Source organism: Micromonospora sp. NPDC049662 (genome assembly GCF_040675055.1).
Classification (GTDB): Bacteria; Actinomycetota; Actinomycetes; order Mycobacteriales; family Micromonosporaceae; genus Micromonospora.
In genome coordinates, this window is sequence record NZ_JBFAOC010000008.1 from 1 (window position 1) to 55,908 (window position 55,908).

Genomic DNA, 55,908 nt, shown 5'->3' on the forward strand with positions numbered 1-55,908 from the left:
ACACCGGTATCCGGACGAAACCGCAACGCTGCCGGTCGTCGTCCGGGCCCGCCGCAGGCCGGCCAGTCCTCATGAAGCAGGCCCTAGGGGTCCCCGCCGTCACGAGTCGGCGGGGACTCCGCTGTCGAGTTGCCCGATCACCGGCGCCAGCAGATCGTTGAGTTCCCTGGCCAGCACCACGACCGCCCGCCGCGCCGCGGCGGGCACATTGTCGTGGGGACCGTCGGGTGTCGGCGGCAGGCCGTCGAGCGGCAGCGGGGCCTCCACCTGGAGCAGCGCCCGCAGGTACGGGCGGCGCGTCCGGTCCTGCTCGGTGGGCGTGGTGAACTGGCCGAACAACCGCGGCCAGTTCTCCCACCCACGGTCGCGTTGCCACTGCTTGCTCCAGGTCAGCTCCGCGGGCCAGCGGGAGGCCACGGTGACCGCGCAGACCATGCTGCCGTCCCACGGGCTGCGTTGGCAGGTCGCCGAGATGATCCGCCGGTGCCACCGGACGAAGCCGGGCGACAGCTCGCTGGCCACCCGCCAGGCCGTCGCGGCGAACGCGATCGGCGCGAAGTCCCCCCAGGTCTCGGCGAAGTCACCGATCCGGCGGAGCACCTCGGCCTCGTACCGGCCGTGGCCGTCGGCGCCGTGCTCGCGGTCGAACTGCTCGTCCAGCCAGAAGGCGCGCGGTTCCGGCATCCTCGACCCCGTTCTTAACGATCGCGCCCGCCACGGTCACGCGTCGGTCACGCACGGATACGGACGCCTCTATCCCACCATGATGCAGAACGGGTGGCCGGCCGGGTCGGCGTACACGCGCAACGGCTCTTCGGGGTCCTCGATCCGGTCGTAGCGCAGCCGGCCGCCGAGGCGCAGCACGCGCTCGTGTTGGACCAGCAGTTCGTCGACGGAATCCACGGTCAGGTCCAGGTGTAGCTGTTGTGGCACATCGTTCTTCGGCCACGTCGTCTCGGGCAGGCTGTCGACCTGCTGGACCGCGATCTGCGGGCCACCATCCGGGGACCGCAACACCAACCAGTCACGACCGCGCTCGTCGGGTCGGCCGTCCGCCGGTGGCTCGTCGCCGGGCCGGTAGACGAGGCCCATGAGCTGCCGGTAGAACTCCGCCAACTCCCGCGCGTCGGTGCCGTCGAGCACCACCGACGTCAGCCGGGGAACGCTCTCCTGGTCGACCATCCTCGATCACCTCCGGACGCCATTCTGGCCGGGCCACGCTGCCGTCGCATCCGCAGGCGGCACCGTACTTGACACACACCCCGCTGGACAGTGGACGATTCAGCGTGCGAATTCTCGTGGTGGGTGGCAGTGGCCTGATCGGCGCGCACGTCGTGGAGGTGCTGCGCGAGCGCGGTCACGACACGACCTCGGTGGCGCGTTCCGCCCAGCCGGGGGTCGACCACCTGCTCGATGTGGGGTCCGCCTCGATCGACGAGCTGCGGTCGTTGCTCGCCGGTCACGACGGCGTCGTGTACGCCACCCGGACCGACGAGCAGCGGCCGTTGCCGAAGCCGATCTACCCGCAGTTCCGGCGGGAGAACGTCGATCCGGTGGTACGCCTGTTCACCGCCGCCCGCGACGAGGGCCTCACCCGTGGGGTGGTGATGGGCTCGTACTACACGTACTTCGACCGGCTCCATCCGCAGTGGCGGCTCGGCGAGCGGCACACGTACATCCGCTGCCGGCTGGAGCAGGCCCGCGAGGGGCGTGCCGCCGCCGGCGTGGGCCTGCCGGTCGCCGTACTCGAGCTGCCCTTCGTCTTCGGTCGGGCTGGTGACCGGCTGCCGAACTGGGCCGGGCCGCTGGAACGGTGGGCGCGCTCTCGTACCCCTTTGCTGGCGCCGACCGGCGGAAGCGCCGCGGCCTCGGCGCGCAGCGTGGCCGAGGTCGCGGCCGACGCCCTCGAGAGCGCCAGCGGCGCGGACATCCCGGTCGCCGACGAGAACCTCACCTGGCACGACATGCTCGGGCGCATCGCCGAGGCGGTCGGCCGACGCCGCCGGGTCGGCCGGCTGCCGGCCGGCGCGGCGCGGACGGCGCTGCGGCTGGGCGGCGCGGCGCAGGCGCTCGGTCGCAAGGAGTCCGGGATCAACCCGACCTTCCTCGCCGACCTTCTGCTCGCCGAGCTGTTCATCGAGCCGACGACCGGCCGTTCGCTGGACGCCGCGCTGCGCGAGACCTTCCCCGGTTAGCCGGGTGGACGCGCGAGGTACGCCGTCTTGACGTCGGCCGAGAACCCGCAGGCACGGTAGAAGGCGTGGGTGGCCGGGTTCCGCGAGCCGGTCATCAGCATCGCCTTGTAGCAGCCCGCGTCCCAGGCGGCCTGGAGCGTGCCGGCCATGATCTGCCGACCCAGACCGGTACCTCGCCGCGATTCCTCGACGACGACGTTCTCGATCACCGCGTACGGCGACGCCGACCGGCTGAGGTTGGGGATCACGTTGAGGTACGTGGTGGCGACGACGATCCCGTCCAGTTCCAGGACGAACAGCCGCAGGCCTGGTGAGCGGAGGATCTGCGCGAAGGCCGCCCGGTCGGTGCCGTCGTCCAACACCGGATCGTCCGGGTTCAGCTGTCGGTAGAGGCGGATGATCTGCGCGAAGTCGTCGGGCCGGGCCGCACGGAACATGCCGGCAGCGTAGCGGCGACGATGGGCGGGCGCTGTCCGCGCGGGCACGTCCCCCGCGTGACCGATCGCGATCAGGATCTTGACAGCCCTGGGTGGGAGGGGAAGCATCATCGCCGATTAGACAACGTTGTCAAACCCGTGCGTGGCTCCGATGTGGAGTGCGAACGCGTGACGGGTCGCCGCCGCCGAGCTTCGTGCAGACGGTGCCAACCGAAGGGCCAACACTGTGTCAGACACATCGGCGCGCCTGGCGTACACCGCCAAACGCCGAACCCTCGCCGCCGCCACCGCCGTGGCCGTGGCGGCGCTGGCGGCGGTCTCCGCGGGCACACCCGCCGCGGCCGCCGCGCCTGTCCGCCTGGTCACCGACCCCGCCGGGTACGTCAACCCGCTGATCGGTTCCACGAACCTCGGCAACACCTACCCCGGAGCGGTCCGCCCCTTCGGGATGCTGGCCTGGAGCCCGCAGACCAGCGCCGGCAAGCAGACCTCGACCCCCGCGCCCGGTGGCTACGAGTACGGCGCGACCCGGATCCGCGGCTTCAGCCTCACCCACCTCAACGGGGTCGGCTGCAACGGCGGCGCGGGCGACATCCCGATCATGCCGGTCGTGGGCGACGTCAACTCCTCGCCGTCCGTCGACACCTCCGACGCGACGTACGCGAGCAGCTTCTCCCACCAGAACGAGACCGCGCGGGCCGGCTACTACCGGGTGGGCCTCGACAGTGGCGCGTCGGCGGAGCTGACCACCACCCCCCGCACCGGCTCGGGCCGGTTCGGCTTCCCGGCCGACCAGCCCGCCAGCATGCTGTTCCGCACCTCCAACTCGGAGACCGGCAGCACCGACGCCACCGTACGGGTGGACGCCGCGGCCCGGACCGTCACCGGCTCGGTCACCGCCGGCAACTTCTGCGGCCCGCACAGCGAGAACAACCGCAAGTCCCTGTACACGCTGCACTTCACCGCCCACTTCGACCAGCCCTTCGCCAAGGTCGGCACGTGGCAGGACGGCACCCGGACGCCGGACGCCACGACGGCGACCGGCGGCACCGGCCTCGACGCGGGCAACCCCGTGCCGGGCAAGGGGTCCGGCGCGTACGTCACCTTCGCCCAGGGCACCACGACCGTCGGCGTGAAGGTCGCCATCTCGTACGTCAGCCTGGACAACGCCGAGGCCAACCTGCGGGCTGAGAACCCACGGCAGAAGAGCTTCGACGCGGTCCGGTCGGAGGCCGCGGCGGCCTGGCAGCGCGAGCTGAGCAAGATCAAGGTCGGCGGCGGCACCAACGACCAGCTCAGCACCTTCTACACGGCGCTGTACCACTCCATGCTCGAACCCACCCTGACCAGTGACGTCGACGGCCGCTACCTCGGCGCCGACGGCACGCCGCACCGGCTCACCAAGGGCCAGGACGCGCAGTACGGCACCTTCTCCGGCTGGGACCAGTACCGCGCCCAGGTGCAGCTGATGACGCTGGTCAACCCGAAGGCGGGCAGCGACTATGCGCAGTCGTTGTTCAACTACGCCACCCAGCGGGGCGGCGAGTGGGACCGCTGGCTGCTCCAGCACGGCAAGACGAGCGTCATGTCCGGCGACCCGTCGGCCCCGGCGATCGCCGGCATCCACGCCTTCGGCGGCCGGGACTTCGACGTCAAGGGCGCTCTCCGGTCGCTGATCACCGCGGCGACGGTGCCGAACGCCAACGACTCCGACAGCGCCGGTTGCAACGTGGCGTGCGTCGGTCAGCGTCCCGCCCTCGACAAGTACCTGGAGTTGGGCTACGTCCCCGCTGACGGCTGCTCCTGCTGGGGCGGCGCGGCCGAGACGATGGAGGACGCGGTTGCCGACTCCGCGCTCGCCGAGCTCGCCGGGCAGGTCGGCGACCAGGCGAACGAGCGGATTTTCCGCAAGCGGTCGGGCACCTGGAGCAACGTCTTCGACCTGACCGCCACCGCGCAGGGCGGCTACCCCCGCTCCCGCAAGGCCGACGGCACCTGGGCGGAGCGCGACTTCCAGCCCGCCACCGAGAGCGGGTTCGTCGAGGGCAGCAGTGCCCGCTACACCTGGATGGTCTACTCCGACGTCGCCGGCCTGGCCCGCGCCATGGGCGGCAACAAGGTGGCCGAGCAGCGCCTCGACGCCTTCTTCCGTACGCCGGACGGCGCCTTCGACTTCTCGGCCCGCGACCTCACCCGGTACGACCCCACGAACGAACCGGACATGAACGCGCCCTACCTCTACAACTACTTCGGCGCTGCCGACAAGACCCAGCAGACGGTCCGCGCGGTGATGGACCAGCTCTGGGGCAACACCCCCGGCGGCATCCCGGGCAACGACGACGCCGGCACCATGTCGTCGTGGTACGTCTTCTCCGCGCTGGGCATGTACCCGCAGAACCCGAGCCGGGCCGACCTGGTGCTCACCGCGCCGCTCTTTCGGCGCGCGGTGATCGACGCCGGACCCGGCCGCCGGATCACCGTCGACGCCCCGGCCGCGTCGGCCCAGAACACGTACATCCAGTCGGTCAAGGTCAACGGTAGGACGTCGACCCGGAGCTGGGTCCCCGACACCCTCGTCAACAAGGGCGGCACCGTCTCCTTCGTGCTCGGCGACAAGCCGAACACGAAGTGGGGCAGCTCCCCCGCCGACGCCCCGCCCTCGTACGGCGACGGCCGGCGGCCGTACCTGACGGGCGCGAGCCCGCAGACGCTGAAGGTGGAGCCGGGCAGCACCTCGGCGACGACGTACAAGATCCAGGCATTGACCGAGGCTGCCACCACCGCGCGCTGGAAGGTCAGCGCGCCCGCCGGCCTGACCGTCACGCCCAGGCAGGGCGAGTTCAGACTGGCCGGCGACGGGTTGGGCAGCAGGGAGCTCACCGTCTCCGCGCCGGCCGACCTCAAGCCCGGCGCCTACGCCGTGACGGTGACCGCCACCACCACCTCCGGTACGGCACTGCCCACCGTCACCATCCCCGTGACGGTCGCCGTGCGGGACAGCGTGCTGTGGAACCTCAACAACAACGGCATCTCGGCCGACGACACCAATCCGCAGGCCAACTTCGACACCGGCGGCTGGAGCTACTCCGCAACGGCGCTCGAAGCCGCCGGGGTGAAGCCGGGATCCACCGTGTCGGCCAACGGGTTCGACTTCACCTGGCCGAACGTGGCCCCAGGCGACCCGGACAACATCCTGGTCGGCGGCGGCGGTCAGGTGCTCAGCGTCCAGGCGGCGGAGGGTGACACGAAGCTGAGCCTGCTGGGCAGCGCCGCGTTCGGTGCCACCAGCGGCACGGTGACGCTGACGTACACCGACGGCACGACGCAGCAGGCGACGGTCGGCTTCAGCGACTGGACGCTGGGCGGCGGATCCGACCAGCCGTCGTTCGGCAACGTGACGGCGGTGCACACCACGTACCGCGACAAGATGGGCTCGGGGGTCGAGCCGGTGGCGACGTACGTCTTCGCGACGACCCCGATCTACCTGCAGCCGGGCAAGCGGCTCGCGAGCCTGACGCTGCCCACCACCGCCGAGGGCGGCGTCATCCACCTCTTCGGGGTGGCGACGGCCTGACCGAGACACGAGGGCCTGCTTCGCCGCACGGCGGAGCAGGCCCTCATTGGTACGCGCCGGCTGCACGCCGCGCGGTGGCGCTCAGCGCAGCTCCTCGGCCAATCCGACGACGATGCCCTCGGGGCCGCGGACGTAGCAGAGCAGGAAGATGTCCTCGTACCGCTGCACCTCCCCGACCAGTTCCGCCCCGTGGCGGCGCAGCCGGGCGATCGTGTCCTCGACGTCGTCCACGGCGAACATGATGCGGCGAATGCCGACGGTGTTCGTCGGCGCGTCCTCCGGCTCGTGCCGAACGGCCTTCGGCGCGTGGAACATCGCCAGCTCGACCTTGCCGTGACCGTCCGGGGTACGCAGCATCGCGACCTCCTGCCGCACGTCGTCGATGCCGATGACACGCTCCACCCAGCGCCCCTCGACCGGTCCCCGGCCCTCCACCTCCAAGCCGAGTTCGACGAAGAACGCGATGACCGCGTCGAGGTCCTCGACCACGATGAGGACGTTGTCCATCCGCCGGATCGCCATGCTGGTTCCTCCTCTACGTGTGGTCGCCGGGACCGACGTCGCCGGCCTGCCGCGCGGCGATGTCGACGAACTCCCGCACCAGCGGTGACCGGTTGTTCTCGGCCCAGGCCAGGCACACCTGGTTGTCGCTGAGGTCGCCGACGGGCACGTGGACGACGTCCGGCCTGGTATAGAACCTCGCGATCGACAGCGGCAGGATCACCACCCCGGCCCCTGCGGCGACGTGCTCCAGCTTTTCCTCGACGGAGGTCAGCACCGGCCGGGGGCGGGGCTCCGGGTCCGTCGGACGATTCGGCAGGTCCCGCCACTCCGGCACCGCGTCCGGGTCCTGAAGCAGGCGCTCCTGGGCCAACTCGGCGAGGTCGACCGACTCCTTGCCGGCCAGATGATGTTCGCCGGGCAGGACCACGACGCGGGGTTCGGTGAACAGCGGGCGGAGGCGCAGGCCCCGCTGGTCGACCGGAAGCCGCACGTAGCCGACGTCGGCGCGCCCCTCGCGGAGCACCTCGGCCTGGTCGTCCCGGGAGGTGCGGACGACACCGACAGCCAGTTCGGGGTGCAGCTGAGCGATGGCACGGGCCTCGGCCGTGACGATGAGGCCCGGCATGAACGCGATGGTGAACGTCGGCCGGCCGTGCGCCGCCCGCTGCACCCGCCGACCCAGGGCCTCGGCCGAGGCCAGAAGCGGACCGGCGTCGGCCAACAGTTGACGACCGGCCTCGGTCAGCACGGTGGAGCGGCGATCCCGAACGAAAAGCTCGGCGCGGAGTTCGCGCTCGAACGCCCGGATCTGCCGCGACAGGACCGGCTGGGCGATGTGCAGCCGCGCGGCGGCCCGGCCGAAGTGCAGCTCCTCGGCCACGGCCACGAAGTAGCGGAGCTTACGCAGATCGACGTCCATCCGACCCTCCCGTCCAGCACTCACGATACCCGTCGGGCATCACAGCAGCTCAAAGAGGTCTTGGACGTGAGCATCAGTGCCGACGCACCGTAGTGAGCGTCAGCCGAACGATCCGGAAGGACCATCATGACCCTCACCGACCAGCGCGTCGTCGTCCTGGGCGGCACCTCGGGAATCGGGCTCGCGACCGCCGCCCGGGCCGCCCAGGAGGGCGCCCAGGTCGTGGTCGCCTCGCGCAACCGGCACAGCGTGGACCGCGCCCTCGCCGCCCTGCCGGCCGGCACCCAGGGGTACGTCGCCGACCTCGCCGACCCGGCCGACGTGACGCGCCTGTTCCAGGGGCTCGGCCCGTTCGACCACCTCGTCTACACCGCCGGCGAACCGCTCGCGCTGATGTCCGTCGACGCCCTCGACCTCGCCGCCGCCCGTACCGCCTTCAACCTGCGCTACTTCGGTTCGCTGACGGCGGTCCACGCGGCGCTCCCGTACCTGCGGCCCGGCGGGTCGATCACCCTCACCACCGGCACCGCCAATCACCGGCCGAAGGCGGGCTGGTCGGTGGTCGCCGGCATCACCGGAGCGATCGACGCGCTGGTCCGCTCGCTCGCCGTCGAACTGGCGCCGATCCGGGTCAACGCCGTCTCGGCCGGCGTCATCCGCTCACCGCTGTGGGACTCGCTGCCCGACGACACCCGAGAGCAGATGTACGCCCATCTCAGCGCGTCACTGCCCCTCGGCCGCGTGGGCGAGCCCGAGGAGGTCGCCGAAGCGTTCGTCTACCTCCTGCGGTCGACGTACGCCACCGGCACGCTGGTCACCGTGGACGGCGGCACCCTGCTCGCCTGAGAACGGCGCGCTTCGCCTCCCTCTCGCCATGCCAGGACAGGCACCCGATGACCCCCACTGACGTGCTTGATTATTCCGCGCATGTCGGAGCAGGAAAGCATTTACCCCAATCCAGCATTCACCGGGAATGCCCAACACCAACGGAGGCAACTCGCATGAAGTTGAGATCGTTCGCAAGCGCTGCGGCCACGATTGTTGCTCTGACTGGCGGCATGACTGCCTTCGTATCGCCCGCCAACGCATCTGTTTCACAAGGTTACATCAAGGGGATTGACTCGATCAATGACGACTGGGGGGACGAGGGAATACTCAGCACCACCTCTCACTCATACAGTCTGGCCACGGGCCTCTGGCAGCAGGTCCTCAAGGGAGAGGGGCTCTATTCGGGCTCTGTCGACTGCGCCTTCGGACCTATGACAAAGTCGGCAACCGAAGCCTTCCAGTCGCGTTATCATCTACCGATAGATGGCGCCGCCGGCCCTCAAACCATGGGGCGAGCTGACGACTTTCTCAAGTTGGGCACAACCGACACGTATATCGACTATGATCGCGGCATTAACGGTGGGGCGTGGTTCCGTCGCATCGACAGCACCTATCACCTATATCTCAACGGAGCTTGGCGGCCAGCCTCCTATTCGTCAACGGCTGGCTGTTAACCGGCACTTGCTCCAGGTTCTCTTTCCTGGACAATCCGTTGGTTGAGAGCAGCGCGCTACGGTAGCTGTTGTCATCCCGTATGCCGTCGACCCGCCTTTCCGGGGAGCGGGCCTCCGCCCGGTCCGCCACGTCAGGATGGCTTTGACGCACGTTCGGACGCTGGCGGGTCGGGCGGTGGTCTGCTCGGCTTGCCCGGGTCGATGGCAGGCGGGATGGCCCGCGCAACCACCCACGGACCGCAACCCGTCAACGGGGTTGCGCCCCTCGGGCAGACGGCAGGTCGCCGGCCGGGGCGTGACCCTATCCAACGCGTACGCACGATCACGCCCGTGACAGTGGACGCTGCGCCCACCGGGCGCTGCCCCGGCCTCTCGCCTCGATCCCGTATGGGAAGCTGCGGCGGTGACGACGTTCAACATCCGTACCGCCACGCCGGCAGACGACGGTTTCCTGGTCGACATGCTCGTGCAGGCCGTCAACTGGCTGCCCGAGCGCAACTGGTCACGCGAGGAGATCCTGACGAAACCCGAGCTGGCCCACTACATCGCCGGATGGATGCGACCGGGAGACTTCGGGGTCGTCGCCGTGGATCCGGCTGATCGGCCGATCGGCGCGGCCTGGTGCCGACACCTGACCGCCGGCGACCCGGGCTACGGGTACGTCAGTGACGACGTGCCCGAGCTGACCCTCGGGGTGGTGGACTCCTGGCGCAATCGCGGCGTGGGCCGGGCGCTCGTACGCGCGGTGCTGTCCGTCGGAGCCGAGCGCGGCCTACGGGCGGTGTCGTTGAGCGTGGAGCGGGCCAACTTCGCCGCGAAGCTCTACGCGAGCGAAGGCTTCCACACGGTCGAGTCGCTCGACGACGCCGACACCATGGTCGCCCAGCTCGCCGACGGCGCCTCGGCTGACGCCGACCCGTCGGTCAACGAGAACCCCTGACCGTCGACGTCGCGGGCTACTGCCCGGGCCGCGCACCGTCCGGCGCGACCGGCCCGTACACGTGGCGACGCACGAGGTCGTCCCGTTCCAGGATCACGTCAACGACCTGCCAGAACTCAGCGATCCTCGGATGACTCAGCCCCTCTTCCCGGCTGAGCTTGCGCCCGAAGATCGGACTGTCGCCGCCCACCTCGCCACCGTTCACGAGCGTCGCGGCAGGGTCCGGGGAACCGACCACGGGACCGACCCGGCAGCCGAACGTGATGTGGTCGTCGACGCGATCCTGGCCCCACGTCCCTAAGATGGCATCGATCCAGGCCTCGTGAACCCCGTTGTGGTGATAGCAGCTCGCGAAGTAGACAGCGAAGGCGGTGTCGCCCTCGTAGATGTTGGCCCAGGTCCGGTCCGCCTGCGTGTCGCAGCACTGGCACACGAACTCGCGTACCTGGCGGCTGCTCTCATCGATCACGAGATTCACGGCGCGAACTCTAGCGGCACCGAGCGCAGTCCCTCGACGGCGGCAATTCTCGATCAGAGTGCGACGTGACCGTCATCCAGCGACGTCGTCCGCACTGGATCTCCTACGCTGAATCTCCACGTTGATCTCGGCCGCCCGCCGCTGCAACGGCAGCGCCTCCTCCACCAGCCCCAGAGCGCTCAATGTGTACGCCAGGTTGTGCAACCGGAGCGCGATCGTGGGATGCCCCGCCGGCAACGCCGCCTCACTGATCTCCAACGCCCGCCGCTGCAACGGCAACGCCTCCCCCGCCCGCCCCAGAGTCCCCAACGTGTACGCCAGGGTGTCCAATCGGACCGCGATCGTGGGATGCCCCGCCGGCAACGCCGCCTCACTAATTTCCAACGCCCGGCGCCGCAGCGGCAGCGCCTCCTCCGCCTGCCCCAGATCCACCAACGTGCCCGCCAGGTTGTTCAACCGGGTCGCTATGTCGGGGTGTTCGGCCGGCAAGGCCGCCTCACTGATCTCCAACGCCCGCCGCTGCAACGGCAACGCCTCCTCCGCCTGGCCCAGATCCCCCAAGGTTCCCGCCAGGTTGTTCAGTCGGAGGGCGATGTCCGGGTGCCCTGCCGGCAACGCCGCCTCACTGATCTCCAACGCCCGCCGCTGCAACGGCAACGCCTCCCCCGCCCGCCCCAGAGCCCCCAACGTGTACGCCAGGTTGTCCAATCTGGTGGCAATGATGGGGTGCCCCGCCGGCAACGCCGCCTCACTGATCTCCAACGCCCGCCGCCGCAGCGACAGCGCCTCCTCCACCTGCCCCAGCGCCCGCAAGGTGCCCGCCAAGTTGTCCAACCTGAGCGCGATGTCCGGATGCCCCGCCGGCAACGCCGCCTCACTGATCTCCAACGCCCGCCGCTGCAATGGCAACGCCTCCCCCGCCCGCCCCAGAGCCCCCAACGTGTACGCCAGGTTGTCGAGTCGGAGCGCGACTGTGGGGTGGCCCGCCCGCAACGCCGCCTCACTGATCTCCAACGCGCGCAGTCGCAACGGCAGCGACTCGCCCGCCCGTCCCAGAGCCACCAACGTGGACGCGAGATTGTCCAGCCTCAGCGCGATGTCCGGATGCCCCGCGGGCAACGCCGCCTCACTGATCCCCAGCACCCGCTTCTCAGCCTGTAGAGCCTGGCCGTACCTCGCCTGCGTGTAGTGATAGAACGCGACCTGGCCCAGCAGGTACGCCAGGGTCAAATTGACGCTGTCCTCGGGCATGTGGTGATCGAGCGCGTCGACGTGTGGAACAAATGCCCTCCACTGCGGCCAGATGTCGACGTCCTGTGCGGGGTTACCTGGTGGCCGGGCTCCGTCGAGCAGAGCCAGTGCGCGGTCGAGGACTTGCTGCCACAACGACCCGTCAGGATCGGTGGGCTCGTCGTGGTGGTCAACCTGCGTCTGCGTCTGTGCCTGGCTGCGGACCACCGTCTGCACGAGTCGGTGCATGCTGACGGTCGTCTGCGTGAGTGTGACCAGGTTGTACGACGCCAACGCCGCCAACGCCTGGTCGACAGCACCGGCCTGCTCGGCATAACCAGCCAAGATCGATCGTGGGACGTCGTCGGGCGCGTAGCACGACAGTATCCGCAGCAGGTCGATCGCTGCCGGCCGGACTTCGCGTAGCTGGTCGAGGGTGAGGAGCCACACCTGGGCCACCGCGCGCTCCGCCTGGTCCCCCTCGGCGATGGTGTTCAACACCTCGGACGGCTGCGCCCGTAGCCGATCCAGGTAGACCGACACCGGCAGGCGCGTCTGCCTCAGGTAGCCCGCCGCCTGCTGCAACGCCAATGGCAGGTACCCCAACTCGTCGGCCAGCACCGCCGCCGCCAACACATCCCGCTGCTCCCCCGGCTCCAGCAACAGCCGCACCGCGGACTCGCGATCCAGCATGTCCAGGCGTAGACACCCGTCGACAAGCGCCTCCCAGTTCACGTTGCGCCGCGTGGTGATCAACAGGTGCCCGGTGTCAAGCTGCGCCAACAACGGCTCGACATGTGAGCGCTGCTCCACGTTGTCCAGCACGAGCAACCAGCCCGACTGGTTCTGCAACCAACCGACGGCCCATCTCGCGGCCTCCGCGACTGTCGCCGTCAGCATCAGTTCCGGGTTCATCCGGGCCGTCAACGCCGCCAAGCCATTCTCGATCGCCGCCGGGCTGTCAGCGGTCACCCACCACCGCACCGGGTACCGATCACGCCGCTGGTGGGCGTACTGCAACGCCAACTCGGTCTTGCCCACCCCACCCAGGCCATGCACCGCCTGGCAGATCACCCCGCTACCGGCGGACATCACCGCCTCCAATGCGGTCAACTCGTCCTGCCGGCCCACGAACAGCCGCGTCGACGGCTTGGGCAGGTTGTGCAACCGCTTCCCAGTGTCGGGCGCCGTCGACGCCCGGTGCAGCTCGATGCGCCGCGCGTCGACCGTCGCGGCGTCGCCCGTGATGGCGAGCCCGCTGATCTCCCCCGCCGCGATCGACCGACGGCCCTCGGCGCTCACCTGACCAGGCTCCCCCGGGCCGGGGGCATCCCGGTCGCTCATCGAGTCACCTGGCCACCGTCCCCGGTGATCACCACCCCGCTGATCGTCTGGCCGGCGACAGACCGCTCACCCGACGCCGTGATCGTCACCCCCGCCGACGCCAGCAGCTGCGACAACTCGGCGGCCAACCGCGCATCGGCAGCAACCGCCTTGCGGATCTGCCACCGCAACGCCGCCAATCGATCCTCGTCATCCGGATCTTCGGCCACATCGAGTACCGCTGCCTCCACCAACGGGGCTGACTCCTCCCGTCCCAGCAACCGGCGCAGCAGCCGTCCACCCAGACCGACCGTCGCGTCCGCTGCCACCTCCTGCACCCGCGCCACCACACCCGCTCCGTACGCTCCGGCCGCCGCCGCCACGTACGGCACCACCGCACCAGCCAGCGAAGTCACATCCGGATCCATCAGCCCTCGCCCTCCGAGCCAGCAACCAGCGACCTCGATCAGTACCACACCGATGCACGCACCGTAAGGGCGCGGCCTCAACCACCGCGAGTCACCGCAGGAGCTACCCCCGGCGCATCAGGGCTCACTAGGGTGACCAGTGCGGGTCGAGGCTCTTGCCGTGCCCCTGGGGGCATCGTCCGTAGCCGGTGCTGGACACGTTCCAGTGGTGGGAGCAGTACGGGACGTCGCACCGCGCGCACAATCCAGCGTCGTCGTAGAAGCCGGCCGTCGTGACGGCGGCGTACCGGTACGGCGGGGTGAAGGCGTCGACGATGCGCTGCGCCTCTGCCGGGTCCGCCGGTCGTCCAAGCCCGTTGCCCGCCGCGACCCCGGAATACAGCAGCCACCACCGCTGGCCGGTGTGGCGCTTCCGCGCGGCGGCGTAGGCGTCGCGCTGCGCCGACGACCAGCGCTGCCATTCAACCGGCTGGCCATCCGGTGCGACAAGTTCCACGCGGGTGGCCGGACGCCCACACACCGCGCACGGCGGCTCGGCGACGAAGGCTTCAGACATGGCCCCATCCTCCTACGACCGCCGGACGAATACGACCGTCGATGCGGCGGGAGCCGGGGACCGCTACTTGGCGTTGAAGTAGCTCGCCTCTGGGTGGTGGACCACGATGGCGTCGGTGGCCTGCTCCGGCATGAGCTGGAACTCCTCCGACAACTCGACGCCGATCCGCTCCGCGCCCAACAGGTCCACGATCTTCGCCCGGTCCTCCAGATCGGGGCAGGCCGGGTAGCCGAACGCGTACCGGCAGCCCCGATAGTCGTTGCGCAGAATGCCGGCCAGGTCCTGCGGGTCGTCGTGGCCCAGCGGACGCCCGTCGGGCAGGGTCAGCTCGGCACGCACGCGCCGGTGCCAGTACTCGGCGAGCGCCTCGGTGAGCTGCACGGACAGCCCGTGCACCTCCAGGTAGTCGCGGTACTCGTTGCGGGCGAACAGCTTCGCCGCGTACTCGCTGACGGGTTGCCCGACCGTGACCAGTTGCAGCGCGACCACATCGAGCTGGTCGCCCTTGGGCCGGAAGAAGTCCGCGAGGCAGAGCCGTCGCTCCTGCCGCTGGCGGGGGAACGAGAACCGGGCGCGCTCCGCGTGCCCGTTCTCGTCGAGCACCACCAGGTCATTTCCTTCGGAGTACGCCGGGAAGTAGCCGTACACCACGGCTGCCTCCAGGACCTGGTCGGCGATCAGCCGGTCCAGCCAGTACCGCAGACGCGGCCGACCCTCGGTCTCGACCAGTTCGTCGTAGGAGGGCCCGTTGCCGCCGCGGGCGCCGTTGAGCCCCCACTGCCCACGGAACGTGGCCCGCTCGTCGAGCAACGCCGCGTAGTCGGCCATCGGAACGCCCTTGACGACGCGCGTGCCGAAGAACGGCGGGGTGGGTACCTCCACGTCGACGGCCACGTCGGAGCGGACCGAGGAGTCGTGCAGCTCCGGCAGCGAGTCGGTGACCAGCGTGCGCTGCCGCTCGCGGCGGGCCCGGCGGGTGGCCAGCGCCGCCTCGCGCTCCGGGTCGACGACCGGGGCGCCGCCGCGCTTGGCGGTCATCACCCGGTCCATCAGGGACAGACCCTCGAACGCGTCGCGCGCGTAGTGCACCTGCCCGGGGTACGTCGAGCGCAGGTCGTCCTCGACGTACGACCGGGTCAGCGCCGCCCCACCCAGCAGGACGGGCCAGCGCTCGGCAACACCGCGGGTGGCCATCTCGGCCAGGTTCTCCTTCATGATGACCGTGCTCTTGACCAGCAGCCCGGACATGCCGATCGCGTCGGCGCGGTGCTGCTCGGCGGCGTCGAGGATCGCGCTGATCGGCTGCTTGATGCCGATGTTGACGACCTCGTAGCCGTTGTTGGACAGGATGATGTCGACCAGGTTCTTGCCGATGTCGTGCACGTCGCCGCGCACGGTGGCCAGCACGATGCGGCCCTTGCCGCCGTCCTCGGTGGCCTCCATGTGCGGTTCCAGGTACGCCACGGCGGTCTTCATCACCTCGGCGGACTGGAGCACGAACGGCAGCTGCATCTGCCCGGAGCCGAACAGCTCGCCGACGACCTTCATGCCGTCCAGCAGGATGTCGTTGATGATCGACAACGGGGACCGACCGCCGGCCATCGCCTCGTCCAGGTCGGCCTCCAGGCCGTTGCGCTCGCCGTCGATGATGCGCCGCTTGAGCCGCTCGTCCAGCGGCAGCGCCGCCAACTCCTGCGCGCGGGTGGCCCGCGCGCTGGTCACGTCGACGCCCTCGAACAGCTCCAGGAAACGCTGCACCGGGTCGTACCCGTCGCGCCGCCGGTCGTAGACCAGGTCGAGCGCGACCTCGCGCTGCTCGTCGGGGATCTTCGTCATCGGCAGGATCTTGCTGGCGTGCACGATCGCCGAGGTCAGACCGGCCTGCACGCACTCGTGCAGGAACACCGAGTTGAGCACCTGCCGGGCGGCCGGGTTGAGGCCGAAGGAGATGTTCGAGATGCCCAGGGTGAAGTTGACCCCCGGGTACCGCTGGGCGATCTCCCGGATCGCCTCGATCGTCTCAAGGCCGTCGCGGCGGGTCTCCTCCTGCCCGGTGGCGATCGGGAAGGTCAACGCGTCGATCAGGATGTCCGCGCGGTCCATCCCCCACCGGCCGGTCAGGTCGTCGATCAGCCGCGCGGCGACCCGGACCTTCCACTCCTTCGTGCGCGCCTGCCCCTCCTCGTCGATGAGCAGCGCCACCACCGACGCGCCGTGCTCGCGCACGATGGGCATGACCCGCGCGTACCGGGAGTCGGGGCCGTCGCCGTCCTCGAAGTTCACCGAGTTGACCACGCAGCGGCCACCGAGCATCTCCAGCCCGGCCTCGACGACGGCCGGCTCGGTGGAGTCCAGCATGATCGGCAGCGTCGACGCGGTGGCGAACCGGCCGGCCAGCTCGCGCATGTCCCGCGTACCGTCGCGGCCGACGTAGTCGACGCACAGGTCGAGCAGGTGCGAGCCGTCGCGGGCCTGGCTACGGGCGATCTCGACGCAGGCCCGCCAGTCGGCGGCGAGCATGGCCTCCCGGAACGCCTTGGAGCCGTTGGCGTTGGTCCGCTCCCCGACCATCAGCACCGAGGCGTCCTGGGCGAACGGCACCGGGTGGTAGATCGACGACACACCCGGCTCGTGTCGGGGCTCGCGCGGCGACGCGGTGACGCCGTGCAGCCGCTCGGCCAGCACCCGGATGTGCTCCGGGGTGGTGCCGCAGCAGCCGCCGACGAGCCCCACGCCGTACTCGGAGATGAACCGTTCCAGGGCCTCGGCCAGCTCCACGGGAGTCAGCGGGAAGTACGCGCCGTCGGCCGTCAACACCGGCAGGCCGGCGTTCGGCATCACCGACAGCGGGATCCGGGAGTGCTGCGACAGGTAGCGCAGGTGCTCGCTCATCTCGGCCGGGCCGGTCGAGCAGTTCAACCCGATCAGGTCCACCCCGAGCGGCTCGATCGCCGCCAGGGCCGCGCCGATCTCGCTGCCCACCAGCATCGTGCCGGTGGTCTCCACCGCCACGTGGCAGATGATCGGTACCCGCTGGCCCAGCTCGGCCATCGCCCGCTTCGACCCGACGATCGCCGCCTTGACCTGCAACAGGTCCTGGCAGGTCTCGATGATCAGCGCGTCCGCGCCGCCGGCGATCAGGCCGGCAGCGTTCTCCTGGTACGCGTCGCGCAGGGTCGCGTAGCCGGCGTGACCGAGGGTGGGCAGCTTGGTGCCTGGGCCGATCGAGCCGAGCACGAAGCGGGGCCGCTCCGGCGTGCTGGCCGCGTCGGCGGCCTCCCGGGCGATCCGCGCGCCCGCCTCGGACAGCTCGCGGATGCGCTGCGGGATGTCGTACTCGCCGAGGTTTGCCAGGTTGGCGCCGAACGTGTTGGTCTCCACGCAGTCCGCGCCGGCGGCCAGGTACGCGTCGTGCACCCCCCGCACCACGTCGGGGCGGGTGACGTTGAGGATCTCGTTGCATCCCTCGAGGCCGTCGAAGTCGTCGAGAGTGAGGTCGGCGGCCTGCAGCATCGTGCCCATCGCCCCGTCGGCGATGAGGATCCGATCGGCCAGCACATCCAGCAACGAAGTCCGCACCCGTTCAGGTTAGTGCGGCCCCACGCGAACCCGAGCCCCGTCCACGCCCGATCCCATATTGTGTCGGGCGGATCACCCTGTCCGGTTCGCCGCCGTATGCCCGGTGGCGCAGTGGGTGGACCGGCGCGGCCGACGGGCCGCATCCCTGCCCGGCACGTAGGCTGACGGACGTGAAGGAGAACAGGGACGCCATCGTGCACCACGGTCCGACAACCGGGCGCGGTCCCGGTGCCGGCCGCCACGAGCAGGGTGAGGTGACGGCGTGACCGAGTTCGACGGACTGCCGGTCCTGCGGTCCCCCGTGGCCATCGCCGCGTTCGAGGGCTGGAACGACGCCGCCGACGCCTCCACCGCGGCCGTCGAGCACCTGGAACAGGTCTGGAACGCCCGGCAGATCACCGAGCTGGACCCGGAGGACTTCTACGACTTCCAGGTCAGCCGGCCCACCATCACCATGGCCGACGGGGAGACCCGCCGGGTGGAGTGGCCGACAACCCGGTTCATGGTGGCCAGCCCCGAAGGCACCGACCGCGACGTGGTGCTGATCCGGGGCATCGAGCCGAGCATGCGCTGGCGGACGTTCTGCGAGCAGGTGCTGGAGATCTGCCACAGCCTGGAGGTGGAGCGGGTGGTGCTGCTCGGCGCGTTGCTGGCCGACGTGCCGTACACCCGGCCGTTGCCGATCAGCGGCAGCGCCTCCGACGCCCAGGCCGCGGAGCGCTACCAGCTCACCCCCACCCGGTACGACGGGCCGACCGGCATCGTCGGCGTACTGCACGACGCGTGCGCCCGCGCCGAGGTCGACGCCGTGTCGTTCTGGGTGCACGTGCCGCACTACGCCAACAACCCGCCCTGCCCCAAGGCCACCCTCGCCCTGCTGCACCGGGTCGAGGAGGTCGTCGACCTGCCGGTGCCGATGGCCGACCTGGCCGAGGAGTCCGCCGAGTGGGAGCAGCGGGTACGCAGCGCCGCCGAGCAGGACGCCGAGCTGGGCGAGTACGTCCGCGAGCTGGAGGAACGCGTCGGCGACGAGGGCATCACCCCGTTGACCGGTGACGAGATCGCCCAGGAGTTCGAGAAGTACCTGCGGCGTCGAGGCGGTTCGGCCGGCCCCACCGCCGGCTCCTGGTAGCACTGTCCGTCGCGGGCCCTCGGACCTCCTCTGGTCCGGGGGCCCGTCTCCGCGCTCGGGGGTCCGTTTCCGTTTTCAGGGCCCGTTTCCGCGTGTCCGGGGTAGCGCCGTCACACCCTCTAAGGCATCCTAGGAACCTAGATGTGATCAAGGAGGCGGATGTGCAGATCAATCCCGGCGCCGCCGAGTTCCCCCACCGGCAGATCGCCGCACAGCTCAAGGCCCAGGTCCGCCGCGGCGACTGGGGCCCCGGCGAGCGGCTGCCGTCCATCCCGGCCATCGCCGAGATGTTCGGCGTCGCCAAGCAGACCGTGCAACGCGCCGTCGACCAGCTACGGGTCGAGGGCATCCTGATCACCAAACCCGGCTCGGGCACGTACGTCCGGGGCACCCGGCGTCGACTGAACCGCCTCTCCCGGGGCCGGTACGGCGGGTTCCGCGGCTACCACACCGACCTGGCCGCCCGATACCGCCAACAGCTCGTCTCCGTCGGCCTCTCTCCCGCGCCCGCCGAGGTCGCCGACGCGTTCGGCGTCTCCGACGGCACCAACCTGCTCTGCCGTCGCCACCTCGTACGCACCGACGACTCCCCCGTCGAGGTCGGCGCCTCCTGGTTCCTCCCCCGCGACACCGACGGCACGTCGCTGGAGCGGGCCGAGGCGTTCGGCCGGCCGCTCTACCAGGAGGCCGAGGAGGCCACCGGCCGCCGGTACGTGTCGGCCACCGACACGATCAGCGCCCGCCAGCCCAGCCGCGAGGAGGCCGAGACCCTCCAGATCCGGCCCGACACACCGGTGCTGCACCTGCTGCACATCGCGTACGACAGTCACCGCAAGCCCATCGAGGTCGCCCAGGCCACCTGGCCCGGCCCGATGACCACCCTCACCGAGGAGTACCAGATCCCCGGCCCCAGCGCAGCGCCCGACCCGGACCCCGGCCTGGTCCTGGGCTAGCCGGCACTCCGGCCTGGCCTGCCCGCCTTAGCCCGTTCGTTCCGCGCCCCGGCCCGACCGCCTCCCTCGCCTCCGTCCGGCCCTGACCACCTCGACCGGCCCGATCCTGCCCTGCCCCGCTCGGGACACCCACCACCGGGACGGGAGCTGCGAAATCGCGGGGTGCCGGAGCGCTCCCGGTGAGTTTCCTGTCGAACGCACCGCCCTATACATCTATACACTCGGTATCTATACTGCGAGTATATAGCTGGCCGGGGATTGGTTCCGGCGGCTCACAACCCAGGGGAGGGTCAATGCCAACCGTCAAATCTGTTGTTGCACGGGGGATCACACGCCGTGGCCTTGTCGGAGCCGCACTGGCGGTCGGGGCCGGCGCATCGATGGGCATTGCCGGCCGCGCCTCGGCGGCAACCGCCGGTTCAGGCCCGGTCCGACTCCGCCTCCCCAGGCCGACCGGGCCGTACCGCGTGGGGGTGGTACCGCTGCACCTGGTCGACCGGTCGCAGCCGGAACCACTGGCCGGGCCGGGGCGGTACCGGGAACTGATGGTCAGCGTCTGGTATCCCGCCCGAGACGAGAGGCGCTACCCGCGCTACCCGTGGATGACCCCCACCTCGATGCGCGTGCTGCTGGCCTCCGCCGGGTTCGACTCCGACGCCGCGCTGGCACCGTTGACGGCCGGGCACGAGGGTGCCCCGGTGCGGCACCCGGGCCGGCGGTTGCCGGTTGTGCTGTATTCGCATGGCGCCGGCAGCCACCGTTCGGACACCACGATCGTGGTGCAGGAGCTCGCCAGCCACGGGTACGTGGTGGTCACCGTGGACCACACGTACGACGGGTTCAGCGAATTCCCCGACGGCCGAGTCACCATCCCGGAGGACGACTTCGATTCCACTCCGTGGACCTACACGCGGGACGTCCGGTTCGTCCTCGACCAGATCGCCGACCTCGCTGCCGGGGGGAACCCCGACGTCGACCACGCGCCACTACCGAGCGGGCTGGGCGCCACCCTCGACCTGAGTCGGATCGGCATGTTCGGCTGGTCGAAGGGCGGCACCGCGACAGCCCTGACCCTGGGCACCGACCGACGGGTCCGGGCGGGGCTGAGCCTGGACGCCCCGATGCTGTCCCAGCCGCTGCCCACCACCGACCTGTACCGGCCGTTCATGCTCATGACCGCGGAGAACACCCGGGCCGCGATGCCCGCCGTCGCCGAGTTCTTCACGCACCTACGCGGATGGCGACTCGACGTCCAGGCCGCCGGCGCCATCCACTCGTCCTACGGCGACAACCAGTGGCTCGTGCCGCAACTGGCAAAGCTCATCGGCATGAGCGACGAGGAACTCGCCACCTGGGTCGGCACGCTCGACCCTGCCCGCGCGGTCCGCATCGGGCAGGCGTACCCGCTGGCGTTCTTCGACAGGCACCTGCGGCACCGGAGCGGCCACCTACTGAACGGGCCGAGCCGGTCGTTCCCCGAGGTGGCGTACCTTCCGTGACCGTCTGATCGACTCGGCTTCCTGGAAGTCGGGGCATCCCAGGCATCCGGACAGCGCGGTTTCAAGGAACCCGAGTCGATCAAGGACGGGCAGCCCCGATGGGGAACGGCCGAACTGTTAGAGGCGGATGCCGAGGAGGGCGTCTACGGTTTTCGCGAAGAGGGCCGGGGCTTCCGGGTCATCCGTGGCGCCCGCCAGGGTCGCGTCGGCCCAGCGGTCGGCGACGGCCAGAGCGCCGGGGGTGTCGAGGTCGTCGGCCAGTCTGGCGCGTACCCCGGACAGCAGCTCGGCCCCGGACGGCCCGGCGGGCGCGGCGGCGGCCCGCCGCCAGCGGTCCAGCCGCTCCTGCGCGGCCGTGAGCAGGTCGTCGGTCCAGGTGCGGTCGCTGCGGTAGTGGCCGGAGATCAACGCAAGCCGGATCGCCATCGGGTCGACCTTGTCGGCGCGCAGCCGGGACACGAAGACCAGGTTGCCGCGGGACTTGGACATCTTCTCGCCGTCCAGGCCGATCATGCCGGCGTGCACGTAGTGCTCGGCGAACGGGGCCTGGCCGGTGAGCCGTTCGGCGTGCGCGGCGGACGCCTCGTGATGCGGGAAGAGCAGGTCGTTGCCGCCGCCCTGCACGTCGATGCGGTCGCCGAGCAGGTTCAGCGCGATGACCGCGCACTCGATGTGCCAGCCGGGCCGGCCCGGGCCCAGCTCCCCGCCCGGCCAGGACGGCTCACCCTCGCGCGCCCCCCGCCACAGCAGCGGGTCGAGGGGATCGCGCTTGCCGGCCCGGTCGGGGTCGCCGCCGCGTTCGGGGAAGATCTCCAGCATCTGTTCACGGGTCAGGTTCGACTCGTAGCCGAACCGGCCGGTGGCGGAGATGTCGAAGTAGACGTCGCCGGTGCCGTCGTCGAGCCGGTACGCGGCACCGTCCTTGACCAGCACCTCGACCTTGTCGGCGATGTCCGGGATCGACTCGACCGCGCCCACGTAACGCTCCGGCGGGATGATCCGCAGCGCCTCCATGTCCTCGCGGAACAGGGCCGTCTCCCGCATCGCCAGGACCACCCAGTCCTCGCCGTCGCGGGCGGCCCGCTCCAGCAGGGGGTCGTCGATGTCGGTGACGTTCTGCACGTACCGCACGGGACGGCCGGCGTCGCGCCACATCCGCTGCACCAGATCGAACGTGATCATGGTGGCGGCGTGACCGAGGTGGGTGGCGTCGTACGGGGTGATGCCGCAGACGTACATGCTCGCCGCGTCGGCCGGGTCGCTCGGGTGGACACCCTGCCGCGCCGAGTCGTACAACGCCAACGGCTCGCCCCGACCCGGCAGCCGTGGCACCTCGTGTCCCGCCCAAGACTCCATGGCCTCAGCCTAACCAGCCCTCAGGCGACACCGGGACGCCCAGCGGGTGATCAAGATGACAGCGGGGTCACATGGGTGGCCAGGGTATCGCCGGCCAGTCCTCCGGCGGCTGCGGGAAGCGGCCGGTCTCGCGCAACTTCTCGACGCGGGCGGCCAACTCGGCGATCTCGCTGATCGTCAGGTGGTCGGCCAGCTCCTCGCCGAGCGGCCCGGCGACCTGCGCGGCGAGCCCGTCGAGCATCTCCATGGCGTCCGGCGGAACCTGCTTGCCGGCCCAACCCCAGAGCACCGTACGGAGCTTGTCCTCGACGTGGAAACTCACCCCGTGATCCACGCCGTAGATGCGGTCGTCGGCGCCGACGAGCACGTGCCCGCCCTTGCGGTCCGCGTTGTTGATGACCGCGTCGAGTACGGCGAGGCGGGCCAGGCGTGGATCGTCGGCGTGCGCGAGGGCGTACGCGGCACCGTCGTCGTCCCGGGCCGCCGCGATCGGAAACCAGCGCGGCGGCACCTCCTCGGCCGGCACGAACCCGACCAACGGCTCCGCGTCCTCCGGCTCGTCGATCCAGAGTTGGCAGGAACCGGGGCCGAACGGACCGTCCCGCAGCACGGTCGGCGGCACCAGGGCCCAGCCGGTGGCGTGGGACACCAGGTACGCCGACACCTCCCGGCCGGCGAGGGTGCCGTCCGGGAAGTCCCACAGCGGGCGCTCGCCGCGTACCGGCTTGTAGACGCAGCGGGCCGTGACGCCGTCGAGGGTCAGGATGCCCCGCAGGGTGGTGTTCGACGCGTCGACCAGCCGACCCTCCAGGTCGAGGGTGCCGTCGCGGAGCAGCCGCAGCGCGGCGTCACCGTCGCGCAGAGGTTGGAGGCCGGACAAGGTCACCGGTGGTAACCGTTGTGCCGCGGGCACAGGTGCCCGGCGGGGTCCAACGGCTGGCCGCACAGCGGGCACGGCGGCCGGCCCGCGTTGACCACACGCCGGGCCCGCTCGATGAACTGGCGGGTGGCCTGCGGTGTGAGCCGCACGCGCAGCCGGTCCAGGTCCTCGTCCGGCTCCTCGTCCTCGTCGTCCTCTTCGTCGTCCTCGTCGCCCAGCTCGACCTCGGGCTCGACCTCGCCGGCGGCGATCGCCTCGATCACCACGGTCGCGGTGTCGACGTCGAAGGCCAGCCCGAGCGTCCCGACCCGGAACTCCTCGTCGACCGGGGTGTCCAACGGCTCGTTGTCGCCGGTCACCGGCGCCAGCTCGGGCAACTCCACCCCGAAGCGGCGCTGCGCCTCGGTCAGCAGCTCCTCCAGCTTCTCGGCCAGCAGGGACACCTGGACCTTTTCCAGCGCGACGCTGACCAGCCTGCCGCCGCCGCGGGCCTGCAGGAAGAACGTGCGCTCCCCCGGCGGCCCGACGGTCCCGGCGACGAACCGCTCCGGCGGTTCGAAGGCGTGCACCTGGTGGGTCATACCCACGACCCTATCCGGCCCACCATGGCATCGCGCACCCCACCGACCCGAATCGCCGCAGGGGCAACGCGCCCGGTGTATCGGGTGCCACACCCGGGCGTGGCGGTGTTTCTCACCTGGCCGCGCCCGCTCCGCCGCCGACGGCGGCGTCCGAGTCGGCCGCCCGCGTGGTCCGCCGACGCCGCTTGCGCGGCGGCGGGACCAGCGCGGCGAGGTCACCGCCGGCGTCGTTGAGCCGAACCAGGAAGGGCCGCAGCGGCGTGAAGCGGATCGCGGTCACCGACGCCGGGTCGGCCACGATCCGCTGAAAGGCATCCAGGTGTACGCCGAGAGCATCCGCCACGATGGCCTTGATCACATCGCCGTGGCTGCACGCCAGCCAGATTGCCTCGGGCCCGTGCTCGGCGTTCACCCGGGCGTCCCAGTCGCGGACGGCGGCCACCGCGCGGGCCGCCATCGCCGCCATCGCCTCGCCCTGCGGGAAGACCGCCGCGCTGGGGTGCTGCTGAACCACCGGCCAGAGCGGCTCCTTGGCGAGCTTCTTCAGCGGCTGCCCCTCCCAGCTGCCGTAGTCGCACTCGATCAGGCCCTCCTCGACAACCGGAGTGGCCTGGGGCAACGCCAGTTCCAGGGTCTGCCGGCAGCGAATCAGCGGACTGGTGACGACCGCCGCCAACGGCACTGCCCGCAACCGTTCGCCGACCGCGGTGGCCTGGGCGCGCCCGGTGTCGTCCAGCTCGACCGGCTGTCGGCCGGCCAGGCCGCCGTCGGCGTTCGCGGTGGTACGGCCGTGTCGCAGAAGCAGAAGGGTCGCCACACGATCACCCTAGGCCTCCCCGGTACCTCCCGAGTGCCACGGGCTCCGGCCACGCCGCCCCGATCGCCGTGATCGACACGAGTTCGCCGATATGGGGGCATCGACCGGTCCGGGATGCCCCGAGTTCGCCGATCCGGAGTCGATCACCCGGTCGTATCGCCGCACGCGGGCGGTGTGTCCGGTTGTGGGGCCACTGTGGTGACCCGCTGCACCCGTGGGCCGGAATCGTGGCGGGCCGGGGGTCGTTACACCCTCCGACGATCGCAGGACCACGGCCGAGCCCCCCGCCCCGGGGGAGCCAAGCCCCCGGGAATGGCCCCGGACCGCGGGTCGTTACACCCGGTCCCGGCACGAGCGAGCCCCGATCCCCTCGGATCGTCAGCCCCCGGGAATGACCCCGGACCGCAGGTCGTCACACCCGGTCCCGGCACGACGAGCCCCGCTCACCGCGGATCGTCAGCCCTCCGGGAATGACCCCGCCCCCGGGTCGTTACACCCGGACCGGCCGCCACGAGCCCCCCGCTCGCAGGCCGCCCCCCAGACTTTGAGCGCCCGGACGAGGTGCTGACACCCCCGTCACCGATCCCCCGAACGGTGACAGGTGGGTGTTTCCTACCCCCGAAGGAGCAACCCCCATGAACACGATCTTCCGCAAGAGCATGCTGTCCATCGCTGGTCTCGCGTTCGCCGGTGGCGTCTTCGCCGGCCCCATCGCCGCCCACGCCAACCCGGTCGACGCCAAGCCCGCCGCCGCCGCGGTGCAGACCACCGCACCCAAGCCGCAGGGCGACCAGTCCCACATCGACCTCAACGGCGAGCAGACCGCCAACGCCAAGGCCATCATCGCCGCCACCAAGAAGGCCGGCCTGCCCGAACGGGCCGCGGTCATCTCCATCGCCACCAGCCTGCAGGAGTCCAAGCTGGAGAACCTGGGTCACCTCGGCGACATGAACGACCACGACTCCCTCGGCCTGTTCCAGCAGCGCCCGTCGAGCGGTTGGGGCACGCCGGAGCAGATCACCGACCCGGAGTACTCGACGACGGCGTTCCTCAAGGGCCTGCGTCAGGTTGACGGCTGGCAGGACATGCCGCTGACCGACGCCGCGCAGACCGTGCAGGTGTCGGCGTACCCGGACGCGTACGCGCAGTGGGAGCAGCAGGCCACCGACCTGGTCGCCCACAACTGGAACAGCTAAGACACGCAGATGGCCGGCACCCCGACAACGGGTGCCGGCCATCGCCGTACCCGCGGATCGCGTCAGTGGTGGTGATTGCGGAAGATGTCGATCAACGCCGCCACCAGCGCGAGCGCGATGATGCCCGTGGCGAGCAGCAGCGACTTCTCGAAAGCTCCCGTCCAGTCGCCGTGACTGTCGGCCAGCGAGGAGAAGAACATCGAGCCGACCGCGGCGATGCCGGCGGCGGCGCCGATCCGCTGACCGGTCTGGAGCATGCCCGCTCCGCTGCCCGCCTGCGGGACGGGCACCTGGGCAAGGGTGAGCGTCTGGTTGGGGGCGATGACGAGGCCGCTGCCGATGCCGGCGACGAGCAGCGGACCGGCGGTGACCCAGGGCGCCGGGGAATGCGGCGCGACGTGCAGGGCGAGCACGGTGGCGGCCAGCCCGATCACCACGGCGAGCAGGCCGATGGCGACCAGGGGTCGGCCGAACCGGTTGACGATGCGTCCTCCGAGAGCGGACGCGGCGGCGGACCCGAGCGCGAAGGGCGTGATGGCGAGACCGGCGACGAGCGCGCTGTAGCCGAGCCCGTTCTGCAGGAACAGCGTGAAGATGAAGAAGATCGCGGTGAACCCGCCGAAGTAGATGAGCGCGATGAGCGACCCGAGCGTGTACGACTGGAAGGTGAACAGGCGCAGATCGAACAGCGGTTCGCGGTGTCGCGCGTACCACCGCTCCCACAGGCCGAAGGCGACCAGCACCGCGAGGCCGGCCGGGATGAGCGCCCACTTCCACGGCGTACGCCACTGCTGCTCCTGCACGAGGGGCAGCAGGATCAGCACCACGCCGACGCCGAGCAGCAGCACACCGACCGGGTCGAGTCGACGGCGGCCGGGTTGCCCGTCGGGCCGACCGGGTAGCAGCCGCCAACCCAGGATCACCGCGACGATGCCGACCGGCACGTTGACGAAGAAGACCCACCGCCATCCGTGCTCCTCACCGCCGAGGGCGATGAGCAGGCCGCCGAGCAGTGGTCCGACGGCGGTGGAGATGCCGATGGTCGCGCCGAGCAACCCGAACGGGCGGGCCCGCTCCGGCCCCCGGAACAACTGCTGGATCAGCCCGATCACCTGTGGGTTGATGATGCCGGCGGCGGCGCCCTGGAGCAGCCGGGCGGCGACCAGCCAGGTGGGTGAGGTCGCCAGGCCGGCGAGCGCGCTGGTCAGGGTGAACAACGCGATCCCGAAGACGAACGCGTTACGCCGACCTCGGAAGTCTCCGAAGCGGCCGGCCGGTACGAGCACCAGACCGAAGGTGAGCGCGTACCCCGAGAGGACCCACTGCAGGTCGCTCGGGGAGGCGTTCAGCGCGCGGTCGATGGACGGCACCGCGACGTTGACGATGCTCACGTCGAGCAGCGTCATGAACGCGGCGACCAGCCCGACGCCGACGGCCTGCCAGCGTCGGCGGTTCTCGGCCGCATCGACCGGCTGCGGCTCGCCCGCCGCGTTCATCGTGCCCCCCGTTGACGGTCGATCATGCATTCCTGACCGCTACCCCGACCAGCGGGGGCGAACCGTCCAGGGTCACGCCATCTGACGGGCGCAGAACCGGGGGCCGAAGTCGAGGCCGGCCATCGGCGAGTCCTCGCGGTGCAGCAGACCCTTCTCGGTGAGCTGGTGCAGCGGGGCGTGCACCTGCTCCTCGGTCAGCCCGGATCCTTCGGCGATCAGGTCCGGATAGGGCACCTGGCCGCGTGCTTCGAGGGCGGTGACCGCCTCGTACACCCGCTGCTCGACCTCCGACAGCTCCATCCGCTGCATGATCTCCTCCTTCGCCCACCCGCCGGACGCGGACGGTTGCGCCGCATCGGTTACCCCCTGCCCGACCGAAGATGCCCACCCGTTCGGGCGGTGGAGGGCGAGCACGCCCTACGCTGCGATGGTGATCGTCTGGGATCTGATCGTCGTCGGCGCGGGCCCCGCCGGGCTCTCCGCGGCGCACGCCGCGGCCCGCGCGGGTGTTCGCACCCTGGTTGTCGAGCGGGCCACGCACCCGCGTTACAAGACCTGCGGGGGCGGCCTCATCGGCACCTCGCTGGCCGCCGTGCGGGAACGGATCGAGGTGCCGGCGCACGACCGGGTCGACCGGGTGACGTTCACCCGCGACGGCCGGCGGGAGTTCACCCGCCGCAACGGCAGCCCGGTGGTGACGATGGTGCGCCGGGAGGAGTTCGACGACCGCCTGCGCGCCGCGGCGGTCGCCGCCGGCGCGCAGCTGCGTGAGCAGGTCGCGGTCCGTGCCATCGAGCAGGATCCCGAGGGGGTACGCCTGCGACTGGCCGACGGCACGACCCTGGCGGCCCGCACGGTGATCGGCGCGGACGGCTCGTCGGGGGTGACCGCCCGGCACGTGGGGGTGCGCTACCGCCAGGTGGACCTGGGGCTGGAGCTGGAGATCCCGGTGCCGCCCGCCGAGCAGGAGCGTTGGCGTGGGCGACTGTTGCTGGACTGGGGGGCGATGCCGGGCTCGTACGCCTGGGTGTTCCCGAAGGGCGACCGGTTGACGGTCGGCGTGATCGCGGGCCGGGGCGCGGGGGAGGGGACACGTGCCTACCTGCGGCAGTTCGTCGACCGGTTGGGTCTGACCGGGCTGCCGGCGGCGCACGATTCGGGTCACCTGACGCGGTGTCGCGAGGAGGACTCGCCATTGCGTAACGGCCGGGTGCTCGTCGTGGGGGACGCGGCCGGGCTGTTGGAGCCGTGGAGCCGCGAGGGGATCAGCTTCGCCCTGCGCTCCGGCGAGCTGGCCGGGGCGGCGGTCGCCGCCGGGGATCTGGCCGGGTACGAGCGGGCGGTCGCCGAGCGCCTGACGCCGGAGATGCGGGCAGGGTTCCGGTTGCTCGACCTGTTCACCCGGCGCCCGGAGGTGTTCCACGGGCTGTTGGCGACCCCGCCGGGCTGGCGGATGTTCGTGCGCTTCTGTCAGGGGCAGGCGAGCTTCGACGACATGCTGCGCCGCCGACCGATCCGGGCGGCCCTCGCCGTGCTGGACCGGCTGCCAACCCCGCGCCGCCCGCCCGCCGACACCCCTTCCTGAGCCCCGCCCCGCCCCAGCCCGCCCCGCCCCAGCCCGCCGATCTTGCGTTTTCTGTGGCGACATTCCACGCGAAACCGCACACTTCGGCAACCGTTAGTGCAAGATCGACGCGAGTTGCCGGGTTCCGTGGCTATGAGTCCAGGATCCTAGGATGCTTTACGGGGTGTGTCGGGGTCCACCCAACGTCGACGGGCTGTCAGCCAACGGACCGATGTGCCGAAGGCCCGCCGTTGGACAATGACGGGGGAGTAGGGGGGTGCCGATGGCCGAGCAACCGTTCACCGACGACGAGTACGCGTTCCTGCGCCACATCCGGTTCGGGGAGTTGCCACCCGCGGTCCGTCCGGAGGACCAGGTCGCGCTGACCGAGACCGATCCCGGGCGGGACCGGCCGGAGAAGGCCGAGGACCCGGTCCGCTGGAACGTGCAGGGCTGAACATACGCGGACGGGCCGCGGGTGTCGTCACCCACGGCCCGCCGTCACGTCACGGTCAGAAGACCGGCACACCCTCGCGCACGAGACGCCAGTTGGGCTGGAAGAAGTCGTCCGGGTTGATGGTCCCCTTGGCCTGGGCCCAGTCGATGAGCAGCTGGCGGATCTCCTGCTGCGCGTTGTAGACCTGGGTCTTCACGATGCCGGGGAAATTGCCGCCGCCGCTGCGCCGGTAGTTGTTCACCGCCACCACGAACTGCGCGTCGTCCGCGACCGGGGTGTCGGTGCCGGGCAGCATCAGTCGGGTGATGCGCTGGCCGACCGGCTTGGAGATGTCGATGTCGTAGTCCAGGCCGGAGATCACGTCGTAGTTGTAGTCCGGCACGGCCGGGTCGCTGATCTGCTCCGGGTCGACCGGAGCGCCCGGCGCGAGGGTGCGGAAGAACTTCGCCGAGTACTCCAGGTACGCGCGTACCTCGGCGCCGCTGAGCACGACGGCTTCGAGGGTGTTGTCGTACACGTACAGGCCGGCCACGTCGCGGATCTTGACGTCGCCGGCGGGGAAGACGGCGGTACGGCTGAACGGCGCCGCGATCGACAGTACCGGCAGGTCCGCGTACGCGGTGCCGGTCAGCGCCGCGCCGACCACCTCGGTCTGCACGTGGTTGATGAAGTCGAGGATCGGGGTGTCCTGGTAGCGGGACTCCGCCGCCGACAGCTCCACTGTGGACGTGGCGACCACCTGGTTGACGTACGCCACAGTCTTGGCGTGCTGGGCCCGCACGGCCGCGACCACCTTCGGGTCCTCGACGACCGTGTTGGTGTTCAGCATGGTGGCGGCCTTGTTGGTGATCGTCCAACGGCCGCGCTCACGGGTGAGGGTGAAGTCCATCCGGGTGAGCCGCTGGCCCCACTTCGAGGGCTCGGAGAGCAGCACCTGCGTGCCGGTCCGCTCGTTGGTGACGAACCGCTCGACGACCTCGTTGTGGGCGTGCCCGAAGAGGATCGCGTCGATCCCGGGCACCTGCTGGGCGATCAGCGCCACCGGGTTCTCGTTGGGCAGCTCCGGGCCGTAGCTGGAGGTGCCGCTGTCGCCGCCGTGGGCGGAGATCAGCACGATGTCCGCGCCGCGGGCCCGCATGACCGGCACCCACTTCGCGGCGGTCGCGATCATGTCGTCGAAGCGCAGTTTGCCCTCGACGTTGCCCCGGTCCCAGATGGCGACGCCCGGGTTGGTCAGGCCGAGGATGCCGACCCGCAGGGTCGGCGCGGCGAAGCCCAGGGAGACCTTCTTGATGACGTACGGCAGGAAGGCCGGCTTGCCCGTCTTCGCGTTTACCGCGTTGGCGGCGAGGGCGGGGAAGCCGAGCTGGCGGATCCACAGGTCCAGCAGCGGCAGACCGTAGTTGAACTCGTGGTTGCCCAGGGTCACGGCGTCGTAGTCGATGACGTTCATCGCCCGGGCCATCGGGTGCTTCTCGCCGGTGGCGGTGATGGGCTCCTGCTTGGCGTAGTACGTCGCCAGGGGAGTGCCCTGGATGGTGTCGCCGGCGTCGAGCACGAGCGTGGCCTTGCCGCGCCGCTCGCGGCGGATCTGGTTGATCAGGGTGGCCAGCTTCGCGACGCCGACGTCGTTGTGCTTGCTGTCGTCGTACTCGGCGTCCCGGTAGTAGTCCCAGTTGTAGACGTTGCCGTGCGTGTCCGATGTGCCCAGCAGCGTGAGGTCCCAGGTGCGCGACCGGGCGGGGCCCGCCGCCTGGGCGGGGGCGGCGGCGATCAGCGGGGCGGTCGCCGCGGCGGCGGCGACCGCGAGCACCTGGCGACGCGATGGACCGGATCCAGAGGTCATGACGTGCCCTTCGATGGGGGTTGACGCGCCTCGTGAGCGCCTCGCGCACCATAACGAGCCCCTGTCACTCCCGCCACGTCAGCCCCGGTTTCCGCAGCACGGCACGGGGTGGCCAGCCGGCGTCAGCGGGGCCAGGCGGTGAAGCGTCGGCGTACCCGCGCGACGTCGTCCGGGTTCAGGCCGTAGCGGCCGAAACGGGTGTCGGACAGCCGGTCGAGGTAGCGCCCGGCGGCGCGGACGTCGTCCGGGTCGAGCGCGGGGTCGACCTGCCGGGCCAGCACCAGCAGTTGCGTCACGTCGTAGTGCTCGAGCGCCGCCGCGACGTCGATGAAGTCGCGGACCTCCCGCCGGTTGACCAGTGCCGCGATCTTGTTGGCGACCAGGTCGCGGACGTCCATGACCGGGCCGAGGTCCATCACCACCGGGCTCTGCTGTCGATCGAGTCGGGCCAGGCTGAGCCGGATCTGCCGTGCGTCGCGGCTCACCACGAAGTCCTTCATGTCCCGGCCGTACCCGTCGAACAGGTCGGCGAGTTCGCTGTCCGGATCGGCGTCGGTCACGGTGAACCCGGCGCGCTCCAGCGCGGCGCGTACCCCGGCGGAGGCTGCGGCGGCGGCGCCCTCCACGTCGGCGAAGAGGTCCACGTCCTCGGTGGGCCGGGCCACCAGGCCGTGCGCGGCCCAGGCCACCCCGCCGCCGAGCACGAATCGGTACGGCCGGGCGGCGGTCAGCGCCACCCGGGCCACTTCCCGGTAGAAGTCGTGCAGGTGCGGTGCGATCACGCCGCGCGCAGGCCGCGGTGCCGGCTCTCCCAGGCCTGGCGGACGCCCCGGGGGAGGTTGAGCAGCCGCCACACCCGCCGCAGCGTGCGCCCGTTGATGAGGGTGCGCAGGTCGTCGGTGCTGGCGGTCTCGCGCAGTACGTTCTCGTACATCCAGAGGAGCTGGTCGGGGTCGCCGAGGTCGAAGGTGCGCTCGGCGTTCCACATCAACCGCACCGGCAGTTCGACGACGCCCCGGGTGGGGCCGGCCAGCTCGGTGAGCGTGCGCGCCACGACGGCCGGACGACCCGGGCGGGCCAGGAAGGCCACGCCGGTCGCGGGGGGCGAGACGGCCTGCATGGTGTCAGGGTAACGCCCGTCGGTGCGGGTGTCGCCACGGTACGTCGGGACGCGCGGTCGGCGCGGGTGATGAGTTCTCGTGCCCGCACCCGTCATAGGTGTGACGGGACACGACGAGACGGGAGCATGACGTGATGGGTACGGACGCGCGGAGCGAGGGCGCGGGCGCTCTGGCCGAGGCCGACGAGACCACCTTCGCGGTGCTGGCGCAGCGGCACCGGCGGGAGTTGCACGTGCACTGTTACCGGATGCTCGGGTCGTTCGAGGACGCCGAGGACACCGTGCAGGAGACGTTCCTGCGGGCCTGGCGGCGGCGGGAGACGTTCGAGGGGCGGTCGACGGTGCGGGCCTGGCTGTATCGGATCGCCACGAACGCCTGCCTGGACCTGTTGGCCAGGTGCCGTCCGGAGCCGGCCCGGGGCGGTGAGGTGCGGTGGTTGCAGCCGTACCCGGATCGGCTGCTCGACGAGTTGCCGGCGGGCGACGCGGACGAGCCGGAGGCGGTCGCGGTCGCGCGGGAGACGATCGAGTTGGCGTACGTGGTGGCGGTCCAGCACCTCGCGCCGCGTCCCCGGGCCGTGTTGATCCTGCGGGACGTGCTGGGCTGGCCCGCGAAGGACGTCGCCGAGCTGCTCGGGGATTCGGTCAACTCGGTGAACAGCGCCCTGCAGCGGGCGCGGGCGGGCATGCGCGAGCACCTGCCCGCCGAGCGGCAGGACTGGACCGGTGGCGACCAGGACGCCGGGACGCGCGAGCTGGTGCGGCACTTCACCGAGGCGAGCGTGGCCACGGACATCGGCCGGCTCACCACGATGTTGCGCGAGGACGTGCGCTGTTCGATGCCGCCCACGCCGGGCCTGCAGGTGGGTCGGGACGCGGTGCTCAGCGACTGGATCGGGGACGGTTTCGACGGGATGACGGGTCTGCGTGGCGTCGCCACCTCGGTGAACCGGCAGCCCGCGGTCGCGTTCTACCACTGGCGGGAGGCCGAGGGCGCGTACCTGCCGTTGACCATCGACGTCCTGCGCGTCACCGGTGGGGCGATCACCGAGATCGTCATCTTTCACGCCGACCAGTTCCCGCGGCTGGGGCTGCCGGAGCGACTGTCGGCAGGTGGTGCGCGGTGAGTGTCTCGGCTACGCCCTACCGCACCCACCGGCTCCTCGGGCTCGTCGGTGTCGGCCTGGTCGCCACCGTGGCGGCGATGGCCACGACGACTCTCGCCGCCGCGCTCGCCGGGGCCGCCGGGGTCGACTTCGAGATTCCCGAGGGTGGCGAGGTGATCCCGGTGGCCGGGTTCGCCGTGGTGACGGGTGTCTTCTCGGTGGTGGGCGTCGTTCTCGCCGTCGTGCTCGGTCGGTTCAGCGCGCGTCCCGCCGACCGGTTCCTGTGGACGGCGGTGGTGCTGACCGCGATCTCGCTGGTCCCGCCGTTTCTCTGCGGGGCAGCGCCGGTGACCGTCGTGGCGCTGGTCGTGCTGCACCTCGTCGCCGCGGCGGTGATGGTCCCGGCGCTGACGTGGCGCCTGGGCCGACTGGACCGTCTGGACCGTCGCCGCGACGGACGGACGCTCGATTAGCGAAGACTCCTCATCTGACCTATGTTCGGGAGGTCGCGCGCTCACGGGCAAGGAGGTGTCGGGATGGGTCTACGGACCTTCATCGAGGGTTGGCCGGTGTATCGCCAGCTCACCGGCACGGACCCGTTGGGCCGGGGCGCCGCGGCGAAGTCGGCGCGGTCGGCCGCTCTGACGGCGCGTACCGAGACCGCCGATTCGGTGGCGCGGTCGGTGTGTCCGTACTGCGCGGTGGGGTGCGGTCAGCGGGTCTTCGTCGCCGACGGGCAGGTCACGCAGATCGAGGGTGACCCGGACAGTCCGATCTCGCGGGGCCGCCTGTGTCCCAAGGGCGCGGCCAGCAAGAGCCTCGTGACGAGTCCGCTGCGCCAGACCACGGTCCGCTACCGCCGTCCGTACTCCACCCAGTGGGAAGACCTCGACCTCGAGACGGCCGTCGACATGATCGCCGATCGGATCCTCGCGGCCCGGGCCCAGACCTGGGAGGACCGCGACGCCGAGGGCCGGCCGCTCAACCGGACGCTGGGGATCTCCAGCCTCGGTGGGGCGACGTTGGACAACGAGGAGAACTACCTCATCAAGAAGTTGTTCACCGCGATGGGGGCGTTGCAGATCGAGAACCAGGCGCGTATTTGACACTCCGCCACCGTCCCCGGTCTGGGGGCCAGCTTCGGTCGTGGCGGTGCGACGGACTTCCAGCAGGACATCGCCAACGCTGACGTCATCGTCATCCAGGGCTCCAACATGGCCGAGGCGCATCCGGTCGGGTTCCAGTGGGTGATGGAGGCCAAGCGTCGGGGCGCGAAGGTGTTCCACGTCGACCCGCGGTTCACCCGCACGAGCGCGGTCGCGGACGCGTACCTGCCGATCCGGGCGGGGACGGACATCGCGTTGTTGGGTGGGGTGATCCGCTACATCCTCGACAACGAGTTGGACTTCCGCGAGTACGTCCTCGCCTACACCAACGCGGCGACGATCGTCAGCGACCGGTTCAGCGACACCGAGGACGGCGACGGGTTCTTCTCCGGCTTCGATCCCGAAACCGGCAGTTACGTGCAGGACAGCTGGCAGTACGAGGGGCACGAGGACTCCTCGGGCAGCGGACACACCGCGAAGGAGCGGGACACCGCCGCCGGGTTGGAGCACGAGTCGCACGGCGCGCCGGTGGGCGGCCAGACCCAGCGGGACGAGACGTTGCAGCACCCGCGCTGCGTCTATCAGATCCTCAAGCGGCACTACGCCCGCTACACGCCGGAGATGGTGGAGCGGGTCTGCGGCATCCCGCAGGACAAGTTCCTGGAACTGGCGCGGGCGTGGACGGAGAACTCGGGCCGGGAACGCACCGGCATGCTCATCTACTCGGTGGGCTGGACGCAGCACAGCGTCGGAGTGCAGTACATCCGCGCCGGGGCGATCATCCAGCTCCTGCTGGGCAACATGGGCCGGCCCGGTGGCGGGGTCATGGCGTTGCGCGGGCACGCGAGCATCCAGGGCTCGACCGACATCCCGACCCTGTTCAACCTGCTGCCCGGCTACCTGCCCATGCCTCACCACGCCGATCACCCCACCTTTGACGAGTGGGTGGACAGCATCCGGCACCCCGGGCAGAAGGGCTTCTGGGGCAACGCGCGGTCGTACGCGGCCAGCCTGCTCAAGGCGTACTGGGGGGACGCCGCGACGCCGGAGAACGACTTTGGCTACGGCTTCCTGCCCCGGCTGACCGGGGACCACGGCACCTACCAGCAGGTCCTCAACATGATCGATGGAAAGATCAAGGGGTACTTCCTGCTCGGCCAGAACCCGGCCGTCGGATCCGCGCACGGCCGGGCGCAACGCCTGGGCATGGCGAACCTCGACTGGCTGGTCGTGCGGGACCTGTTCATGATCGAGAGCGCGACGTTCTGGAAGAACGGCCCCGAGGTGGCCACCGGCGAGATCGTGCCCGAGGAGTGCCGCACCGAGGTGTTCTTCCTGCCCGCCGCGTCGCACGTGGAGAAGGAGGGCACGTTCACGCAGACCCAGCGGCTGTTGCAGTGGCGGGAGAAGGCCGTCGAGCCGCCGGGCGACGCCCGCTCCGAGCTGTGGTTCTTCTACCACCTGGGCCGCCGACTGCGGGAGAAGCTGGCCGGCTCGTCGCTGCCGCGCGACCGGGCGCTGCTCGACCTCACCTGGGACTACCCCACCCACGGTCCGCACGCGGAGCCCAGCGCCGAGTCGGTGCTGCGCGAGATCAACGGGTACGACGTGACGACCGGCCAGCCGCTGTCCAGTTTCGCCGAGGCCCGCGACGACGGCTCCACGGCCGTCGGCTGCTGGATCTACACCGGCGTGTACGCCGACGGCGTCAACCAGGCCGCCCGCCGCAAGTCCCGGCACGAGCAGGACTGGGTGGCCGCCGAGTGGGGTTGGGCGTGGCCGGCGAACCGGCGCATCCTCTACAACCGCGCCTCCGCCGACCCGGACGGCCGTCCGTGGAGCGAGCGCAAGCGTTACATCTGGTGGGACCCGGACAAGGCCGAGTGGACCGGCCACGACGTGCCGGACTTCGAGAAGACCAAACCGCCGTCGTACCGGCCGCCGGCCGGCGCGTCCGGTCCGGAGGGGATCGCCGGTGACGACCCGTTCGTGATGCAGGGCGACGGCAAGGGTTGGCTGTACGCGCCCAGCGGCGTCCTGGACGGGCCGCTGCCCACCCACTACGAGCCAGTCGAGTCGCCGGTGCGCAACCCGCTCTACCGCCAGCAGGCCAACCCGACCCGCAAGTCGTACGCGCACCCGGTGAACTCGGTGAACCCGAGCCCGCCGCAGGAGCACAGTCAGGTTTTCCCGTACATCTTCACGGTCAGCCGGCTCACCGAGCACCACACCGCAGGTGGGATGAGCCGGACGGTACGACCCCTCGCCGAGTTGCAGCCGGAGATGTTCGTCGAGGTGTCGCCGGAGCTGGCCGCCGAGACCGGGTTGGCCCACCTCGGGTGGGCGCACCTGGTCAGCGGTCGGGCGGTGATCGAGGCGAAGGTGCTGGTCACCGACCGGCTCACTCCGTTGCGGGTGGACGGTCGGGTCATCCATCAGGTGTGGCTGCCGTACCACTTCGGGTTCGAGGGTCTGGTGACCGGCGACTCGGCCAACGACCTGTTCGGCATCACCCTCGACCCCAACGTCCTCATCCAGCAGAGCAAGATCGGTACCTGCGACGTACGGCCCGGCCGGCGGCCCACCGGGGCTGCCCTGCTCGACCTGGTCGCCGACTACCAGCGGCGGGCCGGGATCACCCCGGGTGGGCACGCGCCGGCCGTCACCATCGACCAGGACGGGAAGGGCAGCGGTGATTCCTGACCCGAACAGCCTCTACGGGCCGCTCGATCCGGCGCCGGACGCGGGTTATGTGGACGCGCCGCAGCGGATGGGGTTCTTCACCGATACGAGTGTGTGTATCGGCTGTAAGGCGTGTGAGGTGGCGTGCAAGGAGTGGAACGACGTCCCGGGAAGTGGTCTGGATCTGTTGGGGATGTCGTACGACAACACGGGGGCGTTGACGGCGAACTCGTGGCGGCACGTGGCGTTCGTGGAGCAGCCGCGCCCGGCGGGACATGGCAGCGCGGCGTTCGCGGGTACGCCCACCGGTACGACGGTCAGCGCGGCGTCGGCGGCGGCCGCCGCCGGCACGGCCGGGCCGACCGGCACCGAACCGGGTCTGCCGCCCGGGTCGCCGTCGGCCGCCGCGCGCATGGCCGACGGCGGCGCGACCGACACCGGCCCGGCCGACGGCGGCGCGCAGCCACAGTTCCTGGGTATGCCGGGTGCGCGGCCGCCGGGGCGGGACAGCGGTGTGGAGGGTCGGTCGGATTTTCGGTGGTTGATGATGTCGGATGTGTGTAAGCACTGCACGCATGCGGCTTGTTTGGATGTGTGTCCGACGGGGTCGTTGTTCCGGACGGAGTTCGGGACGGTGGTGGTGCAGGAGGACATCTGTAATGGGTGTGGGTACTGCATTTCGGCGTGTCCGTACGGGGTGATCGATCAGCGTAGGGGTGATGGTCGGGCGTGGAAGTGCACGCTGTGTTACGACCGTTTGGGCGCGGGGATGACGCCGGCGTGTGCGCAGGCGTGTCCGACGGAGTCGATCCAGTACGGGCCCCTGGAGGAGTTGCGGGAGCGGGCGGCGGCGCGGGTGGCGACGTTGCACGGTCGGGGTGTTCCCGAGGCCCGCTTGTACGGGCACGACCCGGATGATGGTGTGGGTGGTGACGGGGCGTTCTTCCTGCTGCTGGACGAGCCGGAGGTGTACGGGTTGCCACCGGACCCGGTGGTGACCACCCGAGACCTACCGGCGATGTGGAAACGCGCCGGCATCGCCGCGCTCGCCATGGCGGCGGCCACCGTCGCCGCCTTCGTGGGGAGATCCTCGTGAGCCCGGAGCGCCTTCCGGTGGGCGCCCGGTTCCGCCGGTTCCGCGACCGACTGGCCGCCGCGAGCCTCGACCTACCGGGCCAGAGGCAGGCGGACGACGGCGCCGATGTGGCCGTGCCGGCCCGCGCCCACGAGGATCGGACGCCGCAACCCCACGACGATCGGCCGGCGCAGCCCCGGGAGAACGCGGCGCGGCGCTCCCGGCGCGGTCGTCGCGGTGGCGGAGAGGAGCTGCGGGTCCCCGAGGCCGAGTTCACCTCCTACTACGGCCGGCCCATCCTCAAGGCCCCGGTGTGGAAGTGGGACATCGCCGCGTACCTGTTCACCGGCGGTCTGGCCGCCGGCTCGTCGCTGCTGGCCGCCGGAGGTCAACTCACCCGACGCCCGGCGCTGCGCCGCGCCGGCCGGGTCACCGCGCTGGGCGCCGTCAGCGCCAGCGCGGGGTTACTGCTACGGGATGTTGGGCGGGCGGCGGGGGTTCATGCCATGCTTGGGGGGGGGGAGGTTGACACGGCCCGGTGGGTGGGCACCTGGATCCTCAGCGCGTTCGGGCCGGCCGCCGGGTTGGCGGCGATCGCCGAGACCGCCGGCTGGCTGCCCCGGCGCGGTCCGCTCGGGGTGGTCGGTCGGGCTCTGCCGCCGGTCGGGCACGCCGCCGGGCTGGTCGCCGCCGTCACCGCGCCCGCCCTGGCGACGTACACCGGGGTCCTGCTCGCCGACACGGCGGTGCCGTCGTGGCATGAGGCGTACCCCGAGTTGCCGGTCATCTTCGCGGGCAGCGCGCTGGCCAGCGGCGCGGGCGTCGGTCTGCTCGCCGCGCCGCCGTCGCAGGCCGGGCCGGCCCGCCGGATGGCGGTGGCCGGGGCGGCCCTGGAGTTGTACGGCGCGCACCGGGTGGAGACCCGTCTCGGGCTGCTCAGCGAGCCCTACCGGACGGGTCGGCCGGGCCGGCTGCTGCGCGCCGGTCGGCTGCTGACCGCCGCCGGGGTGGCCGGGGCGCTGCTGGGTCGGGGTAGTCGCGCCGTCGGGGCGTTGTCCGGGGCCGCGCTGCTGGGCGCGTCGGTGGCCACCCGGTTCGGCATCTTCTACGGCGGCGTCGCGTCCGCCCGCGACCCCCGCTACACCGTCGTGCCGCAACGCGAGCGGGTGAACGCCCGGCGGACCGAGGTGGATCCGGCGACTGACTGAGCGGTCGCACCGGCGTTGTGATCGAATGTGCGACGGAGGCGTTCAGGCGGCTGGTGCCCCTCCCGGTCTTCAAAACCGGTGTGGTCCGGGACCCGGGCCAGGCGGGTTCGATTCCCGTCCGTCTCCGCCAACGGCGGCAGGAGTGACGTGATGCGTGACGGCAGCGAGGACCCGCGACGTCGGGTGCCCCGCACCGACACCCTCCTCGCCGATCCGCAGCTGGCGGCGGCCATCGCGACCCTCGGCCGCGAGCGGGTCAAGGCCGCCGTCGTGCGGGCGCAGACGCGGGCCCGCCGTGGTGAGATCGCCCCCGAGGAGGTGCGGGACGCCTCCGTCGCCGGACTGCCCGCGCCGGGTCCCCGCGCGGTGCTCAACGCCACCGGTGTCGTGCTGCACACCAACCTGGGCCGGGCGGCGCTGTCGCCGGCCGCCGTCGCGGCCGTCGTCGCGGCCGCCGGGCATACCGACGTCGAGCTGGACCTGAACACCGGGCGCAGGGCCCGTCGGGGCCGCGACGCCCTCGACGCGCTCGCCGCCGCCGTGCCCGACGCCGCCGCCGTGCACGTGGTCAACAACGGCGCTGCCGCGCTGGTGCTGGCGGCCACGGCGTTGGCCGCCGGCCGGGAGATCGTGGTCAGCCGCGGCGAACTCGTCGAGATCGGCGACGGCTTCCGCCTACCGGACCTGCTGGTAAGCACCGGCGCGCGACTGCGCGAGGTGGGCACCACCAACCGCACGACGCTCGACGACTACGCCGCCGCCGTCGGCCCGCAGACCGGGTTCGTGCTGAAGGTGCACCCGTCGAACTTCCAGGTCACCGGCTTCACCTCGGCCGTGCCGGTGCGCCAACTGGCCACCCTCGACGTGCCGGTGGTCGCCGACATCGGCTCCGGGCTGCTCGCACCGGATCCGTTGCTGCCGGACGAGCCGGACGCGGCCAGCGCCCTGCGCGCCGGCGCGGCCCTGGTCACGGCGAGCGGCGACAAACTGCTCGGCGGCCCGCAGGCCGGCCTGCTGCTCGGCGACGCCGCGCTCGTCGAACGCCTACGCCGCCACCCGCTGGCCCGCGCGCTGCGCGTCGACAAGCTCACCCTGGCGGCGTTGGCCGCCACGCTGCACCGGCCGGACACCCCGACGCGGACCGCGCTGCACGCCGATCCGGCCGTTCTGCGCCGCCGGGTGGAGCTGCTACGCGACCGGCTCGGCGCGGACGGACGCAAGGCGGAGGTCGTGGAGGCGGTCGCCGTCGTCGGCGGTGGCGGCGCTCCCGGCGTCGAGCTGGAATCGTGGGCGCTGAGCCTGCCCGAGCGGTACGCCGTCCCGCTGCGCACCGGAGACCAGCCGGTGCTGGGTCGGGTGGTGCGGGGCCGACTCCTGCTCGACCTGCGGTGCGTGCCCGTGGACGCCGACGACGCGGTCCTGGCCGCCGTGCTGCGCGTACCCGGGGACGACTGAGCATGTTCGTCGTCGCCACCGCCGGGCACGTCGACCACGGCAAGTCGACCCTGGTCCGGGCGTTGACCGGGATGGAACCCGACCGGTGGGCCGAGGAACGCCGTCGGGGCATGACCATCGATCTGGGGTTCGCCTGGACGACGTTGCCGTCCGGCGGCACGATCGCCTTCGTCGACGTACCCGGGCACGAGCGGTTCGTGCCGAACATGCTCGCGGGGGTCGGCCCGGTGCCGGCCGCGCTGATCGTGGTCGCCGCCGACGAGGGGTGGATGCCGCAGTCCGCGGAGCACCTGGCCGCGCTTGACGCGCTCGGCGTCGGGTACGGCCTGCTGGTGGTGACCCGCGCGGACCTCGCCGACCCGGGGCCGGCGACGGAGCGCGCCCGGGACGAGATCGCGGCGAGCAGCCTCGGCGCGGTGGAGACGGTGGCGGTCAGCGGGTTGACCGGCGCCGGGCTGCCGCAGCTACGGGCCGCGCTGGACCGGCTCGTTGCGCGGCTGCCCGAGCCCGTCGCGGACGCGCCCGTGCGTCTCTGGGTGGACCGCAGCTTCACCGTGCGGGGCAGCGGCACCGTCGTCACCGGAACGCTGGGCGCCGGCCGGCTGCGGGTCGGGGACACCCTGGAACTGGCCGGTGTCGACGAGCCGGTCCGGGTCCGCGGCCTGCACTGCCTGGGCGAGGCCCGAGCGGAGGTGTCGGCCGTCGCCCGGGTGGCGGTCAACCTGCGGGGTACGCCCCGCGACCGGCTCGGCCGTGGCGACGCGCTGCTCACCCCGGGGCGGTTCCACCGCACCGACCTCGTCGACGTGCGGCTCTCCGGTGACCCGGCCGCCGACCTGCCGGCCACCCTCACCCTGCACGTGGGGTCGGCGGCCGTGCCGGTGCGGGTCCGGCCGCTCGGCGTGGACACCGTACGGCTCCGGTTGGCCCGCCCGCTGCCGTTGCTGGTCGGCGACCGGGCGCTGCTACGTGATCCCGGCCGTCATCGGGTTGCCGGTGGCGTACGGGTCCTCGACGTCGCGCCGCCGCCGCTGTCCCGCCGGGGCGCGGCGGCCGCCCGCGCGGCGGTCCTCGCCGAGCTGGACGGTCGTCCCGACCTGGCCGGCGAGCTGCGCCGCCGTCGGCTGGTCCGGGTCGGCGCGCTGCGGCGCATGGGTGTGCCGGTGCAGGCCACGCCGGTGGCCGCTGACTGGCTGGCCGACCCGGGGCACTGGCGGCAGCTCGGCGACCGGGTGACCGAGGAGGTCACCCGCTACGCCCGGGAGCACCCGTTGGAGGCGGGCATGCCGGTGGACGCGCTGCGGCAACGTCTCGCCCTGCCCGACCGGGCGCTGGTCGAGGCGCTGGTGCGTCCGCCGCTGCGGGTGCACGGTGGCCGGATCGGCACGGCCGCCGTCGACACCCTGCCCGAGCCGGTGGCGCGGGCCGTGCAGCGGGTTCGCGCCGAGTACGCCGACCGGCCGTTCCGCGCCCCGGAGGCGGACCGTCTCGTCGAACTGGGCCTGGGACCTCGGGAGATCGGCGCGGCGGTACGCGCCGGCGCGCTGCTGCGGCTGGCCGACACCGTGGTGCTGCTGCCCGACGCGCTCGACGCGGCGGTCACCGTCCTCGCCGGCCTGCCCCAGCCGTTCACCCTGTCGGCGGCCCGGCAGGCGCTGGACACCACCCGACGGGTGGCGGTGCCGCTGCTGGAACTGCTGGACCGCCGTGGCGCGACCCGTCGGCTGCCCGACGACGCGCGGGTCGTCGTCACCTGAGCGCGTCTCCGCGATGACCAGGGGTGGCCGGGGTTGCGGTGGGCTGTCAGGGTGGAGAGGTGGCCGAGCCGCTGCTGTCCCCGTCGCGGTCGTCACGTGAGCGGTGGCGTGGTGTCGTCGCGGGCGCGATGCGCTGGGGATTGCCGCTGCTGTGGGTGCTGTGGGCTGCGCTGGCGTGGTGGGTGACCCCGCGCGAGGCGACGGCGGGCCAGCTCGACCGGGATCTGGCGGCGGGCCGTGTGGTGACCTTCCAGCGGGCGTCCGGCTGGGCCGACGACGACCTGTACTGGGGCAGCCGGCCGCACCTGCGGTACGACATGCGGGGCGCGATGATCGCGTGGAGCGTGCCGAGCGGTCGGGTGCGGTACGCCTTTGTCGACCCGCCCAACGCGCAGGCGCAGTCCCTCGTACCGGAGGCGACCGAGCGGCCCGACGGGTTGGACGCGCGGCTGGCCGCGTCGGCGCGCCCGTGGCAGGCCTCCGGCGTCGCCGCGCACCGGCTCGCTGACACCGCCGGGCTGCTCGCTGGCGCGGTGACCCTGATGTGGCTGGTCCGGCTGGTCGGTGGGGCCCCACCGGCGGTCGGCACCCGGTGGTTCTGGTGGTGGATCGGCCTCCTCCCGTTCGGCGTGGGCGTGCTGGCCTGGTCGTACCGGGAAATCTGGCGACCGCCGCCGGTGCCGCCGCCCGCTCGCGGCTCGGGGTGGCGCGGCGTCGGTTGGCTGCTGCTCGCCGGGATCGGCATCGCCATGCTGGTGTCCGCCGCGCGGGCTCTGCTCGGTGCCGCCGTGGTGCCGGGCTAACCGGCCCCCAAACCGTCGGCGGTCACCTACGGTGACGCCATGGACCCTTCGGCGGTCTGGCGGGACCGGCAGCACCAGTGGCGGATCGAGGCGTACCGCGCCCCGGACCTGCGGTTCGCCATCTACGCGACGAACGGGCCCACCGAGTCGGTGCCGCTGTGGCTGTTCGGCATGACGGCGCTGGCCCGGTGGTTGATGACGCACTCCATCTCGCTGGACGACCTGGAGGTCGACTAAACGCACGCGGGAGCCGGCCGCGCTGCGGTTGAGTGACGGAAGGGCGGTCGACGGGGGTGCGTGGTGGGCGGTCAGCTCGGGCAGTTGGCGCTGGTCGCCGTCCTGGTGCTGGTCAACGCCGCGCTGTCCGGCAGCGAGATGGCGCTGGTGACGCTGCGCGAGGGGCAGTTGCGACGGTTGGGTCGGCGCAGCCGGGCCGGCGAGCGGCTGGTCCGGCTGTCCCGGGACCCGAACCGCTATCTGGCCACCATCCAGCTCGGCATCACCCTGGCCGGGTTCCTCGCCTCGGCGGCGGCCGCCGTGTCCCTCGCCCAGCCACTGGTCGGCCCGTTGGGTTTCCTCGGCGCGGTGGCTCGTCCGGCCGCGGTGCTGCTGGTGACGGTGGCCCTGACCTTCGTGACGCTGGTGATCGGCGAGTTGGCGCCGAAGCGGCTGGCGATGCAGCGCGCCGAGCGGTGGGCGCTGCTCAGCGCCGGCCCCCTGGACCTGCTCGCCCGGGTGTCCCGCCCGGCGGTGTGGCTGCTCAGCTCGACGACCGACGTGGTGGTCCGCCTCGCCGGCGGGAACCCACGGGCCAGCCGTGAGGAGATGACCGAGGAGGAGCTGCGGGAGATGCTGGCCACCCAGCGGGGACTGTCGGCGCAGCAGCGGGAGATCCTGACCGGCGCGTTCGACATCGCCGGTCGGACGCTGCGGGAGATCCTGGTGGCCCGCCGGGAGGTGACCACGTTGCCGGCCGACCTGCCCGCCGCCGAGGGGGTTCGTCTGCTCGGCGTCGCCGGCCGGTCCCGTGCGCCGGTCACCGGCCCGGGCGGCCTCGACGAGGTGGTCGGCGTGGTGCACATCCGCGACCTGGTCCGGGCCGAGGCCGGCACGGTGGGGGAGCGGGCCCGGCCGCCGCTACTGCTGCCGGTCACCGTGGCGGTCGCCGACGCGCTGCGCTGCCTGCGCCAGGAACACCAGCAGATGGCCCTCGTGGTGGACGAGCACGGTGGCATCGACGGCATCGTCACGCTGGAGGATCTGCTGGCCGAGGTCGTCGGCGAGCTGTACGACGAGACCGACCGCGACGTGCGCGGTGTGGTCCGGGAGTCGGACGGGTCGCTGCTGGTGCCCGGTGACTTTCCCCTGCACGATCTGCCCGACGTGGGGGTGCGGCTGAGCTTCCCGCTGTCCCGGGAGTACACGACGGTGGCGGGGCTGGTGCTGTCCCGGTTGCGGCACCTGCCGGGGACTCCCGGTGAGACGGTGCGGTTGCCCGGGTTGACCATCGAGGTGGTGGAGGTCGCCGACCGGGCGGTGCGCCGGGTACGGCTGCGAGGCTTCGTCGCCGAACAGTGACCGCACCCCCGAAAGAGGGACAAAACGCGTGAATCGTCACGGTGGAAAGGTGGCCCGCCTACGGTGCGGTACGTGAAGGACCGAGGGTTACGTACGTTCGTCACCGTCCTCGCCGGCCTCGCGGTGATCTATTTCGGCAGCACCGGCCGCAGCCCCGAGGAGGGCCGGGGCATCTCCGGCGGCGTCATCGTCCTGGCGCTGCTCGCCGCGCTGCTGGTGTGGCACCTGACCCGACCGGGGGACAAGACCGTCAAGTGAGCGGCTCAGCCGGCGGCGACGCGGGCGACCTCACCGGCGGACTCCTCGCCGAGCGCCACCCGTACCAGCGCCGAGGCGAGCCGACCGAACTCCGGTTCGTCGACCAGGGAGGCCAGCCGGTCCGGTGAGCCCGGCAGGCCCAACCGCTTCGCGCCGGCGAGGGCCCGCCGGTCGGCGTACGGGCGCACGTCGGACCAGACCGTCTGCGCCTCGCGCAGGTAGATGTCCGCGCCGGTGGGTCCGATGCCGGGGAACTCGGTGAGCCGTCGACGCAGCCCCGCCGGGTCGCCCTGGGCATCGCGGTGCAGCCGACGCAGGTCGCCGTGCCACCGGTCCAGACACAGCCGGGCCCCGGTGCCCAGCATGGTGGCGGTGCGTTCGTCGTAGCGGCGGTAGTGACCACGCCCCAACGCGTCGACCCGCTGCTGCCAGCTCGCCGCCTCCATCGCCTGCGGTGTGCGGTAGCCGGCCGCGAACAGCTCCCGCGCCGCGTCCACCGCGACGCAGGCCCGGATCCGGGTGCTCAACAGGGTGGCCAGCACCAGCAGCTGGTACAGCGGGCCGGGACGGTCGGCCAGCCGGATGCCGGCCTCCTCGGCGTACGTGTCGCCACGCCGGTCCAGCAGGACCCGCACCACCGCTCGATCGTCACCCACCCCACGGGGGTACCCGCCGCACGCCCGGCTAGCCCTCCCGACGCCAGCCAGGACCGGAATGTGGCCGGATCCCACGGGTATGCGGCCGGTGGAGGCGGTCGATGCCGCCTGCCGTACCGGGAGGGAGACGCTCGTGGTGAACCCGCAGCAGGAGGAGTTCCGGCGTAACGCCAAGGGAGCGACCAGCCAGGACAGCAAGGGGCCCGGACCGTCGGGTCATCCGCTCAACCGTGGCTCGTCGCGGGGGGACGCCGGCCGGCCGGTGCCCAAGGGGCAGGTGTCGCCGTACGGCCCGGCGGGTGAGCCGGTCGCCGAGGACGACAGCGACACCCGCGCCTAACGACCGTGACCTGACGGCCGTCGCAGCCTGTTCCAGGTGGCGGCGGCCGTCAGCCCGTACGCCAGGTGCGGGATGATGTCGGAGATCCAGTCCGAGCGCCGCCAGGTACGGGGATCGCTGATGCCCAGCACCGTGATGGACCCGTCGGTCATCGCCATGACGCCGGCGCCGAGCACACCGGTGGCCATCGGCCACGGCTGCCGTCGGCCCCCGGCGTAGAGCGCGAACGCCATGCCGGCGGCGATGCCCAGCCCGTAACCGATCAGGGGGCCGAGCCCCGAGCGGCGGGTGGCCGCCCGGGGCTCCGGTCCCAGGTCCACGTGCGCGAGGTGGGCCAGCTTGTCGACGGTCTGCTCCGGCGTGCTGCTCGCCGGCCGCGCCCGCAGCGCGATGTCGAGGTAGCCGACCACGTTCAGCGCGGTGCTGCCGACCGCGCCGGCGATCGCGCCGTCGGCCAGGTCGACGCCCCTCACTTCGGGTCGCCCGGTTCGCGTTCGCTCTTGGGACCGTACGTGCGCTCACCGCGCACGACGCCCCGTTGGCCGCGATCCTCCTGCAGGATCCGGTTGGCGACCTGGTTGGCCTTGCCGTCGGGTACCCGACGTCCGGAGTCGTCGATCGCGTTGCGCAGGCGCGCCCGCTGCTTGTCGTACGCGTTGCTGCCCGGCCGTGGTCCTGGCATCTGCTGCCTCCTTCGTCGCCGTTGGCGTACCGCGGCCGTCTACCCGTTGGGCGGCGGACCAACCCCGGGGCGTCAGCGGGGACCGCGCACCACCTCGACCGGGCAACGCGCGTGGTGCAGCGCCGACTGGCTCACCGACCCCAGCAGCAACCCGGTCACCTCGCCGCGCCCCTGCCCCCCGACGACCAGCAGTTGCGCGTCAGCGGACGCCTCGGCGAGCACGGCGCTGGCGCGTTCCCGGGTCGCCCGGCACGTCAGGCGCAACCCCGGATGGCGGTCGGTCAGCCCGTGCAGCCAGCCGCCGAGCAGCCGCTCCTGTTCGTCGTGCAACCGCGCCTCGTCGTACACCAGGGGTTGCAGGTCGCCGGGACCGCTGCTGCCGGGGTGCCGGTAGGCGTGCACCGCGCGCAGCGGCACGCCGCGCGCCACCGCGGCCTCGGCGGCGACGTCGGCGGCGAGCAGCGACGCCGGCGAGCCGTCCAGCCCCACCACCACCGGGCCGTCGGGGCGTTGCTCGCCGCGGGCGACCAGCACCGGGCAGTCGGCGTACGCGCTGACCTGCACCGCTACCGAGCCGACGACGAGCCCGGAGAAGCCGCCCAGTCCCCGGTCGCCGAGCACGATGAGCGCGGCGGTCGGGGACTCGCCCACCAGCACCGCGGCGGCCTCGCCGTCGATGATCTCCCCGGAGACCGTCAGCCCGGGTGTGGTCGCCTCGGCCACGGCGGCGGCGACCAGCTCCTGTGCCCGCTCGCGCAGTCCGACGCCCGGCGGCGCGCCGGACGGAGGTGCCACGGGTACTCGTAGCAGCGGCCAGATGAAACCGTGCACCACCCGCAGCGGCCGGTGCCGGCGGACCGCCTCGGCGGCGGCCAGGCGCACGGCGCGCAGGGACGGCTGCGAGCCGTCCACGCCGACCACCACCGCCGCGCTGTTCGCCGCGTTCACCGCCCACCCCCCGCCGGGCCAGTATCGCGGGCGTGGCGGCGCGGCGGAGCGATACCGCCGCTCGGGCACCGGTCGGTACGCTGGCGACGACCCGAGGGGAGGAGCGCCGTCGATGGGTGAACCGGACGAGCCGAGCACCGCTCGCATGATCGACTACTGGCTCGGTGGGGAGCACCACTTCGGCGTCGACGTGGCCGCCGCGACCGCTTTCGAGCAGGCGTACGGGCCGTGCGCGCCGGTCTTCGCGGAGCTGCGGGCGTTTCTCGGCCGGGCGGTCCGGGCGATCGTCGAGCAGGGCGTGGACGGGTTCCTGGTCTTCGGGGCGGGGGTGCCCACGATGGGCAACGTGCACGAGGTCGCTCCCGAGGCCAGCGTGCTCTACACCGACGTCGATCCGGTGACCATCCGGCTGGGTCAGCGGATCCTCGCCGGCAGCGACCGGGCGGGCTACGGCTACGGCGACGCCACCGACATCGGTACCATCGACCCGGCCCAACTGCACCGCTTCGTACCCGGGTGGGGGCGACGGCCGGTGGGGCTGGTCTTCCTCGGGCTCGCCGCGTTCCTCGACGACGACACGCTGAGGCGCACCCTCGACGAGTTGTACGCGGCGGCGGCGCCGGGCAGCCTGCTGGCCGTGGACTTCGACACCGAGGAGCTGGCCGCCCACCCGCAGGCGTTGGCGATGATGGGGCCGGCGTTCCGGATGCGACCCGCGGCGGCGTTCGCGCCGCTGCTGGGCCGGTGGACGCCGACGTCGGACGGAATCGTCCCGGTCAACCGCTGGCGGCCCGCCGGCGTGCCGGTCGACGTGCCGGACGCCTTCCACGGTGTCCTGGCGACGCGCGGCGCCGACTGACCCGCGACGACGGGTTGTCCGGGGTCTCCGTATGATGCTTGCCCTGTAGCAAGTTTTTGGAGGGACGACCAAGCATGGTGGACGCGCCGGACGGGGTGTCGCGCGCGCTACGCGAAGCCGCGCCCGACCAGTTGGCGGAGGCGGCGGACCGGGCGATCCGGGCGGCGTTGGGCGCGGTGCGCACCGACGTGTTCGTCGCCGACTACCGGATCAGCGGGCTCTGGCCCGTGCTGGACCCGGACCTGCCGGCGGCCGGAGCCCTGGCCCGGCACACCGTGGCGCAGCGCTGCTTCTCCAGCCAGCAGCCGGTGCGCGACGGTCTCGAGGACGGGGCCTGCCGGCTCTACCTGCCCCTGACGGTGTGGGGGGAGCGCCTCGGCGTGCTGCTCATCGAGCTGCCGACCGTGCCCGGCCCGGCGGTCACCGGCCGTGCCACCGACATCGCCGGTGACCTGGCGGTGGCGATGCGGGCCGCGGACCGGGAGACCGACCGGTACCGCCGGGCCCGTCGTCGGGAGCGGCTCAGCATGGCCGCCGAGATGCAGTGGGACCTGCTACCCGGGCGCAGCGTGGCACACCGCTGCTTCCACCTGGCCGGGCAGTTGGAACCGGCGTACACCGTCGGTGGAGACCACTTTGACTGGTCGTTGGACGGGGAACGGCTGACGTTGACGGTGCTCAACGGCGAGGGCAACGGCCTGGCCGCGTCGCTGCTGACGGCGGTGACCGTCAACGCCATGCGCAACGCCCGCCGCTCCGACGGCGGCCTCGTGGAGCAGGCGGAGTTGGCCTCGGACACGGTCTACTACCAGCACCGGGGCCGTCGACACGTGGCCACGTTGCTGCTGGAGCTGGACATCGCCACCGGGCGGGTACGGGCGGTCGACGCCGGTTCGCCGCACCTGCTGCGGATGCGCGGCGCGACCGTCGAGCCGATGACGCTGGATCAGCAGTTGCCGCTGGGCATGTTCGCCGAGACCCGCTACGAGGTGCAGGAGTTCCAGCTCGCGCCGGGTGACCGGGTCTTCGTGGTCAGCGACGGGGTGTGGGCGGCCGAGCCGGCGGGGCGGGAGCCGTACGGGCAGCGGATGTTGGCTCGTTCGCTGCGCGCCACTCGGTTGCAGCCGGCGACCGAGGCGGTTGGTACGGTGATGCGCGAACTACACGCCTACCACGCGGATTCCGATTTGCGCGACGACGCCGTCGTCGTCTGCCTCGACTGGCATGGTCCGCGTGGGCGGGATGGCGGATGAGAGTCGCCGCCACCGTCCCGGGCGGGCACCAGCGCGACGACGGCAGGGGACATCGGGTGGAGCGACCGGCGGATCTCGCCGCGGCGATCAACGCGGCCGCAGAGACGCTGATCGCCGTGCTCGACTCGGCGGCGTCACGGCATCAGGTGCCCCCCACGCAGTTGCGGGTGCTGATGCTGATCAGTGGCCGTCCGGAGACCAATGTCAACGGGCTGGCCGAGCTGCTGGACGTGGTGCCCTCCTCGGCCAGCCGACTGTGCGACCGGTTGGAGGCGACCGGCCTGCTGCGTCGCGTGGCGGATCCCCGGGACCGGCGGGAGGTGCGGTTGGTGCCCACCGCCGCCGCGTTGACGCTGTTGCGGGAGTTGGCGGAGCGGCGCCAGCGCGCGGTGCAGGCCGTGTTGGACAGGATGCCGCCCCGGACGCAGCACGACCTGTTGGCGTCCCTGTTGGCGTTCGGCCGCGCGGCGACGCAGACGGTGCCGGAGCAGCAGGCCGACCAGGCAGCGGTCCAGACGGCCTGACACGTTCCATCAGTATCCTAGGACGCTTTAGCGGTGGTGATCCACACCACACCGCCACACCACCGCGCCGACAGCGCACGGCGGCCGGGCCGTCGACGAGAGCCCGATATAGTGGCAGCGCACTTAACCGGCCCGCGATCTCGGTGATCGCGGGCCGTATCAGGGCAGAGGTCCCGTCCCGGGACCGCAGGGGAGCCGGTGGTTGCCGGCCCGACAGCGCGTACGACCTCCGCCGCGCCCGATCTCGGCCCGGCGTCGGGGCGTGCCGTGAAGGAGGTTCGGTGTCGCGTCGGCCGGCTCAGGCAGAGCACCCGCGGGACACCGGCGAGCAGACGCCCGGCGACCAGGTGCTCACCCTGCCCAACCTGATCAGCTTCGGGCGGTTGCTGGGCGTACCCCTGTTCCTCTATCTCTTCCTGGTCTCCCGGGCGGACGTCGCGGCGGTGGTGGTGCTGGCCATCGGCGGCACCACCGACTGGGTCGACGGTTGGATCGCCCGCCGACTGCGGCAGGTGAGCCGGCTCGGTGAGCTGCTCGACCCGCTCGCCGACCGGCTCTACATCCTCGCCACGCTGCTGGCCTTCACCGCCCGGGGGGTGGTGCCGTGGCAGTTCACGGCGGCGCTGCTGGCCCGGGAGCTGCTGCTGCTCGGTTCGCTGGCGGTGCTGCGCCGCTTCGGGTACGGGCCGCCGCCGGTGCACTACGTGGGCAAGACCGCCACGTTCCTGCTGCTCGCGGCGTTCCCGGTGCTGCTGCTGGCCACCGAGTGGAGCGCGGCGGCGACGGCCACGGCCGCGATCGGCTGGGGATTGGCCTGGTGGGGGCTGGTGCTCTACTGGGTGGCCGGCGCGATGTACGTGGTGCAGGCGTCGCGGTTGGTGCGCGGGGCGCGTGGCCGGGACGCGGCCGCGTGAGCGCGACGCCGCCGACGCCGCGGCCCCGCCCGGATCGGGTGTACGCGCCGGACTTCCTCACCGAGTTGTTCCGTAACCCGCTGGACCCGGGGTACGCGGACGCGGCCGCCGCGCGCCGGCGGGGGTCGTCTCCGGACGCGCCCCGGGGCTGGGCGGCGCGGTCGGTCGGCCTGGTCGTGGTGGTGGTGCTGGGTTTCCTGTTCGCGGTGGCGTACCGCCAGACGATGGCGGACGAGCCGGGGCGCGCCCAGGCGCGCTCGGGGCTGGTGGCGCAGATCAAGGAGCGGGAGAGTCAGACCGACCGGTTGTCGGCGCGGGCGGACCAGCTGCGTGAGGAGGTCAGCCGGCAGCGGGACGCGGCGTTGAGCGGTTCGGCCGCGGCGCGTCTGCGGGACCTGGAGGCGAGCACCGGGCTGGGTCGGGTGCGGGGTGACGGTGTGGTGGTGCGCCTGGCGGACGCTCCGGGGAACGCGGATGCGGTGACCGGTGCGGGCGCGGGGCCGCCGCGGGTGCTGTACAGCGACCTGCAGGGTGTGGCGAACGCGTTGTGGAGTGCCGGCGCGGAGGCGATCGCGATCAACGGCCAGCGGTTGACGTCGACGTCGACGATCCGTTCGGCGGGTGAGGCGATCCTGGTGGATTTCCGGCCGGTGACGGGGCCGTACGAGGTGTCGGCGACGGGTCCGGGGTCGATGCGGCGCAAGTTCGAGGACAGTCGGAACGCGGCGCTGATGCGGGAGGTCGCGCAGAAGACCGGGTTGTCGTTCGGTGTGCGGGAGGCGGAGGACCTCACCCTGCCGGCGGCGCCGGAGCCGCAGCTACGCTACGCCAAGCCGTCGGTCAGTCCGAGCCCTTCGGGGTCGGGTGGCCGGTCTGGCAGTCCTGGGTCGTCGGGTTCGCCGGGGACCGCTAGTCCTTCCGGAGGTGGCGGATGATCGCGGTGCTGGCGTTGCTCGCCGGTGTGGTGCTCGGGGTGTGGCTTGATCCCACGGTGCCGTCGGCGTTGCAGCCGTACCTGCCGATCGCGGTGGTGGCCGCGTTGGACGCGGTGTTCGGTGGGGTGCGGGCGAAGTTGGACCGCATCTTCGACGACAAGCAGTTCGTGGTGTCGTTCATCTCGAACGTGCTGGTGGCGGGCCTGATCGTGTATCTGGGTGACCAGTTGGGCGTGGGTGGGCAGTTGTCCACCGGTGTGGTGGTCGTGCTGGGTGTGCGGATCTTCGGAAATGTGGCGGCGATCCGTCGGCACCTGTTCCGGGCGTAGGTTTGACAGCGATGAGCGACGAGCAGGATGAGACGGGGACGGGCTGGCCGCAGCCGGTGGTGCCGGGGCGGCCCGGTGGGCCGGCGGGTGAGCCGGATCCGCGGCCGGATGCGCCGGATCCGGACGAGTTGAGTCCGTTGGCGCCGCGCGGGCCGGTGTCGGAGCCGCAGCCGGACGACGCGGAGCCGGAGGTGGTGCCGGCCGATGACGGGGCGACGGTGGACCTGCGCGCGGTGTCGCGGGCGGGGGAGCCGGCGGTGTCGTCGGACGAGCCGGACGTGCCGCCGGCCGCGCCCGCGGTGACCGGTCGGTCGCGGTGGAGCGCGGCCGGGGTGATGATCGCGGTGTTGTTGGCGTTGCTGGGGTTCACGCTGGTCGTGCAGTTGAAGACGACGTCGACGGATCCGACGTTGGGGGCGACGCGTCAGGAGGACCTGGTGCGGATCCTGTCGGATCTGGACGCGCGGGAGAGTCGCCTGCAGCAGGACATCCGGGCGTTGGAGGACAGTCAGCGGCAGTTGGCCTCGGGTGAGCAGGGTCGGCAGGCGGCGTTGGACGAGGCGACGCGTCGGGCGGACGAGCTGGGGATTCTGGCGGGTACGTTGCCGGCGGTGGGCCCGGGGCTGACGGTGCAGTTCTCCAGTGGGGTGAAGCCGATCACGGCGAACCGGGTGTTGGACGCGGTGCAGGAGTTGCGGGGCGCGGGCGCGGAGGCGATGCAGATCTCCGGTGGTGACCGGGCGACGGTGCGGGTGATCGCGTCGACGTACTTCCTGGATGGGGAGAACGGGTCGCTGATGGTGGAGGGGCGTCGGTTGACGGGTCCGTACACGATCACGGTGATCGGTGATCCGGCGACGATGCGTACGGCGTTGAACATTCCTGGTGGGGTGGTGGCGTCGGTCCGGGGTGACGGCGGTAACGTGACGTTTGGGGAGCGTGAGGTTGCCGAGGTTTCGGCGCTGCACGTGCCGACCAAGTAGGAAACACGCCCGTCCGGTCTCCTGACCGGCGCGGCCGCGCCGGGCCCGGGTGGTCCGGGGCACGATGGATGAGGACGCGTCTGGTGATTCCCGAGGATCTGCGATACACCGCCGAGCATGAGTGGGTGGCGGGTGACGGTACCGGTTCGATCCGGGTCGGCATCACGCACTTCGCGCAGGACGCGTTGGGTGACATCGTGTACGTGCAGTTGCCGGAGGCGGGTGCGGTCGTGGCGGCCGGTGACTCGTTGGGTGAGATCGAGTCGACCAAGAGCGTGTCGGAGATCTACGCGCCGGTCGCGGGTACGGTGGCCGCGCGGAACGAGGCGCTGGGCGACACTCCTGAGCTGATCAACACGGATCCGTACGGTGCGGGTTGGTTGGTGGAGATCACGCCGGCTGATCCGACGGCGACCGACGGGTTGCTCACGGCGGGCGCGTATCAGAAGATCACCGAAGGCTGAGTGTGCTTGATCCGGCGTGCGGGATGTCTGCGCGCGTCCGGTTGCCCTGCATTTCGGCGCTGGCTAGGCTCGCCCAGTCGACCGAGAAGAACCCATTAGTTGTGCGTTGTGGAATTGCCTTCCCGGGCACGGGGAGCCAGCCGCCGGGTGTTGGAGTGCCCGGCGGCCAGACCCGCCATTACCCGACGCCGACCGAACAGATCCGTGAGGTGGTCCCATGACGCGCCCAGACGACGAGTTCCCCCCGCTCGACGTCACCTCGACGCTCAATCTCGGCTCGCTCGACGAAGTGCTGGAGGGGCCGGACACCGATGTGGTGCCGAGCCGGATGTCCGGTTCGTTGCCGCCGGGTATGGCGCTGCTGGTGGTTCGTCGCGGTCCGAATGCGGGTGCCCGGTTCCTGTTGGACCACGACGTGACGACCAGTGGCCGGCATCCGGACAGTGACATCTTCCTCGATGACGTGACGGTGTCGCGTCGGCACGCGGAGTTCCACCGTGATGGTGGGACGTTCACGGTGCGGGACGTGGGTAGCCTCAATGGCACGTACGTGAATCGTGAGCGGGTCGAGGCGGCCACGTTGAGCAATGGTGACGAGGTTCAGATCGGTAAGTTCCGGGTGGTGTTCATCGCCGGTCCGCGCCCGGAGGAGGAGGCCGGCCGGGGGTGAACGAGCCTGCGGCCTCCACGCCACCCGGGGCGGCCCGGTCCCAGCCGCTGATGAGCATCGGTGAGGTGCTGGGTCAGTTGCGGGTGGATTTCCCGGACACCACGATTTCGAAGTTGCGGTTCCTCGAGGCCGAAGGGCTGGTTGAGCCGCAGCGGACGGCGTCGGGTTACCGGAAGTACAGCTGGGACGATGTGGCGCGGTTGCGGTTCGTGTTGACCGCGCAGCGGGACAGGTACCTGCCGTTGCGGGTGATCCGTGAGCAGTTGGCCGAGTGGGATTCGTCCGGTGAGCAGCCGGAGCGGTCGCGGCCGGCGTTGGTGGCGGTGGGGCCTGATGGTGCGGTTCCGGGTCGGGAGTCGGCGGAGCCGGCCGAGTCGTCGCAGGTGCGGCTCGGCCGGGCTGAGTTGGTGGCCCGCAGTGGGGTCGACGAGTCGACGCTTGTGGAGTTGGAGCGGCTCGGTGTGCTGGTGTCGGATCCGCCGGGGTGGTATGACGCGGATGCGTTGATCATCGCGTCGGCGGTGGCGGGTCTGGCGGCGTACGGGTTGGAGCCGCGGCATCTGCGGGGTTATCGGACTGCGGCCGATCGTGAGGTCGGGTTGTTCGCGCAGTTGGTGGCGCCGTTGGCGCGGCAGAGTGACCCGGCGGCGCGGGCGCGGGCGGCGGAGACGGCGCGGGAGTTGGTGGCGTTGTCGGAGCAGTTGCACGCGGCGTTGGTGCGGGTGGGGTTGCGGTCGACGTTGGGTCGGTGAGGTGCCCGG

56 protein-coding genes and 1 tRNA gene are annotated in these 55,908 nt (G+C 71.7%); 34 read left to right on the top strand and 23 right to left on the bottom strand.

Going from position 1 to position 55,908, the window contains the following annotated elements; genetic code table 11:
- Positions 1 to 99: 99 nt before the first annotated feature.
- Both AB0J36_RS08510 and AB0J36_RS08515 read right to left on the bottom strand, forming a co-directional pair.
- A complete protein-coding gene (locus tag AB0J36_RS08510; protein ID WP_363660348.1) occupies positions 100 to 684 on the bottom strand; it encodes a hypothetical protein in 585 nt (194 codons plus the stop codon).
- A gap of 69 nt (positions 685 to 753) precedes the next feature.
- A complete protein-coding gene (locus tag AB0J36_RS08515) occupies positions 754 to 1,182 on the bottom strand; it encodes a VOC family protein (protein WP_357170253.1) in 429 nt (142 codons plus the stop codon).
- Positions 1,183 to 1,286: 104 nt separating this feature from the next.
- Here AB0J36_RS08515 and AB0J36_RS08520 point away from each other — a divergent pair, with 104 nt between their 5' ends.
- The gene (locus AB0J36_RS08520) at positions 1,287 to 2,195 is read left to right on the top strand and encodes an NAD-dependent epimerase/dehydratase family protein (RefSeq protein WP_363660349.1); all 909 of its coding nucleotides are present in this window, start codon (positions 1,287 to 1,289) and stop codon (positions 2,193 to 2,195) included.
- Here the strand turns inward: AB0J36_RS08520 and AB0J36_RS08525 are convergent.
- Positions 2,192 to 2,632 (bottom strand): GNAT family N-acetyltransferase, encoded by a 441-nt coding sequence (locus tag AB0J36_RS08525; RefSeq protein ID WP_357170250.1) that lies wholly within the window; start codon positions 2,630 to 2,632, stop codon positions 2,192 to 2,194. The genes AB0J36_RS08520 and AB0J36_RS08525 overlap by 4 nt on opposite strands.
- 226 nt (positions 2,633 to 2,858) lie before the next feature.
- Here AB0J36_RS08525 and AB0J36_RS08530 point away from each other — a divergent pair, with 226 nt between their 5' ends.
- Positions 2,859 to 6,206 (top strand): GH92 family glycosyl hydrolase, encoded by a 3,348-nt coding sequence (locus AB0J36_RS08530; RefSeq protein WP_363660350.1) that lies wholly within the window; start codon positions 2,859 to 2,861, stop codon positions 6,204 to 6,206.
- A gap of 81 nt (positions 6,207 to 6,287) precedes the next feature.
- Here AB0J36_RS08530 and AB0J36_RS08535 read toward each other — a convergent pair whose 3' ends face one another.
- A complete protein-coding gene (locus AB0J36_RS08535) occupies positions 6,288 to 6,728 on the bottom strand; it encodes a VOC family protein (RefSeq protein ID WP_363660351.1) in 441 nt (146 codons plus the stop codon).
- Positions 6,729 to 6,741: 13 nt separating this feature from the next.
- On the bottom strand, positions 6,742 to 7,629 hold the full coding sequence (locus tag AB0J36_RS08540; RefSeq protein WP_363660352.1) for a LysR substrate-binding domain-containing protein: 888 nt from the start codon (positions 7,627 to 7,629) through the stop codon (positions 6,742 to 6,744).
- Positions 7,630 to 7,755: 126 nt separating this feature from the next.
- Here AB0J36_RS08540 and AB0J36_RS08545 point away from each other — a divergent pair, with 126 nt between their 5' ends.
- The 3 genes from AB0J36_RS08545 to AB0J36_RS08555 all read left to right on the top strand — a co-directional run bounded on the left by AB0J36_RS08545 (position 7,756) and on the right by AB0J36_RS08555 (position 10,071).
- On the top strand, positions 7,756 to 8,475 hold the full coding sequence (locus tag AB0J36_RS08545; protein WP_357119338.1) for an SDR family oxidoreductase: 720 nt from the start codon (positions 7,756 to 7,758) through the stop codon (positions 8,473 to 8,475).
- 47 nt (positions 8,476 to 8,522) lie between these two features.
- Positions 8,523 to 9,131 carry a peptidoglycan-binding domain-containing protein gene (locus AB0J36_RS08550; protein WP_357119341.1) on the top strand — a complete coding sequence of 203 codons (609 nt, stop codon included), beginning with the start codon at positions 8,523 to 8,525 and terminating at the stop codon, positions 9,129 to 9,131.
- Positions 9,132 to 9,534: 403 nt separating this feature from the next.
- Positions 9,535 to 10,071 (top strand): GNAT family N-acetyltransferase, encoded by a 537-nt coding sequence (locus AB0J36_RS08555; protein WP_357119344.1) that lies wholly within the window; start codon positions 9,535 to 9,537, stop codon positions 10,069 to 10,071.
- Between the two features lie 16 nt (positions 10,072 to 10,087).
- Here the strand turns inward: AB0J36_RS08555 and AB0J36_RS08560 are convergent, their stop codons facing one another.
- The 5 genes from AB0J36_RS08560 to metH form a co-directional block, all read right to left on the bottom strand.
- Positions 10,088 to 10,549, bottom strand: coding sequence for a hypothetical protein (locus tag AB0J36_RS08560; RefSeq protein ID WP_357119347.1), 462 nt, complete (start codon positions 10,547 to 10,549; stop codon positions 10,088 to 10,090).
- A 72-nt stretch (positions 10,550 to 10,621) separates the two neighbouring features.
- Positions 10,622 to 13,123 carry an FxSxx-COOH system tetratricopeptide repeat protein gene (gene fxsT / locus AB0J36_RS08565; RefSeq protein WP_363660353.1) on the bottom strand — a complete coding sequence of 834 codons (2,502 nt, stop codon included), beginning with the start codon at positions 13,121 to 13,123 and terminating at the stop codon, positions 10,622 to 10,624.
- Positions 13,120 to 13,530 (bottom strand): hypothetical protein, encoded by a 411-nt coding sequence (locus AB0J36_RS08570; protein ID WP_357170226.1) that lies wholly within the window; start codon positions 13,528 to 13,530, stop codon positions 13,120 to 13,122. The genes fxsT and AB0J36_RS08570 overlap by 4 nt, the downstream gene beginning before the upstream one ends.
- A gap of 127 nt (positions 13,531 to 13,657) precedes the next feature.
- Positions 13,658 to 14,086, bottom strand: a complete 429-nt coding sequence (locus tag AB0J36_RS08575; protein WP_357170223.1) for a hypothetical protein — start codon at positions 14,084 to 14,086, stop codon at positions 13,658 to 13,660.
- Between the two features lie 63 nt (positions 14,087 to 14,149).
- On the bottom strand, positions 14,150 to 17,665 hold the full coding sequence (gene metH / locus AB0J36_RS08580; protein ID WP_363660354.1) for a methionine synthase: 3,516 nt from the start codon (positions 17,663 to 17,665) through the stop codon (positions 14,150 to 14,152).
- 262 nt (positions 17,666 to 17,927) lie between these two features.
- Between metH and AB0J36_RS08585 the strand changes: the two genes are divergently transcribed.
- From AB0J36_RS08585 to AB0J36_RS08595, 3 genes are all read left to right on the top strand, one after another.
- Entirely contained in the window at positions 17,928 to 18,797 is an 870-nt protein-coding gene (locus tag AB0J36_RS08585) for a PAC2 family protein (RefSeq protein ID WP_269678735.1), read from the top strand.
- 161 nt (positions 18,798 to 18,958) lie between these two features.
- Positions 18,959 to 19,750: a GntR family transcriptional regulator gene (locus tag AB0J36_RS08590; protein ID WP_357119362.1), complete on the top strand. Its 792-nt coding sequence runs from the start codon at positions 18,959 to 18,961 to the stop codon at positions 19,748 to 19,750.
- Between the two features lie 380 nt (positions 19,751 to 20,130).
- Positions 20,131 to 21,249 (top strand): acetylhydrolase, encoded by a 1,119-nt coding sequence (locus tag AB0J36_RS08595; RefSeq protein WP_363660355.1) that lies wholly within the window; start codon positions 20,131 to 20,133, stop codon positions 21,247 to 21,249.
- A 117-nt stretch (positions 21,250 to 21,366) separates the two neighbouring features.
- On the opposite strand, the gene mshC is transcribed toward AB0J36_RS08595, so the two are convergent.
- From mshC to AB0J36_RS08615, 4 genes are all read right to left on the bottom strand, one after another.
- A complete protein-coding gene (mshC, locus tag AB0J36_RS08600) occupies positions 21,367 to 22,605 on the bottom strand; it encodes a cysteine--1-D-myo-inosityl 2-amino-2-deoxy-alpha-D-glucopyranoside ligase (RefSeq protein ID WP_357119368.1) in 1,239 nt (412 codons plus the stop codon).
- A gap of 67 nt (positions 22,606 to 22,672) precedes the next feature.
- Positions 22,673 to 23,491, bottom strand: coding sequence for an SCO1664 family protein (locus AB0J36_RS08605; RefSeq protein ID WP_357119371.1), 819 nt, complete (start codon positions 23,489 to 23,491; stop codon positions 22,673 to 22,675).
- The gene (locus AB0J36_RS08610) at positions 23,488 to 24,066 is read right to left on the bottom strand and encodes a DUF3090 domain-containing protein (protein ID WP_355052975.1); all 579 of its coding nucleotides are present in this window, start codon (positions 24,064 to 24,066) and stop codon (positions 23,488 to 23,490) included. The genes AB0J36_RS08605 and AB0J36_RS08610 overlap by 4 nt, the downstream gene beginning before the upstream one ends.
- A 112-nt stretch (positions 24,067 to 24,178) precedes the next feature.
- A complete protein-coding gene (locus tag AB0J36_RS08615) occupies positions 24,179 to 24,883 on the bottom strand; it encodes an MSMEG_4193 family putative phosphomutase (protein WP_357398361.1) in 705 nt (234 codons plus the stop codon).
- 635 nt (positions 24,884 to 25,518) lie between these two features.
- Here AB0J36_RS08615 and AB0J36_RS08620 point away from each other — a divergent pair.
- Complete coding sequence (locus tag AB0J36_RS08620; protein ID WP_363660356.1) at positions 25,519 to 26,079, top strand: hypothetical protein; 561 nt, start codon at positions 25,519 to 25,521, stop codon at positions 26,077 to 26,079.
- Positions 26,080 to 26,141: 62 nt separating this feature from the next.
- Here the strand turns inward: AB0J36_RS08620 and AB0J36_RS08625 are convergent, their stop codons facing one another.
- Positions 26,142 to 27,605: an MFS transporter gene (locus AB0J36_RS08625; protein ID WP_357118830.1), complete on the bottom strand. Its 1,464-nt coding sequence runs from the start codon at positions 27,603 to 27,605 to the stop codon at positions 26,142 to 26,144.
- 42 nt (positions 27,606 to 27,647) lie between these two features.
- Positions 27,648 to 27,884, bottom strand: coding sequence for a hypothetical protein (locus AB0J36_RS08630; RefSeq protein WP_355249091.1), 237 nt, complete (start codon positions 27,882 to 27,884; stop codon positions 27,648 to 27,650).
- A 121-nt stretch (positions 27,885 to 28,005) separates the two neighbouring features.
- On the opposite strand from AB0J36_RS08630, the gene AB0J36_RS08635 reads away from it, so the two are divergent.
- Together AB0J36_RS08635 and AB0J36_RS08640 are read left to right on the top strand one after the other, a co-directional pair.
- The gene (locus tag AB0J36_RS08635) at positions 28,006 to 29,160 is read left to right on the top strand and encodes a geranylgeranyl reductase family protein (RefSeq protein ID WP_357399192.1); all 1,155 of its coding nucleotides are present in this window, start codon (positions 28,006 to 28,008) and stop codon (positions 29,158 to 29,160) included.
- A 262-nt stretch (positions 29,161 to 29,422) separates the two neighbouring features.
- On the top strand, positions 29,423 to 29,596 hold the full coding sequence (locus AB0J36_RS08640; protein ID WP_355053659.1) for a hypothetical protein: 174 nt from the start codon (positions 29,423 to 29,425) through the stop codon (positions 29,594 to 29,596).
- A 55-nt stretch (positions 29,597 to 29,651) separates the two neighbouring features.
- Here the strand turns inward: AB0J36_RS08640 and AB0J36_RS08645 are convergent, their stop codons facing one another.
- From AB0J36_RS08645 to AB0J36_RS08655, 3 genes are all read right to left on the bottom strand, one after another.
- Positions 29,652 to 31,442 (bottom strand): 5'-nucleotidase C-terminal domain-containing protein, encoded by a 1,791-nt coding sequence (locus AB0J36_RS08645; protein WP_363660357.1) that lies wholly within the window; start codon positions 31,440 to 31,442, stop codon positions 29,652 to 29,654.
- A gap of 122 nt (positions 31,443 to 31,564) precedes the next feature.
- On the bottom strand, positions 31,565 to 32,224 hold the full coding sequence (locus AB0J36_RS08650) for a nucleotidyl transferase AbiEii/AbiGii toxin family protein (protein WP_357118819.1): 660 nt from the start codon (positions 32,222 to 32,224) through the stop codon (positions 31,565 to 31,567).
- Positions 32,221 to 32,562 (bottom strand): hypothetical protein, encoded by a 342-nt coding sequence (locus AB0J36_RS08655; RefSeq protein WP_357118817.1) that lies wholly within the window; start codon positions 32,560 to 32,562, stop codon positions 32,221 to 32,223. The genes AB0J36_RS08650 and AB0J36_RS08655 overlap by 4 nt, the downstream gene beginning before the upstream one ends.
- A 134-nt stretch (positions 32,563 to 32,696) precedes the next feature.
- Between AB0J36_RS08655 and AB0J36_RS08660 the strand changes: the two genes are divergently transcribed.
- The 12 genes from AB0J36_RS08660 (at position 32,697) to AB0J36_RS08715 (ending at position 45,590) form a co-directional block, all read left to right on the top strand.
- Complete coding sequence (locus AB0J36_RS08660; RefSeq protein ID WP_363660358.1) at positions 32,697 to 33,689, top strand: RNA polymerase subunit sigma-70; 993 nt, start codon at positions 32,697 to 32,699, stop codon at positions 33,687 to 33,689.
- The gene (locus AB0J36_RS08665; RefSeq protein ID WP_357118814.1) at positions 33,686 to 34,141 is read left to right on the top strand and encodes a DUF6069 family protein; all 456 of its coding nucleotides are present in this window, start codon (positions 33,686 to 33,688) and stop codon (positions 34,139 to 34,141) included. The genes AB0J36_RS08660 and AB0J36_RS08665 overlap by 4 nt, the downstream gene beginning before the upstream one ends.
- A gap of 63 nt (positions 34,142 to 34,204) precedes the next feature.
- Complete coding sequence (gene fdh / locus AB0J36_RS08670) at positions 34,205 to 37,477, top strand: formate dehydrogenase (RefSeq protein ID WP_363660359.1); 3,273 nt, start codon at positions 34,205 to 34,207, stop codon at positions 37,475 to 37,477.
- Positions 37,470 to 38,552 (top strand): 4Fe-4S dicluster domain-containing protein, encoded by a 1,083-nt coding sequence (locus tag AB0J36_RS08675; protein WP_363660381.1) that lies wholly within the window; start codon positions 37,470 to 37,472, stop codon positions 38,550 to 38,552. Before fdh ends, AB0J36_RS08675 begins: the two co-directional genes overlap by 8 nt.
- On the top strand, positions 38,549 to 39,739 hold the full coding sequence (gene nrfD, locus AB0J36_RS08680; protein ID WP_363660360.1) for an NrfD/PsrC family molybdoenzyme membrane anchor subunit: 1,191 nt from the start codon (positions 38,549 to 38,551) through the stop codon (positions 39,737 to 39,739). The genes AB0J36_RS08675 and nrfD overlap by 4 nt, the downstream gene beginning before the upstream one ends.
- Positions 39,740 to 39,773: 34 nt before the next feature.
- Positions 39,774 to 39,869 (top strand) — tRNA-Sec (locus AB0J36_RS08685).
- Between the two features lie 20 nt (positions 39,870 to 39,889).
- Positions 39,890 to 41,194 carry an L-seryl-tRNA(Sec) selenium transferase gene (selA, locus tag AB0J36_RS08690; protein ID WP_363660361.1) on the top strand — a complete coding sequence of 435 codons (1,305 nt, stop codon included), beginning with the start codon at positions 39,890 to 39,892 and terminating at the stop codon, positions 41,192 to 41,194.
- A 2-nt stretch (positions 41,195 to 41,196) separates the two neighbouring features.
- Entirely contained in the window at positions 41,197 to 42,951 is a 1,755-nt protein-coding gene (gene selB / locus AB0J36_RS08695) for a selenocysteine-specific translation elongation factor (RefSeq protein ID WP_363660362.1), read from the top strand.
- 59 nt (positions 42,952 to 43,010) lie between these two features.
- On the top strand, positions 43,011 to 43,754 hold the full coding sequence (locus AB0J36_RS08700; protein ID WP_363660363.1) for a hypothetical protein: 744 nt from the start codon (positions 43,011 to 43,013) through the stop codon (positions 43,752 to 43,754).
- 39 nt (positions 43,755 to 43,793) lie between these two features.
- A complete protein-coding gene (locus AB0J36_RS08705) occupies positions 43,794 to 43,991 on the top strand; it encodes a hypothetical protein (protein ID WP_145781709.1) in 198 nt (65 codons plus the stop codon).
- 63 nt (positions 43,992 to 44,054) lie between these two features.
- Positions 44,055 to 45,332, top strand: coding sequence for a hemolysin family protein (locus tag AB0J36_RS08710; RefSeq protein WP_357394931.1), 1,278 nt, complete (start codon positions 44,055 to 44,057; stop codon positions 45,330 to 45,332).
- A 72-nt stretch (positions 45,333 to 45,404) separates the two neighbouring features.
- On the top strand, positions 45,405 to 45,590 hold the full coding sequence (locus tag AB0J36_RS08715) for a hypothetical protein (RefSeq protein ID WP_355244916.1): 186 nt from the start codon (positions 45,405 to 45,407) through the stop codon (positions 45,588 to 45,590).
- Positions 45,591 to 45,595: 5 nt separating this feature from the next.
- On the opposite strand, the gene AB0J36_RS08720 is transcribed toward AB0J36_RS08715, so the two are convergent.
- Positions 45,596 to 46,246, bottom strand: coding sequence for a hypothetical protein (locus tag AB0J36_RS08720; protein WP_357118794.1), 651 nt, complete (start codon positions 46,244 to 46,246; stop codon positions 45,596 to 45,598).
- A 133-nt stretch (positions 46,247 to 46,379) separates the two neighbouring features.
- On the opposite strand from AB0J36_RS08720, the gene AB0J36_RS08725 reads away from it, so the two are divergent.
- Complete coding sequence (locus AB0J36_RS08725) at positions 46,380 to 46,586, top strand: hypothetical protein (protein ID WP_363660364.1); 207 nt, start codon at positions 46,380 to 46,382, stop codon at positions 46,584 to 46,586.
- Here AB0J36_RS08725 and AB0J36_RS08730 read toward each other — a convergent pair.
- The 3 genes from AB0J36_RS08730 to AB0J36_RS08740 all read right to left on the bottom strand — a co-directional run bounded on the left by AB0J36_RS08730 (position 46,583) and on the right by AB0J36_RS08740 (position 48,216).
- On the bottom strand, positions 46,583 to 47,059 hold the full coding sequence (locus AB0J36_RS08730) for a hypothetical protein (protein WP_363660365.1): 477 nt from the start codon (positions 47,057 to 47,059) through the stop codon (positions 46,583 to 46,585). The two genes, AB0J36_RS08725 and AB0J36_RS08730, sit on opposite strands and share 4 nt — an antisense overlap.
- Positions 47,056 to 47,268 carry a phosphatidylethanolamine-binding protein gene (locus AB0J36_RS08735; protein ID WP_088948250.1) on the bottom strand — a complete coding sequence of 71 codons (213 nt, stop codon included), beginning with the start codon at positions 47,266 to 47,268 and terminating at the stop codon, positions 47,056 to 47,058. Before AB0J36_RS08735 ends, AB0J36_RS08730 begins: the two co-directional genes overlap by 4 nt.
- A 72-nt stretch (positions 47,269 to 47,340) precedes the next feature.
- Positions 47,341 to 48,216, bottom strand: coding sequence for a universal stress protein (locus AB0J36_RS08740; protein ID WP_363660366.1), 876 nt, complete (start codon positions 48,214 to 48,216; stop codon positions 47,341 to 47,343).
- Positions 48,217 to 48,328: 112 nt separating this feature from the next.
- Between AB0J36_RS08740 and AB0J36_RS08745 the strand changes: the two genes are divergently transcribed.
- The 10 genes from AB0J36_RS08745 to AB0J36_RS08790 all read left to right on the top strand — a co-directional run bounded on the left by AB0J36_RS08745 (position 48,329) and on the right by AB0J36_RS08790 (position 55,899).
- Entirely contained in the window at positions 48,329 to 49,075 is a 747-nt protein-coding gene (locus AB0J36_RS08745; protein ID WP_357118783.1) for an SAM-dependent methyltransferase, read from the top strand.
- A 74-nt stretch (positions 49,076 to 49,149) separates the two neighbouring features.
- Positions 49,150 to 50,328 (top strand): PP2C family protein-serine/threonine phosphatase, encoded by a 1,179-nt coding sequence (locus AB0J36_RS08750; RefSeq protein WP_357118780.1) that lies wholly within the window; start codon positions 49,150 to 49,152, stop codon positions 50,326 to 50,328.
- 56 nt (positions 50,329 to 50,384) lie between these two features.
- On the top strand, positions 50,385 to 50,852 hold the full coding sequence (locus AB0J36_RS08755) for a MarR family transcriptional regulator (RefSeq protein WP_357119458.1): 468 nt from the start codon (positions 50,385 to 50,387) through the stop codon (positions 50,850 to 50,852).
- 281 nt (positions 50,853 to 51,133) lie between these two features.
- Positions 51,134 to 51,766: a CDP-alcohol phosphatidyltransferase family protein gene (locus AB0J36_RS08760; protein WP_357118777.1), complete on the top strand. Its 633-nt coding sequence runs from the start codon at positions 51,134 to 51,136 to the stop codon at positions 51,764 to 51,766.
- Positions 51,763 to 52,701: a DUF881 domain-containing protein gene (locus tag AB0J36_RS08765; RefSeq protein WP_357118774.1), complete on the top strand. Its 939-nt coding sequence runs from the start codon at positions 51,763 to 51,765 to the stop codon at positions 52,699 to 52,701. The genes AB0J36_RS08760 and AB0J36_RS08765 overlap by 4 nt, the downstream gene beginning before the upstream one ends.
- Positions 52,698 to 53,030, top strand: coding sequence for a small basic family protein (locus tag AB0J36_RS08770; RefSeq protein WP_355051040.1), 333 nt, complete (start codon positions 52,698 to 52,700; stop codon positions 53,028 to 53,030). Before AB0J36_RS08765 ends, AB0J36_RS08770 begins: the two co-directional genes overlap by 4 nt.
- An 11-nt stretch (positions 53,031 to 53,041) precedes the next feature.
- Complete coding sequence (locus AB0J36_RS08775) at positions 53,042 to 54,013, top strand: DUF881 domain-containing protein (protein WP_357118770.1); 972 nt, start codon at positions 53,042 to 53,044, stop codon at positions 54,011 to 54,013.
- Positions 54,014 to 54,096: 83 nt separating this feature from the next.
- Positions 54,097 to 54,477 carry a glycine cleavage system protein GcvH gene (gene gcvH, locus AB0J36_RS08780; protein WP_357119455.1) on the top strand — a complete coding sequence of 127 codons (381 nt, stop codon included), beginning with the start codon at positions 54,097 to 54,099 and terminating at the stop codon, positions 54,475 to 54,477.
- Positions 54,478 to 54,694: 217 nt separating this feature from the next.
- On the top strand, positions 54,695 to 55,147 hold the full coding sequence (locus tag AB0J36_RS08785) for an FHA domain-containing protein (RefSeq protein ID WP_007071101.1): 453 nt from the start codon (positions 54,695 to 54,697) through the stop codon (positions 55,145 to 55,147).
- Positions 55,148 to 55,197: 50 nt separating this feature from the next.
- Complete coding sequence (locus AB0J36_RS08790) at positions 55,198 to 55,899, top strand: MerR family transcriptional regulator (protein WP_357119452.1); 702 nt, start codon at positions 55,198 to 55,200, stop codon at positions 55,897 to 55,899.
- Positions 55,900 to 55,908: the final 9 nt, after the last annotated feature.

Excerpts from the sequence above, each read along its gene's own strand:
- AB0J36_RS08540 (WP_363660352.1), bottom strand. The coding sequence starts at position 7,629 with ATGGACGTCGATCTGCGTAAGCTCCGCTACTTCGTGGCCGTGGCCGAG.
- selB (WP_363660362.1), top strand. The coding sequence starts at position 41,197 with ATGTTCGTCGTCGCCACCGCCGGGCACGTCGACCACGGCAAGTCGACC.
- AB0J36_RS08770 (WP_355051040.1), top strand. The coding sequence starts at position 52,698 with ATGATCGCGGTGCTGGCGTTGCTCGCCGGTGTGGTGCTCGGGGTGTGG.
- mshC (WP_357119368.1), bottom strand. The coding sequence starts at position 22,605 with ATGGAGTCTTGGGCGGGACACGAGGTGCCACGGCTGCCGGGTCGGGGC.
- AB0J36_RS08545 (WP_357119338.1), top strand. The coding sequence starts at position 7,756 with ATGACCCTCACCGACCAGCGCGTCGTCGTCCTGGGCGGCACCTCGGGA.
- AB0J36_RS08750 (WP_357118780.1), top strand. The coding sequence starts at position 49,150 with ATGGTGGACGCGCCGGACGGGGTGTCGCGCGCGCTACGCGAAGCCGCG.
- AB0J36_RS08735 (WP_088948250.1), bottom strand. The coding sequence starts at position 47,268 with ATGCCAGGACCACGGCCGGGCAGCAACGCGTACGACAAGCAGCGGGCG.
- AB0J36_RS08610 (WP_355052975.1), bottom strand. The coding sequence starts at position 24,066 with ATGACCCACCAGGTGCACGCCTTCGAACCGCCGGAGCGGTTCGTCGCC.
- AB0J36_RS08620 (WP_363660356.1), top strand. The coding sequence starts at position 25,519 with ATGAACACGATCTTCCGCAAGAGCATGCTGTCCATCGCTGGTCTCGCG.
- AB0J36_RS08630 (WP_355249091.1), bottom strand. The coding sequence starts at position 27,884 with ATGCAGCGGATGGAGCTGTCGGAGGTCGAGCAGCGGGTGTACGAGGCG.
- AB0J36_RS08785 (WP_007071101.1), top strand. The coding sequence starts at position 54,695 with ATGACGCGCCCAGACGACGAGTTCCCCCCGCTCGACGTCACCTCGACG.
- AB0J36_RS08595 (WP_363660355.1), top strand. The coding sequence starts at position 20,131 with ATGGGCATTGCCGGCCGCGCCTCGGCGGCAACCGCCGGTTCAGGCCCG.
- AB0J36_RS08745 (WP_357118783.1), top strand. The coding sequence starts at position 48,329 with ATGGGTGAACCGGACGAGCCGAGCACCGCTCGCATGATCGACTACTGG.
- AB0J36_RS08570 (WP_357170226.1), bottom strand. The coding sequence starts at position 13,530 with ATGGATCCGGATGTGACTTCGCTGGCTGGTGCGGTGGTGCCGTACGTG.
- AB0J36_RS08575 (WP_357170223.1), bottom strand. The coding sequence starts at position 14,086 with ATGTCTGAAGCCTTCGTCGCCGAGCCGCCGTGCGCGGTGTGTGGGCGT.
- AB0J36_RS08775 (WP_357118770.1), top strand. The coding sequence starts at position 53,042 with ATGAGCGACGAGCAGGATGAGACGGGGACGGGCTGGCCGCAGCCGGTG.
- AB0J36_RS08655 (WP_357118817.1), bottom strand. The coding sequence starts at position 32,562 with ATGCAGGCCGTCTCGCCCCCCGCGACCGGCGTGGCCTTCCTGGCCCGC.
- AB0J36_RS08790 (WP_357119452.1), top strand. The coding sequence starts at position 55,198 with ATGAGCATCGGTGAGGTGCTGGGTCAGTTGCGGGTGGATTTCCCGGAC.
- AB0J36_RS08550 (WP_357119341.1), top strand. The coding sequence starts at position 8,523 with ATGACCCCCACTGACGTGCTTGATTATTCCGCGCATGTCGGAGCAGGA.
- fxsT (WP_363660353.1), bottom strand. The coding sequence starts at position 13,123 with ATGAGCGACCGGGATGCCCCCGGCCCGGGGGAGCCTGGTCAGGTGAGC.
- AB0J36_RS08640 (WP_355053659.1), top strand. The coding sequence starts at position 29,423 with ATGGCCGAGCAACCGTTCACCGACGACGAGTACGCGTTCCTGCGCCAC.
- AB0J36_RS08625 (WP_357118830.1), bottom strand. The coding sequence starts at position 27,605 with ATGCATGATCGACCGTCAACGGGGGGCACGATGAACGCGGCGGGCGAG.
- AB0J36_RS08660 (WP_363660358.1), top strand. The coding sequence starts at position 32,697 with ATGGGTACGGACGCGCGGAGCGAGGGCGCGGGCGCTCTGGCCGAGGCC.
- AB0J36_RS08525 (WP_357170250.1), bottom strand. The coding sequence starts at position 2,632 with ATGTTCCGTGCGGCCCGGCCCGACGACTTCGCGCAGATCATCCGCCTC.
- AB0J36_RS08515 (WP_357170253.1), bottom strand. The coding sequence starts at position 1,182 with ATGGTCGACCAGGAGAGCGTTCCCCGGCTGACGTCGGTGGTGCTCGAC.
- selA (WP_363660361.1), top strand. The coding sequence starts at position 39,890 with ATGCGTGACGGCAGCGAGGACCCGCGACGTCGGGTGCCCCGCACCGAC.
- AB0J36_RS08535 (WP_363660351.1), bottom strand. The coding sequence starts at position 6,728 with ATGGCGATCCGGCGGATGGACAACGTCCTCATCGTGGTCGAGGACCTC.
- AB0J36_RS08705 (WP_145781709.1), top strand. The coding sequence starts at position 43,794 with ATGGACCCTTCGGCGGTCTGGCGGGACCGGCAGCACCAGTGGCGGATC.
- AB0J36_RS08645 (WP_363660357.1), bottom strand. The coding sequence starts at position 31,442 with ATGACCTCTGGATCCGGTCCATCGCGTCGCCAGGTGCTCGCGGTCGCC.
- AB0J36_RS08510 (WP_363660348.1), bottom strand. The coding sequence starts at position 684 with ATGCCGGAACCGCGCGCCTTCTGGCTGGACGAGCAGTTCGACCGCGAG.